At 63.6% G+C, this 57,671-nt stretch carries 41 protein-coding genes and 1 pseudogene (2 of these 42 cut by a window edge); 26 read left to right on the top strand and 16 right to left on the bottom strand.

The features are described from left to right. Together IAG25_RS15100 and IAG25_RS15095 are read right to left on the bottom strand one after the other, a co-directional pair. Positions 1 to 428: the 5' portion of a TOBE domain-containing protein gene (locus tag IAG25_RS15100; RefSeq protein ID WP_187605555.1), read on the bottom strand. 397 nt of this gene lie to the left of the window's left edge; only the first 428 of its 825 coding nucleotides appear in the window; it begins with the start codon at positions 426 to 428; the stop codon falls past the left edge of the window. A 45-nt stretch (positions 429 to 473) separates the two neighbouring features. Further along, positions 474 to 1,964, bottom strand: coding sequence for a CHAD domain-containing protein (locus IAG25_RS15095; protein ID WP_187605554.1), 1,491 nt, complete (start codon positions 1,962 to 1,964; stop codon positions 474 to 476). 177 nt (positions 1,965 to 2,141) lie between these two features. On the opposite strand from IAG25_RS15095, the gene IAG25_RS15090 reads away from it, so the two are divergent. Both IAG25_RS15090 and IAG25_RS15085 read left to right on the top strand, forming a co-directional pair. Further along, a complete protein-coding gene (locus IAG25_RS15090) occupies positions 2,142 to 3,728 on the top strand; it encodes an inorganic phosphate transporter (RefSeq protein WP_187605553.1) in 1,587 nt (528 codons plus the stop codon). Positions 3,729 to 4,040: 312 nt separating this feature from the next. Then, the gene (locus IAG25_RS15085; RefSeq protein ID WP_035502384.1) at positions 4,041 to 4,199 is read left to right on the top strand and encodes a DUF3309 family protein; all 159 of its coding nucleotides are present in this window, start codon (positions 4,041 to 4,043) and stop codon (positions 4,197 to 4,199) included. Between the two features lie 87 nt (positions 4,200 to 4,286). Here IAG25_RS15085 and IAG25_RS15080 read toward each other — a convergent pair whose 3' ends face one another. Both IAG25_RS15080 and IAG25_RS15075 read right to left on the bottom strand, forming a co-directional pair. Continuing rightward, on the bottom strand, positions 4,287 to 4,598 hold the full coding sequence (locus IAG25_RS15080) for a hypothetical protein (protein WP_187605552.1): 312 nt from the start codon (positions 4,596 to 4,598) through the stop codon (positions 4,287 to 4,289). A 17-nt stretch (positions 4,599 to 4,615) separates the two neighbouring features. Then, positions 4,616 to 4,840 (bottom strand): hypothetical protein, encoded by a 225-nt coding sequence (locus IAG25_RS15075; RefSeq protein WP_187605551.1) that lies wholly within the window; start codon positions 4,838 to 4,840, stop codon positions 4,616 to 4,618. Positions 4,841 to 5,107: 267 nt separating this feature from the next. Here IAG25_RS15075 and IAG25_RS15070 point away from each other — a divergent pair, with 267 nt between their 5' ends. The 3 genes from IAG25_RS15070 (at position 5,108) to IAG25_RS15060 (ending at position 6,642) form a co-directional block, all read left to right on the top strand. Next, the gene (locus IAG25_RS15070) at positions 5,108 to 5,380 is read left to right on the top strand and encodes a DUF2866 domain-containing protein (RefSeq protein WP_187605550.1); all 273 of its coding nucleotides are present in this window, start codon (positions 5,108 to 5,110) and stop codon (positions 5,378 to 5,380) included. Positions 5,381 to 5,473: 93 nt separating this feature from the next. Then, on the top strand, positions 5,474 to 5,911 hold the full coding sequence (locus tag IAG25_RS15065) for an MbcA/ParS/Xre antitoxin family protein (RefSeq protein ID WP_250484324.1): 438 nt from the start codon (positions 5,474 to 5,476) through the stop codon (positions 5,909 to 5,911). Next, a complete protein-coding gene (locus tag IAG25_RS15060) occupies positions 5,911 to 6,642 on the top strand; it encodes an RES family NAD+ phosphorylase (RefSeq protein ID WP_187605634.1) in 732 nt (243 codons plus the stop codon). Before IAG25_RS15065 ends, IAG25_RS15060 begins: the two co-directional genes overlap by 1 nt. A 22-nt stretch (positions 6,643 to 6,664) precedes the next feature. Here the strand turns inward: IAG25_RS15060 and IAG25_RS15055 are convergent, their stop codons facing one another. From IAG25_RS15055 to IAG25_RS15035, 5 genes are all read right to left on the bottom strand, one after another. Beyond that, a complete protein-coding gene (locus IAG25_RS15055; RefSeq protein WP_187605549.1) occupies positions 6,665 to 8,026 on the bottom strand; it encodes a DNA topoisomerase IB in 1,362 nt (453 codons plus the stop codon). Between the two features lie 29 nt (positions 8,027 to 8,055). Continuing rightward, complete coding sequence (locus IAG25_RS15050) at positions 8,056 to 8,793, bottom strand: metallophosphoesterase (RefSeq protein ID WP_187605548.1); 738 nt, start codon at positions 8,791 to 8,793, stop codon at positions 8,056 to 8,058. Between the two features lie 153 nt (positions 8,794 to 8,946). Continuing rightward, a complete protein-coding gene (locus IAG25_RS15045; RefSeq protein ID WP_187605547.1) occupies positions 8,947 to 10,176 on the bottom strand; it encodes a cytochrome c in 1,230 nt (409 codons plus the stop codon). Then, positions 10,173 to 11,768, bottom strand: a complete 1,596-nt coding sequence (locus IAG25_RS15040) for a GMC family oxidoreductase (protein ID WP_187605546.1) — start codon at positions 11,766 to 11,768, stop codon at positions 10,173 to 10,175. Before IAG25_RS15040 ends, IAG25_RS15045 begins: the two co-directional genes overlap by 4 nt. 42 nt (positions 11,769 to 11,810) lie before the next feature. Then, positions 11,811 to 12,302: a sorbitol dehydrogenase family protein gene (locus IAG25_RS15035; RefSeq protein WP_255503710.1), complete on the bottom strand. Its 492-nt coding sequence runs from the start codon at positions 12,300 to 12,302 to the stop codon at positions 11,811 to 11,813. Positions 12,303 to 12,386: 84 nt separating this feature from the next. Between IAG25_RS15035 and IAG25_RS15030 the strand changes: the two genes are divergently transcribed. Continuing rightward, positions 12,387 to 13,043, top strand: coding sequence for a DUF1345 domain-containing protein (locus IAG25_RS15030; RefSeq protein ID WP_187605544.1), 657 nt, complete (start codon positions 12,387 to 12,389; stop codon positions 13,041 to 13,043). A gap of 10 nt (positions 13,044 to 13,053) precedes the next feature. Here IAG25_RS15030 and IAG25_RS15025 read toward each other — a convergent pair whose 3' ends face one another. Continuing rightward, positions 13,054 to 13,272 carry a hypothetical protein gene (locus IAG25_RS15025; RefSeq protein WP_187605543.1) on the bottom strand — a complete coding sequence of 73 codons (219 nt, stop codon included), beginning with the start codon at positions 13,270 to 13,272 and terminating at the stop codon, positions 13,054 to 13,056. A 45-nt stretch (positions 13,273 to 13,317) separates the two neighbouring features. Here IAG25_RS15025 and glgA point away from each other — a divergent pair, with 45 nt between their 5' ends. The 9 genes from glgA to treY all read left to right on the top strand — a co-directional run bounded on the left by glgA (position 13,318) and on the right by treY (position 35,860). After that, positions 13,318 to 14,973, top strand: coding sequence for a glycogen synthase GlgA (gene glgA / locus IAG25_RS15020; RefSeq protein ID WP_187605542.1), 1,656 nt, complete (start codon positions 13,318 to 13,320; stop codon positions 14,971 to 14,973). A gap of 390 nt (positions 14,974 to 15,363) precedes the next feature. Beyond that, complete coding sequence (locus IAG25_RS15015) at positions 15,364 to 18,768, top strand: maltotransferase domain-containing protein (RefSeq protein WP_187605541.1); 3,405 nt, start codon at positions 15,364 to 15,366, stop codon at positions 18,766 to 18,768. Positions 18,769 to 18,862: 94 nt separating this feature from the next. Then, positions 18,863 to 22,249: a maltose alpha-D-glucosyltransferase gene (treS, locus tag IAG25_RS15010; RefSeq protein WP_187605633.1), complete on the top strand. Its 3,387-nt coding sequence runs from the start codon at positions 18,863 to 18,865 to the stop codon at positions 22,247 to 22,249. Next, positions 22,236 to 24,461 (top strand): 1,4-alpha-glucan branching protein GlgB, encoded by a 2,226-nt coding sequence (gene glgB, locus IAG25_RS15005; RefSeq protein ID WP_187605540.1) that lies wholly within the window; start codon positions 22,236 to 22,238, stop codon positions 24,459 to 24,461. Before treS ends, glgB begins: the two co-directional genes overlap by 14 nt. 676 nt (positions 24,462 to 25,137) lie before the next feature. Continuing rightward, a complete protein-coding gene (locus IAG25_RS15000) occupies positions 25,138 to 26,283 on the top strand; it encodes an IS481 family transposase (protein ID WP_187605539.1) in 1,146 nt (381 codons plus the stop codon). A gap of 272 nt (positions 26,284 to 26,555) precedes the next feature. Further along, the gene (gene glgX, locus IAG25_RS14995; RefSeq protein ID WP_187605538.1) at positions 26,556 to 28,781 is read left to right on the top strand and encodes a glycogen debranching protein GlgX; all 2,226 of its coding nucleotides are present in this window, start codon (positions 26,556 to 26,558) and stop codon (positions 28,779 to 28,781) included. Positions 28,782 to 28,818: 37 nt separating this feature from the next. Beyond that, a complete protein-coding gene (gene treZ, locus IAG25_RS14990) occupies positions 28,819 to 30,717 on the top strand; it encodes a malto-oligosyltrehalose trehalohydrolase (RefSeq protein WP_187605537.1) in 1,899 nt (632 codons plus the stop codon). After that, a complete protein-coding gene (gene malQ / locus IAG25_RS14985) occupies positions 30,714 to 32,930 on the top strand; it encodes a 4-alpha-glucanotransferase (RefSeq protein WP_187605536.1) in 2,217 nt (738 codons plus the stop codon). Before treZ ends, malQ begins: the two co-directional genes overlap by 4 nt. Continuing rightward, complete coding sequence (gene treY / locus IAG25_RS14980; RefSeq protein WP_187605535.1) at positions 32,927 to 35,860, top strand: malto-oligosyltrehalose synthase; 2,934 nt, start codon at positions 32,927 to 32,929, stop codon at positions 35,858 to 35,860. Before malQ ends, treY begins: the two co-directional genes overlap by 4 nt. A 683-nt stretch (positions 35,861 to 36,543) precedes the next feature. Here treY and IAG25_RS14975 read toward each other — a convergent pair. Both IAG25_RS14975 and IAG25_RS14970 read right to left on the bottom strand, forming a co-directional pair. Continuing rightward, positions 36,544 to 37,908: a hemolysin family protein gene (locus IAG25_RS14975; RefSeq protein ID WP_187605534.1), complete on the bottom strand. Its 1,365-nt coding sequence runs from the start codon at positions 37,906 to 37,908 to the stop codon at positions 36,544 to 36,546. Positions 37,909 to 37,969: 61 nt separating this feature from the next. After that, on the bottom strand, positions 37,970 to 39,094 hold the full coding sequence (locus IAG25_RS14970; protein WP_309243941.1) for a sensor histidine kinase: 1,125 nt from the start codon (positions 39,092 to 39,094) through the stop codon (positions 37,970 to 37,972). Positions 39,095 to 39,913: 819 nt separating this feature from the next. Between IAG25_RS14970 and IAG25_RS14965 the strand changes: the two genes are divergently transcribed. From IAG25_RS14965 to IAG25_RS14915, 11 genes and pseudogenes are all read left to right on the top strand, one after another. After that, positions 39,914 to 41,188 (top strand): flippase, encoded by a 1,275-nt coding sequence (locus IAG25_RS14965; RefSeq protein ID WP_187605533.1) that lies wholly within the window; start codon positions 39,914 to 39,916, stop codon positions 41,186 to 41,188. 296 nt (positions 41,189 to 41,484) lie between these two features. After that, positions 41,485 to 41,646 (top strand): hypothetical protein, encoded by a 162-nt coding sequence (locus IAG25_RS14960; protein WP_187605532.1) that lies wholly within the window; start codon positions 41,485 to 41,487, stop codon positions 41,644 to 41,646. Positions 41,647 to 42,213: 567 nt separating this feature from the next. Further along, positions 42,214 to 43,365, top strand: a complete 1,152-nt coding sequence (locus IAG25_RS14955; RefSeq protein WP_187605531.1) for a glycosyltransferase — start codon at positions 42,214 to 42,216, stop codon at positions 43,363 to 43,365. Between the two features lie 9 nt (positions 43,366 to 43,374). Further along, positions 43,375 to 44,454: a glycosyltransferase family 4 protein gene (locus IAG25_RS14950; RefSeq protein WP_187605530.1), complete on the top strand. Its 1,080-nt coding sequence runs from the start codon at positions 43,375 to 43,377 to the stop codon at positions 44,452 to 44,454. A 142-nt stretch (positions 44,455 to 44,596) separates the two neighbouring features. Next, on the top strand, positions 44,597 to 45,697 hold the full coding sequence (locus tag IAG25_RS14945) for a glycosyltransferase (RefSeq protein ID WP_309243940.1): 1,101 nt from the start codon (positions 44,597 to 44,599) through the stop codon (positions 45,695 to 45,697). Between the two features lie 43 nt (positions 45,698 to 45,740). Continuing rightward, positions 45,741 to 46,826, top strand: coding sequence for a glycosyl hydrolase (locus IAG25_RS14940; RefSeq protein WP_309243939.1), 1,086 nt, complete (start codon positions 45,741 to 45,743; stop codon positions 46,824 to 46,826). 495 nt (positions 46,827 to 47,321) lie between these two features. Then, positions 47,322 to 49,673: a polysaccharide biosynthesis tyrosine autokinase gene (locus tag IAG25_RS14935; RefSeq protein ID WP_187605527.1), complete on the top strand. Its 2,352-nt coding sequence runs from the start codon at positions 47,322 to 47,324 to the stop codon at positions 49,671 to 49,673. Between the two features lie 182 nt (positions 49,674 to 49,855). Further along, positions 49,856 to 50,122 (top strand): zinc ribbon domain-containing protein, encoded by a 267-nt coding sequence (locus tag IAG25_RS14930; RefSeq protein ID WP_222946501.1) that lies wholly within the window; start codon positions 49,856 to 49,858, stop codon positions 50,120 to 50,122. Positions 50,123 to 50,195: 73 nt separating this feature from the next. Further along, positions 50,196 to 51,611: a hypothetical protein gene (locus IAG25_RS14925; protein ID WP_187605525.1), complete on the top strand. Its 1,416-nt coding sequence runs from the start codon at positions 50,196 to 50,198 to the stop codon at positions 51,609 to 51,611. Positions 51,612 to 51,707: 96 nt separating this feature from the next. Further along, positions 51,708 to 52,049 carry an FKBP-type peptidyl-prolyl cis-trans isomerase gene (locus IAG25_RS14920; protein ID WP_035502329.1) on the top strand — a complete coding sequence of 114 codons (342 nt, stop codon included), beginning with the start codon at positions 51,708 to 51,710 and terminating at the stop codon, positions 52,047 to 52,049. Then, positions 52,043 to 52,834 (top strand): annotated as a pseudogene (locus tag IAG25_RS14915) (AraC family transcriptional regulator); the annotation flags it as partial. The gene IAG25_RS14920 and the pseudogene IAG25_RS14915, both read left to right, overlap by 7 nt. Positions 52,835 to 53,494: 660 nt before the next feature. Here IAG25_RS14915 and IAG25_RS14910 read toward each other — a convergent pair. The 4 genes from IAG25_RS14910 to IAG25_RS14895 all read right to left on the bottom strand — a co-directional run. After that, positions 53,495 to 54,685, bottom strand: coding sequence for an O-succinylhomoserine sulfhydrylase (locus IAG25_RS14910; protein WP_187605523.1), 1,191 nt, complete (start codon positions 54,683 to 54,685; stop codon positions 53,495 to 53,497). Positions 54,686 to 54,773: 88 nt separating this feature from the next. Further along, positions 54,774 to 56,321, bottom strand: coding sequence for an amidophosphoribosyltransferase (gene purF / locus IAG25_RS14905; RefSeq protein ID WP_187605522.1), 1,548 nt, complete (start codon positions 56,319 to 56,321; stop codon positions 54,774 to 54,776). Positions 56,322 to 56,463: 142 nt separating this feature from the next. Next, on the bottom strand, positions 56,464 to 56,997 hold the full coding sequence (locus IAG25_RS14900; protein WP_187605521.1) for a CvpA family protein: 534 nt from the start codon (positions 56,995 to 56,997) through the stop codon (positions 56,464 to 56,466). Positions 56,998 to 57,006: 9 nt separating this feature from the next. Next, positions 57,007 to 57,671: the 3' portion of an SPOR domain-containing protein gene (locus IAG25_RS14895; protein ID WP_187605520.1), read on the bottom strand. It continues 178 nt past the right edge of the window; 665 of the gene's 843 nt are visible here — the last part of the coding sequence; its start codon lies beyond the right edge, outside the window — the gene reads right to left on this strand; the stop codon is at positions 57,007 to 57,009.

Here is a 57,671-nt window from a genome sequence, read left to right as displayed (position 1 = left end):
GCCAGTTGGTTGCGTGCGCTTGTTTTCATGCCTAGTCTCCCGATCAGTTGCCAATCATGGGCGAAGCCGTCGATGGCCGCGCCCGCCCGTTCCAGAAATTTTCGATGTTCGCGTTCGATCGTGCGGAACGTGTCGATGAGACGAAGCGCGGCCGGCGTGAGCACCGTGCCGCCGCCGCCCTTGCCGCCGACCGCGCGTGTCACGAGCGGCTCGCCGGCGAGGTTATTCATCGTATCGACTGCATCCCACGCGGCCTTGTAACTCATGCCGACGGCCTTCGCCGCGCCGGTGATCGATCCCGCGTCGCGAATCGCCGCCAGAAGCGCGATGCGCGCCGCGCCGCCGAGCGTCTCGGTGCCGCTTCGCAGCCATACGGAGCCGCCGAGTTCCAGCGGATCGCGCACGTTCGACGGTGCTGTCTTACTCATCTGTCGCCTTTGCGGACCGTGCCGGATCAATGAACGCGTGACGCATTATATCGATGCCTTCAGACGCGGACGACGCATCGAGCGAAGCAGCCGCTCGCCCTCCTGCGCGTCCTTCCTCGCCGACGCCGCGCCCCACGCCCGCGCGAAACCGCGCTGGTAATCGCCGGCTTCCGGAATCGACGCGAGCCGATCGGCGGCGACGGCCGTATCGTTCGCCTCGCCGAGCGCCGTCTGCAACTCGCCGAGCAGCTTCGCGGTGTCCTTGCGCGTGCGCCGCGACGTGACCGAGCGGAAGAATTCGAGCGCATAGCGCAGCCGCTTTGCATGAATGCGCACGCGATGTCGCTCATGCGCTTCGAGCGATGCGAGATCGGGCACGCGCGCGATGCGCCGGTAGTCCTTGCGGATGCGCTTTTCGGCATAGCTGACGAAGCGCGTCGGCGACTCGTCCTCTTGCGAGGCGAAGCGGGCGAGCCATTCGACGAACGCGAGCGTGAGACGCGCGTAGCGCTTCGACGCGAGCGCATCGCGCACCTTGTCCCGCGCGACGCGGCGCTTCACGTCCGCGGCGGCGATGAGCGTCTGCCAGCGCTCGGCGCTGTCGTCCGATTCGGCGTACGCGGGGAGCGTCTTGTCGACGAAAACGTCCCAGTCGCGCGCATCGGCTAGCAGGTCGCCGAACCACGTCAGATCCGGCGCGATGCGGGTGCTCCAGACATCATCGACATAATCGCGAAAGAGTTTCAGCAAAGTCTTGAGCCGCCGCTGCGCGACGCGCAACTGGTGCACGTGCTCGTCGCCGAGACCCGAGCGCGACGCCGCCGCGTTGCCGAACCACTGCCCCGCCACCGACGACGCGATCGCGACGAACGCTTCGCGGCGCGTCGCGGTGCGCGGAAGATCGAGCGTCGCCGCATACACCGGTTCCGCTTCCGACGCGTGCTCATCGTCCGGCGCGATGTAAAACGGCGCGGCATCGATCACTTCGCCCGCGACGCTGAAGACCGCATCGAGCGCACCGTTCACCGCCGGCGCCGCGAGCCGCAACGTCGGCGGCGTTTGCGCGGACGTTTCGAGCGTCGCGAGGATGTCCGCGCCGTTCGCGTCGATGCGCCATTCGATGCGCTCGACTTCGAGCTCGGGCGCAATAGCATCAGGCGGCACGACGGTTTCGGGCTCCGCCTGCCGATACGCCTTCGCAAGCGGCCCGCGCAACGCTTCGTCGGCTTGCGCGAATTCGATCAGCGATGCCGCCAGATCCTCGCCCGCAGGCCGCGCGAACGTCCGGTAACGCATGAAGCCTGGCATCGGCGCGCCCTCCGTCTCCACGGCGCATAGCGTGCGCGCGCCCTCCGCCGTTTCGACCGACAGCCGCCAGCCCGGCGCTTTCAGCGGAATCTCGCGCGTCGCGAAGCGCGTCGACAAAGGTGTCGCGCCCGCGAACGCGGCGATGCGCTGCAACGTCTCCGCGAGCGCGCAAATCGATCCGTCGTCCGATCGGCTGGATTGCAGCGTCACCTCGACCCACATCGTCATGAAGTCTCCCGGAGCAGTCTCGCGCCGCCCGTCAATTCATACGAAAGGCTTGTATTTCCCGATTCATGAAATCGACACACGCACCGGGAAACATGGCCATTTGAGCTTCTGAAACGCTTCTCGTCTGCTTTTTCACCTTCCGATACGCCCTCGCGCAAGACCACCCAAGGACGCGACATGAACCAGATTGCCTTTCCCCAATCACGAGAAGGCCGCACGCTCGGCCAGCGGCTCGCGCTGCTGCTTTTTCTGCTCGCCATCGGCGTGGGCGCCGTGTATTGCGTCCTGCATCTGCTCGAAGATCTCGCCCCGGTGCGCGAATCGTCGGTGTTTCCGTATGTCCTGCTCGGCGTCGCGCTTCTGATCGCGCTCGGCTTCGAATTCGTCAACGGCTTTCACGACACCGCGAATGCTGTCGCAACCGTAATCTACACGCACTCTTTGACACCAAACTTAGCGGTTGTCTGGTCGGGCGCATGGAATTTCATCGGCGTGCTGATTTCGAGCGGCGCGGTCGCGTTCGGCATCCTGCAACTGCTGCCGGTCGAGCTGATTCTCGGCGTGGGCAGCTCGCAGGGCTTCGCGATGGTCTTCGCGCTCCTCATCGCTGCGATCATCTGGAATCTCGGCACCTGGGCGCTCGGTCTTCCTTCTTCGAGTTCGCATACGTTGATCGGCTCGGTGATCGGCGTCGGCCTCATGAACCAGATGCTGCATGGAACCAATGGCACATCGGGTGTCGACTGGAGCCAGGCGATGTCGGTCGGCAAGTCGCTGCTGTTTTCGCCGATCATCGGCTTCGTCCTCGCGGGCTTTCTGCTCTATGTGCTGAAGCTCGTCGTGCGCGTGCCGGCGCTCTACAAGGAGCCGGAAAAGAACACGCCGCCGCCGTTCTGGATTCGCTGCCTTCTGATCCTCACCTGCACGGGCGTGTCGTTCGCGCACGGCTCCAACGACGGCCAGAAAGGCATGGGCCTCATCATGCTGATCCTGATCGGCACCGTGCCGACCGCCTACGCCCTCAACAAGGCCGTGACGGCGAACGAGACGCAGACCTTCGTCGCCGTGAGCCACAGCGCGTCCGACGTGCTGCAGCGCTACAGCAACGGCGCGGCGCCGGCAGCCGACGCGCGCGGCCAGGTCGAAAAGTACGTGCAGACGAAGACGCTCGCGCCGGACACGATCGCGTCGCTGAAGAGCGTGGTCGATTCGATCGAATCGCAGATCCGCCCGAGCCAGACGATCGCCGACGTACCGCAAGGCAACGTCCGCAACGTGCGCAACGAGATGTACATCGCGTCCGAAGCGCTGCGCATCATGGAGAAGCAGAAAGCGCCGGCCTTCTCCAGCGACGATGACGCCGTGCTCAACAACTACAAGAAGCAACTCGACCACGCGACCAAGTTCATTCCGACCTGGGTGAAGGTCGCCGTCGCGGTCGCGCTCGGTCTGGGCACGATGGTCGGCTGGAAGCGCATCGTCGTGACGGTCGGCGAGCGCATCGGCAAGACGCATCTGACGTACGGGCAAGGCGCGTCGGCGGAACTCGTGGCGATGCTGACCATCGGCGCCGCCGATGTCTACGGCCTGCCGGTCAGCACGACGCACGTGCTGTCATCGGGCGTCGCGGGCACGATGGCCGCGAACGGCTCCGGCCTGCAATGGCGCACGGTGCGCAGCCTCGCCCTCGCGTGGATCCTGACGCTGCCGGTGTCGATCGCACTCTCGGGCCTGCTGTTCTGGGCGTTCCGCGGCATTTTCTGACCGGTTCTTTGCGACGAACTGCACGGCGGCTTTCAGGCGCCGTGCAACTTTTGCCCGCCCTGCCTCGTTTCGCCTCTCCTTTTCGACAATCGTATGCTCACGCGGACGTTCCTTCGATCCGCGGAACGCCTTGTGCCACGGTCTTTCAGGCTTACTGGCACGACCGTTGCTCTTCTCCTCTCGTCGATCGCACATCTGATCGTGCCGGCGGCCACGAGCCGCCGTTCCCCTGGCGCATGACTGTCGATGACAGTTGGGAGGCTGCGCCGGACGCCGGTCCGTCCCGCGGTCATTTGAACAAGGAGAAGTCGAATGACGATCGGAACCATACTGCTGATCATCCTGATCCTGCTTTTGATCGGCGCCATACCTTCCTGGCCGCACAGCCGCAGTTGGGGCTACGGGCCGAGCGGGATTCTCGGCGTCGTGCTGGTCGTGGTGATCGTTCTGTTGTTGATGGGTCGGTTGTGACATAGCGCGGCCAGTCTGGCCGCAAAAGCAAAAAGGGGCGCTCCGTTCGGGCGCCCCTTTTTGTTGTTCGTGCCTCGCGCACGCGTTCTAGACGCGCATCACCTGCCCGTTCGGCTCGATCTTGCGCGGAATGACCGGCACGGCCGGCTTCGGCGACGCGGACTTCGGACGCGGCGTGGCGGACGGCTGCTCGATGGCGGCCCTGTCGGCGACCTGCTTCACCGACGTGGCGCTCTTGTGCTTTTTCCTGGCTGCGGCGGTCTGCGCGGCCGCGTGCGTCTTGCTCTTGCCCTTGACGGACTGTGCTTCGGGAGGATTCCAGACTTCCGTGTAGCGCTCGGCCGCAAAAAGCGACGACGAGCCGATCAGAAGGACGAGGATCAGGAATACGCGCTTCAAGTGATTCGCTCCAACGGTTAGTGGCCCGCTCTGCGCGAGAGGATGGCGTCTAGCGACTGCTCGGAGGTTTCCAGTTCGCGCAACGCGGCGTCGAGACGCTCGAGCGAGCGCGCGACGGAATGCCCGTCCTGCATGAAATCGGACTCGCCTCGCGTGGCGTCGAACGCAACGTTGACCGCGCGCGTCGCGCGCATGAAACGTTCGAGCGCAGCCGCTTCGAGCGGATCGTTGCGTGGAATCATCGGCAGGCTCCCTGTTGCAGACAAGCTGTACGAATATACAGTAAGCCGCCGCCACGGCAAACAGGCGGCACGCGGCGTGGTGAAAATGCCGAAGCACCTCTTGACCTGCGTTCGCGGCGTCTTTCGGCGGCATTTCGTCGCGGCTCGATGCGGCGTCGCTCGCGATTAAGTCGCCCTTAATTCTCACCCGACACACTCGTCTCGCGATCCGGCTCAATTGCCGCCGTCCGCATCGGACGGCCGGGTCATCACCGTGAGGAATGTGCCATGTCAGCCAACACTGCCGCGCGCCGAAGCTTTGCCAATCTCGCTCCGACGATGCGCAAACAATACGCGCTCACGCTGCGCGAATGCCGTCTGTCCCTGCCGGTCGAACCGTTGTGGGGACCGGCGTATCGCATGGTCGAATGGGTGCTGAAGAACGATCAGCGCGTGCAACGGCGCGTGCTTCCCGCCGATTGCACGCCCTCGCAGATCGCGGATGCGCTCAAGTCCCATGTGCCGGGCCGACGCTACGGTCCCACTGACGACGACGGCTGATCCGTCGCTGCGAGTCGAAACATTCATGGCATGCTTGTATTAATCCAAATGTGGACTAATATGTGAAACAAGTTCCTTTGGAGACTTAACGACATGTCCAACGCCGCTCGCGCCGAACTTGCGCCGGCCAGCCGCCATGTGCCGCGCCCGGCACTGGATTCGGGCGATCTCTCTGCCGCCGGCCTGCGCGCGTTCTTCAATATCGCGCGCGACTGGGAGCTTTCGGCCGAAGAGCAGATCACGCTGCTCGGTTCGCCCGGCCGCTCGACCTATTTCAAGTGGAAGCAGGACCCCGGATCCGCACGGCTTGCGCGCGACACGCTGGAGCGCCTGTCGCTGATTCTCGGCATCTACAAGGCGCTGCAGATCCTCTTGCCCGATCCCAAAGCCGCCGATACCTGGATCCGCCGCCCCAACGCCGCGCCGCCCTTCGGCGGCCATCCGGCGCTCGATCGCCTGCTGGCGGGCAATATCAGCGACCTCGTCGCCGTGCGCCAGTATCTCGACGCGATGCGAGGCGGCTGGGCGTGATGGGGATTGCATTCAGCAAGGACGAATCGAACTGGCGCGAACGGTGGCCCCACAGCTTTGTCGACTGGTCGCCTGCGTATCGCGTGATTCCAACGCGTTTTCCCGCCGTCAATCTGTTCGACCGTGTGGCGTCGCCGCAGGACTTCGAAGCGCTCTATGCGCTCGAAGCGATGACCAACGACCGCCTGCGCACCGAAGTCGGCGAACTCGACCTCGTGCCGGCCGACGAACGCTGTTTCGGGCCGGGTTGCGGGCCGATCATGGCCGCGTTCACGCATCTGAATCCGAACGGCAGCCGCTTTTCCGATGGCAGCTACGGCGTGTTCTATTGCGGCCGGGAACGGCAGACCGCGATCGCGGAGACGCGCTATCACGCCGGTCTCTTTCTCGCGGCGACGAACGAAGCGCCGCTGCGCCAGCAGATGCGCCTCTACACGGTGATGGCGCGCGGCGAAGTCGTCGATCTGCGCGGCGACGCGATCGTGCAGGCGGGCCTCGATCCGCGCATTCTCGCGCCGGACGACTACGGCCCGGGCACGGCGCTCGGGCGCGCGGTGCGTGCGGCGAGCGCGCCGGGCATTGCGTATCCGTCGGTGCGCGATCCGGAGGGCGAATGCCTCGCCGCGCTGCGCACGACGATGCTGCGCGACTGTCGGCACGCCGCGTATCTCGAATACAACTGGAACGGCGAGACGATCGACTATGTCTTCGAACTGAATCAGGTCGGCTGAGCGGGCAAACGTTTCACTCGTCTCAGCGGATCGCTATCGCCGTTTCGGTGCGCGTGCGCGCGAGCTTCTTCGAAGCCGGACGCGCCGCTTTCCTCGCCGGCTTCTTCGCGACATGTTCCAGCGCCTGCGCTGCCACGTTCTTGCCGCTCGCCTTCAGCCCGCCGGCGCGCGCCTTGCGGCTCGATTCCGATAGCAGCCTGGTCAGGCGCGCGTCGGCTGGCGCCTCGCCCTTGCGGTTCTTGCGCGCCGCCTCGCGCGTGCGGCGCTTCGCTTCCTTTTCGAGGAAAATCGCGAGCGCGGCCTCGTCGGTCTTGAGTCCGTGGCGGCGCGACGCGGACATCGTCTCGGCAAGCTCGCCAGCCTCGAACGCGTCGATCACCGCCGGATGCACATAGCACTTGCGGCACACGGCGGGCGTGTTGCGCAGCAGTTGCGCGACTTCCTTGATCGTGCCGACGATATGCCTGCGCGCCTCCGTCACAGTCTCCCATTTCAGCCGTCTGAGCGCCGCGAGCGCGAACACGCTGCCCGCCCACGTCCGATAGTCCTTCGCGGTGAAATCCGCACCCGTGATCTCGTGCAGATAGTCGTTGATATCGGATGAAGAGACGGTATGGCGCGTGCCGTCCGCATCGAGATACTGGAAGAGATCCTGGCCCGGCAAGTCCATGCAGCGTTTGACGATGCGCGCGACCCGCGTGTCGCTGACCGCGACATCGTGCTCGATGCCGCTCTTGCCGCGGAACCTGAACCTCAACGTTCCCGCCGATACTTTCAGATGGCGCTTCCTGAGCGTCGTCAATCCGTACGAGCGATTCTCGCGCGCGTATTCCTCGCTGCCGACGCGGATGAGGGTCGTGTCGAGCAGGCGCACGACGGTCGCGAGCACCTTGTTGCGCGGCATGCCGTCGAGTTTGAGATCGCGTGCGACGCGCGATCGCAGCTTCGGCAGCACGACGGAAAACGCGAGCATGCGCTCGTACTTGTTGGCGTCGCGGGTTTCGCGCCATTGCGCGTGATAGCGATACTGCTTGCGCCCGCGCGCATCGCGTCCGGTTGCCTGGAGATGGCCGCGCGAGTCGGGGCAGATCCAGACATCGGTATAAGCGGGCGGAACGGCGAGCGCATTGATACGGCGAATCTCGGCTTCGTCGTCGATACGCTTGCCTTGCGTGTTGAAGTACGCGAATGCGCCGTCGATCCAGTCGCGCGTATATCCGCGCCGCGAATCGTCCATGTAGCGCAGGCCCGGCGGCAAATCTTCCGGGCAGCCCTGCACGCCGCCCGTCAGAACGTCGCTGGCCCCGCCGCCTGTCTCGTTGTTCGTTCCGATTCTCGCCACCGCGCGCCTCGCCTGATTGTCGTTCGAGTCATGGCGATGCATCGAGCAACGTGCGTGCCGGCAGGAGAGAATCAGGGCAGCGCGAGTTCGCGCGCGCCTTCGGAGGCGGCCCAGCGCTCCTTCACGGACCAGCGCTCCTCGGTGCCGGCCTGAACAATCGTGAGCCGGCCTTCAGGCGCGAAAGCGCACGTATCGATGTAAATCTGCGAGCCGATCTGTTTTACCGCGCGCGTCGGCGTATGGCCGCAATAGGTCGGCGACAGGCCGAGCTGCTGCTGCGGGTCCGCGTGACCGAGCGCGAGTCCGCGGCCCCACAGAATCTGGCTGCGCACGTCTTCGTGGAACTCGCCGGCGTCGAGTTCGGCGTCGTTGCCGAAAAACTCCGCGTGCAGCACGTTGAAGCGCCGCTCACCCTCACCGACGATGCGCACGAGCGGCAGCTTCGCGAGCCGCGCGGCGAGCGCGGCGAGCTGATCGTCGGGGACCGTTTCGGCCCACGCGCCGCCGATCGCATACCACGACTGACGGCGCATCGTGCCTGCCGCCACGGAGATCAGCGAATCCTCGTGATTGCCGAGCACCGGATAGAACCACGGCTTGTCGATGAGATCGACGGCCGCGAGCGAGTCCGTGCCGCGATCGACCAGATCGCCGACGGAAAATAGCCGGTCCCGCGCACCATCGAAGCCGATTTCGCGCAACAGATAGCGCAGCGCATCCACGCAGCCATGCAGATCGCCGACCACGAAATCGCGGCCGATATCATTGGCAGGATGCCTGCAGACGATAGGATAGGTAGGACCATTCATGCGCCCATGATAGCGCTGCTCAATGACGGAATGTGAGTGCTGCCTCGCTTTTGCAAGCAGTCTGCAAGCCGCATCCACACTCGTTACAACGGCGTTACCGGCGCGCTCGAAGCACGCGTAAAAGCTGCCGCACGTGCTTGTCGGGAACCGTATTTATTGCGTCATCGAGCGAAGCTGAGCGACCGCTTTCGCATCGGTCGTCGCGCGTGGATCGCCGAACTGGCGCGTGAGGAAATTGCTCAATGCGGCGATCTGTTCGTCGGTCAGTTGCGCGGCGAACGCGGGCATCTGCGCGTAGGCATCGCGCGTCTGTCGATTCACGCCCCGCAGGATCACGAGGACGAGATTGCTCGTCGTCGCTGTGCCGAGTGCGCCGGTCACGCCGTCGTGGACGAGCGGGGGAAACGGCTTGCTGCCCTCGCCCGTCATGCCGTGGCAACTGGCGCACGCGGCGGCGTAGAGCCGTGCGCCGTCGGTGTCGAGCGCAGTGATGTCCGTGCGGGCTGGCCGGCCGAAGCTCGTGCGCGAGCGCGCGTCCTTCACCGCGACGGGCGGCAGCGCGCGCATATACGCGATCATCGCGCGCAGATCGGCGGTCGTCAGGAATTGCGTGCTCGTGGAGACGACTTCCGCCATCGGTCCGATGGCATAGGCGCGGCCGGGCGCGGCGCCGGTCGACAGAAAGCGCAGCAGTTCATCGTCGCGCCACGCGCCGATGCCCGCGACGCGCTCGGACGTGAGATTGCCGGCCCGCCAGCCCGCGACGGTCGCGCCGCCGAGTCGCTCGCTTCGATTCAATCCGCCGAGCCAGTTGCGCGGCGTGTGACATTCGCCGCAGTGCCCGAGCCCTTCGACGAGATACGCGCCGCGATTCCACTCCGCGCTCTTCGACGGATCGGGCACGAAGCGCCCCGGCGAAAAGTTGAACAGATTCCACAGCGTCATCAGCCAGCGCTGGTCGAAGGGAAACGCGAGCGTGTTGCGCGGCGTCGCGGCGCGCACGGGCGGCACGGTCGCAAGCCACGCGCGCATCGCGAGGAGATCGGCGTCGGAGAGCAGCGTGTACGCGGTGTACGGAAACGCCGGATAAAGCCGCTCGCCGTTGCGGCCGATGCCCTCGCGCATCGCGCGGACGAATTGCGCGTCGGTCCATGCGCCGATGCCCGTTTCGCGGTCGCTCGTGATGTTCGGCGCGAACACGTTGCCGAACGGCGTCGCGATCGGCCGGCCGCCCGCGAAAGGCCGCGCGGGATCGGCGGTATGGCAGCTCATGCAGCCGCCCGCGCGCACGAGATATTCGCCCTGAGCGGCTTTCGTTTGCGTTTTCGCGAGGCCAGGCAGACTCGCCAGCACGACGATCAGACACGCGAGCCGCGCGTTCATCGGAGCGAGGTTTCGATCGTGCCGGCGAGTCGCAGCGACAGCGCCGCGATCGTCAGCGTGCAGTTGACCGACCCGCCCGCCGGCATCACCGCGCTGCCGGCGATGAAAAGATTCGGATGATCGTGCGCGCGGCAGTCGGCATCGACTACGGAATCGTTCGGATCGCGGCCCATGATCGCCGTGCCCATGATGTGGCTGCTCGCGCCGAGCGAATCGTCGTATTCGATTTCGGTGCCCTCGAACATGCCGGCGATGCGCTCGAACTGCGCGTGCGTATCGGCGGCGCTCCTGCGCACGTAATCATCGATGGAATAGGCGATCTCCGGGCGCGGCAAGCCGAGCGCATCCTTTTGCGCCGACAGCGTCACGCGATTCGCGCCCGATGGCAATTGCTCGTGAAAGCTGCCGAACGTGAGCCTGCGCGCGCATTGCTCGCGGATCTGCCGGTCGAGTTCGCCGCCCGTCAGACCCCGGCCGACGAGATTCCAGGTGACGGCGAGCGTCGGCGCGGCGTTCGACAGATGTAGCTTCTTCGCCGCCTGCTGCGCGCGAAACGGGCCGTCGCGAAAATCGACGATCGAGCTCATTTCCACCGGCCCGCGCCCCGGCCACAGCGCCTCGTTCGCGAGAAAGCTCACGCTCGCGCCGGGATGATCCATCAGATTGCGCCCGACCTGATCCGAGCCGTTGGCGATGCCCTTCGGATAGCGCGCCGACGCCGACATCAAAAGCAGCTTGGGCGTTTCGATGCCGTTCGCCGCGATCACGAAGCGCCTGCCGGTGACGCGCGTGCTCTGGCCGTTCGGGTCCTTGCAGTGAATCGCGACGATGTCTCCGCGATCGTTCGCCTCGACGCGATACGCGACCGCCTGCGCGATCAGCGTCGCGCCCGCGCGCTCGGCCTTGTCGGCGTGCGTGGCGGCATGGTACAGCGCGCCGATCGGGCAAATGGGCATGCAATTGTTGTTGCCGCAGCACGCGGGGCGCGCATCGTACGGACGGCTGTTGCGCGCCATCGGCTCGGGCACGACGCGCAACGACTGCGCGCCGAGCACCTCGGCCACGCGCCGGTCCATCCATGAAAGCGGCAGCGCGCTCATCGGATACGGCGTGGAGCGCGGCGAGCCGAGATCGACGTCCGGGCCCGCGACGCCCAGCTCGACTTCCGCCTGCCCGTACCAAGGCTCCAGCGTCTCGTAGGGAAACGGCCAGTCGCGCCCGACGCCGTATAGCGACTTCACGCGAAAATCGGCGGGCAAGAGTCGCCACGCGGCGCCGCCCCAATGCCACGTCGTGCCGCCGACGAGCCGAAGATATTGCGGCTGATATGGCATCTCGCCGCGATCGATGAGATACGCGCCCGGATTCATCGGCTCGGGGCGCGGCGCGTGACGCAGAAGCGGATACGGCGCGCACAGGTCGCGCTTGTCGGCCACGCGGCGAAAGCTGTCGACGATCTGCCAGCGCGCGAGACGCGGCCCGGCTTCGAGCAGGATCACCGACGCGCCCGCCCTCGCCAGCCGATACGCGACGAGACTGCCCGCCACGCCCGACCCGACGACGACCACATCCGCCGAAGTGGAACCCGCCATGCGCGCGCCTTTGTCCTTGGTCGTGATACGGCGGTCCGGTTGTTAGGGCTTGCTCGCCCAGTCGGCCGGCTCGCCGCGGCAGTATGAGGGAATCGTGAGCATGTCGCCGACCGGATCGAACATCAGTGCGCGTTCGTACGCAACGACTTCGACATGCGGCGGCTCGCCGACGACGCCGAGATACCACGCACGCATCACCGCGCTCACTGTCTTCGCCAGTTCGGGATGCGTGGGTTCGAGCGCGGCGGTGATGATGTCGGTCGGCGTGCCGCCGTGCGTCGCGATCCATTGATTCAGCGCGGCGATCTTCGCGGCGAATCCGGGAATGTTGCGGGCGAGCGCGGCGTGCACGCGGTCGGCCAGAAGCGGATCGAAGCTCGCACGGCCGGTGAGTCGCGCCGATACCGCGAGAAACGTATCGAATCCGGGTGCGCGCGCCTGTTGAGCGCGCAGCGGCGGCAACGCCCACGCGGCGCACACGCCCGCCACGACGCCCCGCCGCATCACGAAAGACACGCGCTCAGACGCTTTCATGCTTTTCCTCAGGCTGCCGAAAGGTGGCCGGGCAATAATCGCAGGCATCGAGCGAAGCCTGGCTCTCATGCGGATAAAAACGAAATGAAGCAGATTCTCCCGCCCGTACTGCGCTACCGGCCGCGCGCCCTGATCGGCCTTCTGGTTGGTTGCGTCGTCGCCGCTTTGGTTCCGGCGCACGTGCGGCCGACCGCGCGGGCGCTGATCGGCTGGGACTCGGCGGTGTGGCTCTATCTCGTACTGATCTGGCTGAAGATGGCGACCGCGCGCCAGAGCGACGTGCAGGCGCTCGCCGAACGCGAGGACGAGAACGCCGCGACCGTCCTGATGGTCGTGAGCGTCGCGGCGATCGCGAGCATCGTGGCGATCGTCATGGAGTTATCGACCGCGAAGAACATGGGCTCCGGAGCGGTGGTGCATTACGTGCTGACCGGCGCGACGATGCTCGGCGCCTGGTTCCTGATCCCGACGATGTTCACCCTGCACTACGCGCGCCATTACTATCAGTCGCCGGACAACGATCCCGCGCTCAGGTTTCCCGACCGGCATCTGAAGCCCGATTACTGGGACTTCCTCTACTTCTCCTTCACGATCGCGGTCGCGTCCCAGACCGCCGACGTCGCCCTCGCATCGACAGCGGCGCGTCGCACGGCGCTCGCGCAGTCGGTGCTGTCGTTCTTCTTCAACCTCGCGGTGCTCGGGCTCTCGATCAACATCGCCGCGAGCATGGTCGGCGGCTGAAACGACGCTGTCACGCGCGCTCCATAAGCTCGTCGGATACGCCGTGTAAAAACGCGGCGCGCGCCGCTGTCAGTTTTACACGCGGCACGTTCGTGCCGTTTCGCCGGCGGTCTTTTAGTGCCATCGGCGCACATGGACGGGCTGCACCGTTCACGCGATCGGTCTCGTGGCACACCGATTGCTGCACTGCGCCAGTCAGTTCCGACGAAACCCCGATCAGCGCTCGCATGCGCGGCTTTTCGCCCGCACGTTCCTCTTGCTCAGGAGCCCCATTTTGCCTTTGAACGTTCTGCTGGTCGCCTCCGAAGCCGTACCGCTCGCCAAGACCGGCGGACTCGGCGACATGGTCAGCGCCTACGCCGCCGCGCTGCGCGAAGCCGGCGTCGATGCCACCATCCTGCTCCCCGCCTACCCGAACGCGATCGCTCAGGCGGAAGGTCTGAGCAAGGTCGGCACGCTCACAGGCCTGCCCGGCGGCGATGCGGCGCTGTTGCGCGGCCGTATGCCCGACACCGGCGTGCCCGTGTTGCTGCTGCGCTGTGACGCGCTCTATGCGCGCACCGGTCTCTATCAGGACGCGCAGGGCCGCGACTATCCGGACAACGCGATCCGCTTCGCGACGCTCTCGGCCGCCGCCGTCAGGATCGCCGAAGGCGTGCGCGGCGTGAAGAAGCCGGACATCGTTCATGCGCACGACTGGCATACGGGCCTCACGCCGCTCCTGATGAAGCACGCGGGCGTGCACGCGAAGAGCGTATTCACGATCCACAATCTCGCATTCCAGGGCAACTACGCGCTCTCGCTTGGTGCGTCGCTCGGCGTGCCGGAAAAATGGCTGGTGCATGCGCTCAGCGATCCGCAGAGCATCGAGTTCTATGGCGCGCTGAGTCTGATGAAAGCGGGCATCGTGCACGCCGATCGCGTGACGACCGTCTCCGAAACCTACGCGCGCGAGATTCTCACGCCGCGCTTCGGGCATCTGATGGAAGGCGTGCTGCAAAGCTGCGCGGACAAATTGCTGGGCGTCGTGAACGGCATCGACGAAGCAACGTGGGATCCCGCGGCCGATCCGCTCATCGAACGCAATTATTCATTCGACGACATGCGCGGCAAGCACGCGTGCAAGCGCGCGCTGCAACGCAAGTTCGGCCTGCCTGTCGATCCGTTCGCGCCGCTCATGGCGATCGGCAGCCGCATGACCGGTCAAAAGCTCGCCGATGTCGTGGTCGAGGCGCTGCCCCGGCTGCTCGAAAAACATCCGCGACTGCAACTCGCGGTGATCGGCAAGGGCGAAGCGTATATCGAGGCGGGCTTCAGGAAGCTCGCGCAGGAATGGCCGGATCGCGTGGGCGTGTATATCGGATATGACGAACGGCGCGCGCATGCACTGCACGCGGGCGCGGATCTTCTGCTGCACGGCAGCCGCTTCGAGCCGTGCGGACTGACGCAGATGTATGCGATGCGCTACGGCACGTTGCCGATCGCGTCGCGCGTGGGCGGCCTCGCGGACACGATCGTCGATGCGGCGCAAAACGCGGCGCATGGCGTGCGCGACGTGCTGCGTCCATCGGCGTATCTGCGCGACGGCACGCACGACATGCCGATCGCGTCGATCCCCGCGCCGCGCGCCTCGCACGCGCCCACGGGCTTTCTCTTCGATGGCGAACGCGCCGCCGATGTCATCGACGCCGCGAGCCGCGCCCTCGATGCCTACATGCGTCCGCAAGTGTGGCGCGCGCTGCAGCGCAACGCGATGTCCTGCGATTTCGGATGGAACGAAGCCGTGACGACGATGGTCGCACTGTACGTCGGGCTGAGCGACGCGCGTCCGAGCCGCTCGACATTGCGTGCGCGCCGTGTTCCGGACGTCATGCAGGCACCCGCGCAGACCCACGCGCAGGACGCGCGTTCGCTTGCGCGCACCGCATGAGCATGGGCGGCGCAGTTGCTCCATAGTAGTGCCTTGATGCAAAGCCGAACCGGGCATTCGCAAGGGGCGCGGCACGCAACGTGCTGCCTCGCCCCGTGCGACGACCGAAGGAAGTCCCTTCAAGAACGATCGAAGGGAATGCTCCGAAGGAAATCACTTGGGATCGTGGCGCCCACCGTGAGCGCGGCCAGCGCTCGATGCACGGTGCATCGCGATACGCGGCCAGGCAGGCGTCGATTCACGCGGCGCCAGGGTGTAATCTGAGTTCCGCCTGAGCGCCGCGCGATTCCGTATGTGCGGACCGGCTCTTCAGCAGTTTGGCCCGTGAGCGTGATCGCGATTGATGCCCGCATCCCCGCCACCGCAGGACGACTCTGGAAAAGACGAACGATGGAAAACCATCAAGCTCATCATGCGTACGCGCCGCGTATTTACTTCATCGATCCCCTGCTCGTCGGCCCGCTCGCGAACTGGCCCGACCAGTTCAGACATGCGGCCGCGCTCGGCTTCGATCACGTCCTGATCGGCTCGCCGTTCGTGCCCGGCAGCAACGGGCACCGCGAAGCCGTCGCGGATCATCATCGGCTGCATCCTGTTTTCGAATCCGATGCGAGCGCATCCGATGGCCTGCGCCAGCTCGCCGACGCCGCGAAGAAACACAAGCTCACGCTGCTCGTCGATATCGTGATCGATCGCGTGAGTGCGGAAGGCGGGCTCTATCAGGAGAACAAACACTGGTTCCAGCCCTTCGAGAGCGCCGATGCGCGGCTCGATCCGCGCAAGCCGCCGCGTCAGCGCGATGTCGCCTGGGCGAACTTCGCCGATGGCGAGTCCGCGCATCATCTGACCGAATGGTGGGCGCGCGAGCTGAACCTGCTCGCCGATGCGGGCGTCGGCGGCTTTCGCTTCGATTCGCCCCATGCGGTGCCCGCGCACGTGTGGCGCAGACTCGGCGCGGCGGTGCGCGAGAAGCATCCCGAGACGCGCTGGCTCGCATGGACCGTCGGCGTCACGCGCCATGATCTGCATGGTCTCGCCGACGCCGCGTTCGACGCCGTGTTCGCATCGACGCGCTGGTGGGACTTCAAGAGTGCGTGGCTCTTCGACGAGCACGCGGCGCTGTCGCGCATCGCATCGCCCATCACGTTTCCCGAAGATCCGTTCGGCGCGCGGCTCATCAGCGATCTCTCCGACACGAGCGACACCGCGCTCGTCGAACGCGCCTACACGCGCGTGCTCGACACCGCCGCCGCGCTCGGCACCGGCATCATGGTGCCGATGGGATTCGAGTATGGCGTCGGCCTGCCGATGTCGCCGCAATACGGCGTCGCCGCCGAATACGAACGTGCGAAGAACGAGAAGCGCATCGACCTCACGGCACGCGTCAAACGTGCGAACGACTTGCAACGCAATGTCGCCACGCTGTCGAGCGTCGGCGAACTGCGGGCGCTGACGGGCGCGGGCACGCCGTACGCGGCGCTGATCCGCGCGGACGGCGGCGATCTGCGCCACAGCAACGACGCCGTGCTCGCCGTGATCAATCCCGATCTCGTCGCGCCCGTGCATGTCGATACGCTGCATCTGCTTGAGTCGGTGCCGGGCAATTACACGCGCTTCGCGCTCATCGACGATTCCATGGGGAAGGCCGAACGTCTCGCGCCGTTCACGCTGAAGGCGGGCGAAGTGCGGCTCTTCCGCGCCGAGGCCGAGCCCTTCATCCTGCTCGCGCAGCCGCAGGTGAAACGCGGCGCGAAGACCGCCGACAAGAAGGCGGTGACCGAGGCGATCGCCGCGCCGCGCGTGTCGATCGAAAGCGTGACGCCTTCGGTCGATCATGGGCGCTTTCCGGCGAAACGCATCGTCGGCGAAGCGGTGGAGATCCAGGCTGCGATCTTCGCGGAAGGCCACGACAAGATCGCCGCTGCCGTGCAATGGCGCGCCGCCGACGAAACCGACTGGCACGAAGCGCCGATGCGCGCCGTGCAGCCCGCCGGCCTCGATTTGTGGAGCACGCGCATTCCGCTCGAACGCGTGGGCCGTCACGAGTTCGTCGTGATGGCGTGGCGCGACGATTTCGCGTCGCTCGTCGATCACATGCAGAAGAAGCTGAAGGCCGGGCAGACCGTCGAACTCGAAGTCGAGGAAGCGAAACATCTGTTCGCGCTGATCCTCGCCGAAGTCAAGACCGCCGACGATCCCGACAGCGACAGCGCGCCGCTTGACGCAATCGTGAAGGAATTCACCAAGGCCGACGACGCGCGCAAGCTCGAACTCACGCTTGCGCCCGCCACCGCGAAGGCCATTGCAGCGGCGCGGCATCGTCCGTTCCTGTCGCGCGATCCGGTCGTGTATCGCGTCGATGCGGAACGCGCCGCCGCGCGCTTCGCGAGCTGGTACGAGATCTTCCCGCGTTCTATGAGCGACGACGTAAACCGTCATGGCACGTTCATCGACGTGATCGGCAAGCTGCCGCGCATCCGCGAGATGGGTTTCGACGTGCTCTATTTCCCGCCGATCCATCCGATCGGCGTCGCGAATCGCAAGGGCAAGAACAACACGCTGACGGCAGGTCCGGGCGATGTCGGCAGCCCGTATGCGATCGGCGGCAAGGAAGGCGGACATACCGCCGTGCATCCGGAGCTCGGCAATCTCGACGACTTCAAGCGCATGCTCGAAGCCGCGCATGAGCACGGTCTGGAGATCGCGCTCGACTTCGCGGTGCAATGCTCGCCCGATCATCCGTGGCTCAAGGAACATCCGACGTGGTTCGCATGGCGTCCCGACGGCACTTTGCGTTATGCCGAGAATCCGCCGAAGAAGTATCAGGACATCGTGAATCCGGACTTCTATGCGCAGGACGCGAAGCCCGATCTATGGATCGGCTTGCGCGATGTCTTCCTGCACTGGATCGCGGCGGGCGTGCGCATCTTCCGCGTCGACAATCCGCATACGAAGCCGTTCCCGTTCTGGGAATGGGTAATCGGCGACGTGCGCGCGCGCCATCCCGACGTCATCTTCCTCTCCGAAGCGTTCACGCGGCCGCGCGTGATGAATCGTCTCGCCAAGCTCGGCTTCTCGCAGTCGTACACGTACTTCACGTGGCGCGAGAGCAAGCGCGATTTCATCGACTACATGCACGATCTCACGCAGACCGACGCGAAGGAATTCTTCCGCCCGAACTTCTTCGTGAATACGCCGGACATCAATCCGCGCTTTCTGCAAAGCTCCGGGCGTCCGGGCTTCGTGATTCGCGCGGCGCTGGCGGCGACCTTGTCGGGCTTGTGGGGCGTGTACAGCGGCTTCGAACTGTGCGAGTCCGCCGCGCTGCCGAACAGCGAGGAGTATCTCGACTCCGAGAAGTATGAAATCAGGGCGTGGGACTGGAATCGTCCCGGCAATATCGTGACCGAGATCACCGCGCTCAATCGCATCCGCCGCGCGAATCCCGCGTTGCAGACGCATCTCGGCGTGAACTTCCTGCCCGCGCATAACGATCACATTCTGTTCTTCGAGAAGGCGAACGCGTCGCGGGACAACGTCGTGCTCGTCGCGATCAATCTCGATCCGTTCAACGAGCAAGGCGCGGATATCGAGTTGCCGTGGCAGACGCTCGAACGCTGGGGCGTGCACGAAGGCGATGCGCTCGCGGTCGAGGATCAGGTGACGGGCGAGCGATTCGAATGGCGCGGACGGCGTCAGCACGTGCGGCTCGATCCGCATTCGCTGCCGTTCGCGATCTGGCGCATTTCACCGACATGGGGCTTGCCGAAGCCGCAGCCGGACAACGAAGGATGAATCCTCAGCAGCGAACGAGAGCACACGAATAACAAGGGCGAATAGCGATGCATTCAGCCCATAAGGACATTGGAGCGAAACCGTGGATACAAGGGTGAAGCGCAACAAGAAGGCCTCGATTCTCAGCGACGATCCGCTCTGGTACAAGGACGCGATCATCTATCAGGTTCACATCAAGTCTTTCTTCGATGCGAACAACGACGGCATCGGCGATTTCCCCGGCCTGCTCGCGAAGCTCGACTACATCGCGGAACTGGGCGTCGATACGATCTGGCTGCTGCCGTTCTATCCGTCGCCACGGCGCGACGACGGCTACGACATCGCGGACTACCGCAACGTGCATCCGGACTACGGCACGATCGCGGACGTCAAGCGCTTCATCCAGGAAGCGCACGCGCGCGGCATCCGCGTGATCACCGAGCTCGTCATCAATCACACGTCGGACCAGCATCCGTGGTTTCAGCGCGCGCGGCATGCGAAGCCGGGCTCGAATCATCGCAACTACTACGTGTGGTCCGATACGGACAAGAAGTATGAAGAGACGCGCATCATCTTCATCGACTCGGAGCCGTCGAACTGGACGCACGATCCGGTCGCGGGCCAGTACTACTGGCATCGCTTCTATGCGCACCAGCCCGACCTGAACTTCGACAATCCCGCGGTCCTGAAGGAAGTGCTCTCCGTGATGCGCTTCTGGCTCGACATGGGCATCGACGGGCTGCGGCTGGATGCGGTGCCCTATCTCGTCGAGCGCGAAGGCACGAACAACGAGAACCTGCCCGAAACGCACGACATCCTGAAGAAGATTCGCGCGACCATCGATGCGGAGTATCCGAACCGCATGCTGCTCGCGGAAGCGAACCAGTGGCCGGAAGACGTGAAGGAATATTTCGGCGACGAGGACGAATGCCACATGGCGTTCCACTTCCCGCTGATGCCGCGCATCTACATGTCGATCGCGAGCGAGGACCGCTTTCCGATCACCGACATCATGCGTCAGACGCCCGATCTCGGCACGACGAATCAATGGGCGATTTTCCTGCGCAACCACGACGAGCTCACGCTCGAAATGGTCACGGACTCCGAGCGCGACTATCTGTGGAACACGTATGCGAGCGATCGCCGCGCCCGCCTTAACCTCGGCATTCGAAGGCGTCTCGCGCCGCTCATGGAACGCGATCGCCGCCGCATCGAACTGATCAATTCGCTGCTGCTGTCGATGCCCGGCACGCCCGTCATCTATTACGGCGACGAGCTCGGCATGGGCGACAACATTCACCTGGGCGACCGCGACGGCGTGCGCACGCCGATGCAATGGTCGTCCGATCGCAATGGCGGTTTTTCGCGCGCCGATCCCGAACAGCTCGTGTTGCCGCCGGTGATGGGCTCGCTCTACGGCTACGACGCGGTGAATGTCGAATCGCAGAGCCGCGATCCGCATTCGCTGCTGAACTGGACGCGCAAGATGCTCGCGGTGCGCCGCTCGAAGCACGCGTTCGGACGCGGCACGATCCGCTTCCTGCGGCCCGCGAATCGCAAGATCCTCGCGTATCTGCGCGAGCTCGAAGGCGAGCCGCCGATTCTGTGCGTCGCGAATCTTTCGCGCGCGCCGCAGGCGGTGGAGCTCGACCTGTCGGAGTTCGATGGCTCGGTGCCGCTCGAAATGACCGCCGATTCGCCGTTCCCGGCCATCGGCAAGCTCACGTATCTGCTGACGTTCCCGCCCTACGGCTTCCTGTGGTTCCAGCTTTGCCCGGGCAACCTGCGTCCGGCGTGGGCGCAGGCGCCGTCAGAGCAGTTGCCCGAATTCGTGACGATGGTGATCCGCGCGGGACAGACCGGTCCGACGCCCGAAAACGTGCGCCTGCTCGAATCCGAAGTGCTGCCGAACTACCTGAGCAAGCGCCGCTGGTTCGCGTCGAAGGATCAGAAGCTGCATGGCGTGCGCCTCGCCGCGCTGACGACGATCGAAGGCGCGGGCTTCGCGTTCACCGAGATCGAAGCCGATGTCGGCGATCATTGCGAGCGCTACGTGCTGCCGCTTTCCATCGCGTGGGGCACGGAGACGACATCGCCGCTCTATATGCAGCTCGCGCTGGCGCGGGTGCGCCGCAACCGCAACATCGGGCATCTGACCGATGCGTTCTCGGTGCCGCAATTCACCTATGGCGTGATGCGCAAGCTGAAGGAACGCGCGGTCGTGCCGACGGTGCAAAAGAGCGAGATCCGTTTCATTCCGACCGAGCGCCTCAACGAGCTCAACTACTATCCCACCGATCTGCCCGAGATCCGCTGGCTCGCGGCCGAGCAGAGCAACAGCTCGCTCGTAATCGGCGACAAGGTCGTGCTGAAGCTCGTGCGGCGAGTTGTCGGCGGCATTCATCCCGAAGCGGAGATGAGCCGCTATCTGACGAAGCTCGGCTATGCGAACACCGGTCCGCTCTATGGCGAAGTGGTGCGTGTCGATCCGCAGGGCGTGCCGCATACGCTCGTCATCCTGCAGGGCTTCATCGACAATCAGGGCGATGCGTGGAACTACGCGCTCGACTATCTGCGCCGCACCGTCGATGAACTCGCGGTCGTGGTGGAATCGGAAGAACACACGGCGGAGCGCGATGCGCAAACCGAAGGCTTCTCGGGCTACGGCAACATCGCGGGCGTGATCGGCAAGCGGCTGGGCGAGCTGCATGTCGCGCTCGCATCGCCGACCGAAGACGAAGCCTTCGCGCCGCAACGCGCGACGCCCGAGGACGTGAAGGGCTGGATCGACGGCACGCTGAAGCTGCTCGAATCGGCGCTCGATATCCTCGCGCAGAAGTTCGGCGAGTTCAACGAGCACGACCGTTTCCTCGCGCAGAGCCTGCTCGATCGCCGCGCGCTGCTCGTCGATGCCGTGAAGAAACTCGTCGCGGCCGGCGCCGATGCGCTGTGCATCCGCATTCACGGCGACTTCCATCTGGGCCAGGTGCTGATGGCGCAGGGCGATGCGTATCTGATCGACTTCGAAGGCGAACCTGCGCGCGCGCTCGAGGAGCGCCGCAGGAAGACGAGCCCGCTGCGCGACGTCGCGGGACTGCTGCGTTCGCTGTCGTATGCGAGCGCGGCCGCGCAATCGACGACTGAGAACGCGCCCGCTCAGACCGCGGATCGCAAGCGCGCGCTGTTCGAACGGTTGCGCGCCTTCGCCGAGGAGAGCTTCTTGCGAGAGTACATGGCGGCGATCGCATCGTCGCCTGAAACGATCGCGGCCGAAGACGTTTTCGAACCGTTGCTCGATCTCTTCCTGATCGAAAAGGCCGCCTACGAAATCCGCTACGAAGCAGCGAACCGGCCGACCTGGATCGGCCTTCCGTTGCGGGGTCTCGCGTCGCTCGCGAGCCGCTTGCTGGGAGACACGGGCGAGCCGCCCGCTCCGGGCACGCGACCCGTATTCGGAGCAACCAAGGACAATCCGGATGGAACCCACCATGAACAATCGTAGCGATCCGGCGGATTCCAGAAATCCCGCGCACGGACTCAATCCGCTCGACATCGACGCGCTCGTCGAGGCAAGGCATCCCGACCCGTTCTCGATGCTCGGCCTGCATGAAACCGATCGGGGACATGTCGTGCGCGTGTTCCTGCCGGGAGCGTCGTCGGTGAGCGTGACGGATTCGGGCAACGGCGAGCACATCGGCTCGCTCGCGCGCATCCACGATGCGGGTCTCTACGCGGGCTTCGTCGAACGGCCGACGGCGTATCGCCTGCAGGTCGACTGGCACGGCACGCCGCAGGAAACGCACGACACGTATTCGTTCGGCCCCGTGTTGTCCGATGAATGGCTCGATCGCCTCTCGCAGGCGGACCCGTATGCGGTGCTCGAATGCCTCGGCTCGCGGCCGGTCACGCACGGCAATGTGGCGGGCGCGCGCTTCGCGGTATGGGCGCCGAATGCGCGGCGCGTGTCCGTGGTCGGCGACTTCAACACATGGGATGGCAGGCGTCATCCGATGCGCCTGCGTCACGGCGCGGGCGTGTGGGAGCTCTTCATTCCGGGCATCGGCGCGGGCACGCGCTACAAGTACGAGATCGTCACGCGCGACGGCCACACGCTGCCGCTGAAGGCCGATCCCTGCGCGATGCAGAGCGAGAAGCCGCCGTCGACGGCATCGGTGGTCGCGGATGCGGATGCGATCGATCACTACGCATGGACCGATGCCGACTGGATGAGTACGCGCGGCGGCAAGCAGACGCCGCAATCGCCGATCACCATTTACGAGGCGCATGCCGAATCGTGGCTGCGCGTGCCGGAGGAAGCCAATCGCGGCATGAACTGGCACGAGCTTGCCGAGCGCCTGATTCCGTATGCGAAGGGCATGGGCTTCACGCACCTCGAATTCATGCCGATCGCGGAACATCCGTTCGGCGGCTCGTGGGGATATCAGCCGCTCGGGCAGTTCGCGCCGTCCGCGCGCTTCGGCACGCCGGAGCAGTTCGCGGAGTTCGTGAACCGCGCGCACGAGGCGGGGCTCGGCGTGATCATCGACTGGGTGCCGGCGCATTTTCCGAACGACGCGCACGGTCTCGTGCAGTTCGACGGCACGCCGCTCTACGAACATGCGGACCCGCGCGAGGGGTATCACCAGGACTGGAACACGATGATCTACAACCTCGGCCGCAACGAGGTGAGCGCGTTCCTGATTGCGTCGGGGCTCGCGTGGCTGAAGCGTTATCACATCGATGGATTGCGCGTCGATGCGGTCGCGTCGATGCTGTATCGCGACTATTCGCGCAAGGCGGGCGAGTGGGTGCCGAATATTTACGGCGGGCGCGAGAATCTCGAATCGATCGCGTTTTTGAAGCGGCTGAATCATGAAGTGCGGCAGATTCCGGGCGCGATTACCGTGGCCGAGGAATCGACGGCATGGCCGGGCGTGACGGCGAATGTCGAGAGCGGTGGCCTCGGCTTCGACTTCAAGTGGAACATGGGCTGGATGCACGACACGCTGCATTACATGCAGGAGGATCCGGTTTATCGGCAGTATCACCATCATCTCTATACGTTCGGGATGGTGTATGCGTATTCCGAGCGCTTCGTGCTGCCCTTGTCGCATGATGAAGTGGTGCACGGCAAGGGGTCGCTCATCAACAAGATGCCGGGCGACCGGTGGCAGAAGTTCGCCAATCTGCGCGCGTATTACGGCTTCATGTGGACGCATCCGGGCAAGAAGCTTTTGTTCATGGGCGGCGAATTCGGGCAGTTCGCGGAGTTCAATCACGATGAATCGCCGCATTGGCATCTGCTCGACGATTCGCTGCATGGCGGTTTGCAGAAGCTCGTGCGCGATCTGAATCATCTCTATACGAGCGAGCCTGCGTTGCACAAGCTGGACAGCGATGCGCGCGGGTTCGAGTGGATCGTCGGCGATGACAATGCGAACAGCGTGTATGCGTATCGGCGCACGGATGCCGAAGGGCGTGATCTTGTCGTCGTGTGCAATATGACGCCGGTGCCTCGGCTGGCTTATCGGATAGGGTTGCCGCGGCGCGGGCGTTGGAGTGAGGTGTTCAATTCGGATGCTGCCATTTATGGCGGATCGAATACCGGGAACGGCGGGGTCATTCATTCGGATGACTATCCGAGTCATGGGAAGGAACAGTCGGCGGCGTTGACCTTGCCGCCGTTGGCGACGATTGTTTTGCGAGCGGATTGAGGGTTTTTTGCGCGGGGCTTTCGTGGAATCCTGATTTCATGTCGGTCTATTAGCACTGCCCCTCCCCGGGGCGGGGGTTACTTTCTTTGCTGCTGCAAAGAAAGTAACCAAAGAAAGCAGCTTCTCACCGCCCGCGGTCACACGCAGTTTGGTCACGCTTGCCAGCCGCCCGTGGCACTCGCCTAAGTGTGGCTCTCATAGGCCCCACCGGGCTTGGATCGCGCACGGTCTGACGCGCTATAAGTTATAGCGCGCTGGTTCAGCACAAAAGAGCTTCGGCACTGCGCTACGCGCTGCCGTTGGGTCCGCAAGGGAAACCAACGGAGAACATGTGCAGTGCATTGAGATGGCGGTGTTTGCAAAGAAGCACGCGCCGACCCAATTGACCGGTCGGCCGCGTAGCGGGCCGGAGCCATTTGGTGCTGAACCAATTTGTTCTGTGGTGCGATGTGTCAGACCGTGCGCGAGCCAAGCCCGGTCAGTCCTTCGAGGGCGACACTTAGGCGAGTGTCACCGTGGGCTGGCAAGCATGACCAAACTGCGTGTGACCGCGGGCGGTGAGAAGCTGCTTTCTTTGGTTACTTTCTTTGCAGCAGTGTATGGACCGGAGACATGGGTAACACCTGTTCCAGGACATGGGTAACACTTCGGACGAATGGTTCGTCCGGAGTAGATCATGACCTGGGATAGCAAAGACATCATGGAACTGCGACTTGAATTCGTGGAATTCGCCATCCGAGAAGGGGCCAATCGGCGCGCCTTGTGTCGCCAGTACGGCATCAGCGCGAAGACGGGGTACAAGTGGATCAGGCGCTTCGAGCAAGGCGACACCGCTTTGGCCGATCAGGGCCGACGGCCCGTGCATAGCCCCTCGCGTACCGCTGCCGAAGTAGAGGCACGCGTGGTCGAACTGCGTCAAGCGCATCCCGCCTGGGGGGCGGCCAAGCTTGCCAGGCGCCTGAGCGATCTGGGTTGCGCTCAGACGCCTTCGCCGAGCACCGTGACGCGCATCCTGCATCGGCAAGGCTTGATCACCGCTGAGAGCAGCACCGAGGCCTTGCGATGGCAGCGCTTTGAACACGAGCATCCCAACGATCTGTGGCAGATGGATTTCAAGGGCTATATCGAACTCGACAGTGGACGACGTTGCTTGCCGTTCACGGTGCTTGACGATCATTCGCGCTTCGATCTGGCGCTCGATGCGTGTGGCAGCACGCCCACGCGGGTTGTGCGTGAGCACTTGCGCGCGGTGTTTCGCCGTTACGGGTTGCCGCTGCGCATCAATGCGGACAACGGTCCGCCATGGGGCAGCCCTGCGCGACCCGGACAACTGACTGCGCTGGCGATCTGGCTGATCCGCCTGGGCATCCGACCTTCGTACAGCCGGCCCGGGCATCCGCAGACCAACGGTAAAGACGAACGGTTTCATCGGACGCTGAAGGCGGAACTGCTCGCGGGTCGGCACTTCAAGAGCCTGAAGAGTATCCAGCAAGCCTTCGATACGTGGCGCCAGATGTACAACCACGAGCGCCCGCATCAGGCGCTGGGCATGGCCACGCCGATCTCGCGCTATCAACCCAGCCCGCGAGCGTATCCGGAGCGTCTGCCGCCGATCGAGTACGGCGACGCAGACGTGGTGCTTCGCGTGGGCATCAACGGCGAGGTGCGCTTCAAATCGCAATGCTTCAAGGTTTCAAGTGCGCTGGCTGAGCTGCCCATCGCGTTGCGCGCATGTAGCGAAACCGACGGCTGCTACGACGTGTACTTCGCTCATCATCGAATCGATACCATCAACTTGAAGGAGCGCGGCAAAAGGAGCTAAATGTGTTACCCATGTCCTGACACACCTGTTACCTATGTCTCCGGTCCATACACAGCAGCAAAGAAAGTAACCCCCGCCCCGGGGAGGGGCAGTGCTAATAAACCGACGCGAAATCAGGATTCCACGACAACAAGCCAGAACCCAAAAGCGCGCTACCGCACAGACAAACAACCGCAGCAAATAACCCCACAACAACCCAAAACCGCACCCGAAACAAAGGCATAAACTTACCGAACCGCCAAAAAAAGGCAAAAAACCAAAGGACCGCCCACATGGCAAATGCACTCCCCGACAAGTTGCTCCCGGGCGCACCCTACCCGCTCGGAGCCAACTGGGACGGTCTGGGCGTCAACTTCGCGGTATTTTCATCGAACGCGCACCGCATCGAGGTCTGTCTCTTCGACAGCACCGGCCGCAAGGAACTGATGCGTTTCGATCTGCCCGAGTGCACCGATGAAATCTGGCATGGCTATCTCCCCGGCGCGCATCCCGGCACCGTCTACGGTTTCCGCGCGCACGGCCCGTATCAGCCGCAGCAGGGCCATCGCTTCAATCCGCACAAGCTGCTGCTCGACCCCTACGCCAAAAAGCTCGTCGGTCCGTGGCGCTGGTCGGACGCGCTCTTCGGCTATCGCGTGCATTCGAACCGGCTCGACATGTCGATGGATCGCCGCGACTCCGCACCCGCGATGCCCAAGTGCATCGTCACCGACGACGCCTTCGACTGGTCGCGCGACGTGCGCCCCGACACCCCGTGGGGCGAAACCATCGTCTACGAAACGCACGTGCGCGGCACATCGATGATGCGCAACGACATCCGCCAGCACGAACGCGGCACGTTCGCGGCGCTCTCGTCGCCGTGGTTCATCGAGCACCTGCAGAAGCTCGGCATCACCGCCGTCGAGTTCCTGCCGGTGCACGCGTTTCTGAACGATCGCTTTCTCGTCGAGCGCAGTCTCAAGAACTACTGGGGCTACAACACCGCCGCGTTCTTCGCGCCCGAGCCTTCTTATCTCTCGACGCATCGCCTGAACGAAATGCGCATCGCCGTGCGCCAGTTGCACGCGGCGGGCATCGAAGTGTTTCTCGATGTCGTCTACAACCACACGTGCGAAGGCAACGAACTCGGGCCCACCGTCTCGTGGCGCGGCCTCGACAACGCAAGCTATTACCGCCTCATTCCAGGCGACGAACGCCATTACATCAACGAGACCGGCTGCGGCAATACGCTGAACCTGTCGCATCCGCGCGTGCTGCAAATGGTGATGGATTCGCTGCGCTACTGGAGCACCGCGTTCAACATCGACGGCTTCCGTTTCGATCTCGGCGTGACGCTCGGCCGCGAAGGACACGGCTTCGATCCGGGCTCGGGCTTCTTCGACGCAGTCCGCCAGGACCCGGTGCTCTCCACGCGCAAGCTCATCTCCGAGCCGTGGGACATCGGGCCGGACGGCTATCAGGTCGGCAATCATCCGCCGGGATTCGCCGAATGGAACGACAAGTATCGCGATGGCGTGCGACGTTTCTGGCGCGGCGATTCCGGCATGCGCCCCGATCTCGCCGCGCGCCTCACCGGCTCCGCGGAACTCTTCAATCGCCGCTTCAGGAAACCGTGGGCGTCGGTGAACTTCGTCGCGTCGCATGACGGTTTCACGCTCGCCGATGTCACCGCCTATTCGCACAAGCACAACGAAGCGAATCAGGAAGGCAACAACGACGGCCACAACGAAAACTGCAGCGCGAACTGGGGCATCGAAGGCCCCACCGACGACCCCGCGATCCTCGAAGTGCGCGCACGTCTCGCCCGCTCGATGGCCGCGACGACATTGCTCTCGCTCGGCACGCCGATGCTGCTCGCCGGCGACGAATTCGGCCGCACCCAGCAGGGCAACAACAACGCCTATTGCCAGGACAACGAGATTTCCTGGCTCGACTGGGACGCGGCGCAGAGCCCGCAAGGCGTCGAGATGACGGCGTTCGTCGCAAGAGTTATTGCACTGCGCAAAAACTACCCGGTGCTGCGCGAAACGCGCTTCCTTTACGGCGACCGCGAAGTGCTGCCGGGACTCTACGATGTGAGCTGGTTCGATGAACGCGGCAACGCGCTCGCGATCGAAGCATGGCAGGACCCCGAAGGCCGCGCGCTCACGCTGCGGCGCGCCGGCCCGGGCATCGACGGCGAAATCGATGTGCTGCTCATCATGTTCAATGCATCGTCGCAGGCGCTCGTATTCACGCCGCCCGCGCCGCACTTGGAATGGAACGTGCTCCTTGATAGCGCGGAGCCCGACTCCGTGACGCGGCCGCTCGTCGGCAGCGAAGTGGAACTGGCGCCGCACAGCATCGTGGTGATGCTGGCCGAGCCGACCGGCGAGGCGGACTGGCAGGCGGTCTGGATGGCGGGCGCGCATCAGGGTCCGCGCCTTCTGACGGCGCTGCCGCCCGATCCCGGCACGATTGCGTCGCATCGTGAGCCTGAAACCGATTCGCCCCACTGACACTCGCAGTCCATCGCAGCAATACAGGCAGGAAATCATGTCCGAACGTCCGATCGATCCGCACAAGCATCATCATGCGTATTGCCTTCCTTTCGGCGCTCATCTGACGGGCGCAGTGCGCGAGAATCCGCGTACGCGCTTTCGTTTCTGGGCGCCATCGCGCGATGCCGTGCAAGTGGAAATCCAGCGCGCGGGCGGCGCGCCCGAACTCGTCGACATGCAGTCGACCGGCGACGGCTGGTTCGAAGCAGAAGCCGACGGCGGCGCGGGCACGCTGTATCGCTATCGGCTGGACAAGGATCTCGCCGTGCCCGACCCCGCTTCGCGCTTTCAGCCGCAGGACGTGCACGGCCCGAGCGAAGTCGTCGATCCGCGCGCATATCGCTGGACGCACACGAACTGGCACGGCAGGCCGTGGGAAGAAACCGTGCTGTACGAACTGCATGTCGGCGCGATGGGCGGTTTCGCGGGCGTCACCGCGCGTCTGCCAGAGCTCGCGCAACTGGGCGTGACGGCCATCGAACTGATGCCGCTCAACGATTTCTCCGGCACGCGCAACTGGGGCTACGACGGCGTGCTGCCCTACGCGCCCGACTCGGCGTACGGCCGTCCCGAAGATTTGAAGAAGCTCGTCGATACGGCGCATGGTCTCGGCCTGATGGTCTTTCTCGATGTGGTCTACAACCACTTCGGCCCGGACGGCAACTATCTGAACGCGTATGCGAAAACCTTCTTCCGTGAAGGCGTGCACACGCCGTGGGGCCCGGCGATCGATTTCGAGCGCCCGCAAGTGCGCGATCTTTTCTTCGACAATGCCCTGTATTGGCTCAACGAATACCGTTTCGATGGCCTGCGCCTCGATGCGGTGCACGCGATCAACGACGACGAATGGCTGCGCGAGCTCGCGCAACGCGTGCGCAGTTCTGTCGAGGCGAGCCGTCATGTGCATCTCGTGCTCGAGAACGAGCACAACACCGCGAATCTGCTCGAAACGCATTTCGACGCGCAATGGAACGACGACGCGCACAACACGCTGCACGTGCTGCTGACCGGCGAAGACGAGAGCTACTACGGCGCGTATTGCGACAAGCCGATCGAAAAGCTCGCGCGCGTGCTGACGGAAGGTTTCGCGTATCAGGGCGATCCGTCGCCGATACACGACGGCAAGCCACGCGGCGAAAAGAGCGCGCATCTGCCGCCGACACGCTTCGTGATGTTTCTGCAAAACCACGATCAGATCGGCAACCGCGCGATGGGCGATCGCCTGCGCTCGCTGACCGACGACGAATCGCTCTTTGCCGCAACGGGCCTTTTGTTGCTGTCGCCGCAGATTCCGCTGCTCTTCATGGAAGAGCAATACGGATCGAAGCAGCCGTTCCTGTTCTTCACCGACTATCACGATCAGCTCGCCGACGCGGTGCGCGAAGGCCGCCGCAAGGAGTTCGCGAAGTTCTCCGCATTCACCGATGAAAAGCGCCGCGCGCTGATTCCCGATCCGAACGACGCGAAGACCTTCGAGATGTCGTCGCCGAAGCTGTCCGATAAACAGGACGAAGCGGACCGGCTCGAATGGCTGCACTTCTATCGCTCGGCGCTTACGGTGCGCGCGAAGCTCGTCACGCCGCGTCTGAAGGGCGCGAAATCGCTCGGAGCGGATGTGCTCGGCGACAAGGCGCTCGTCGCGCGCTGGAAGCTCGGCGACGGCGAGACGCTGAGCGTCGCGCTGAATCTCGGCGAGAGCGCCATCGCGTTGAAGGAGCAGCCGCCGGGCAAGCTCGTCTTCGAGACGCCGGCGCGCGCACAGGATCGCGCGCGTGACGGCGAACTCGGCGGCCGCACGTTCCTCGCATGGCTCACCGGCGAGGTGAACGAATACGCGATCGCGCACGACGCGCGCCGCTTCGAACCGGCATCGGCCGAAGGGAAGGTCTCGTGAGCGCCGCCGCCAGCAACCCGAACGACACGAAGGCCGCGCGCCCCGTGAGCAGCATCGAGGCGCTCGCGGAACGCGCGGGCTTCGAGATCGAATGGAAGGACGCGCACAAGATCATGCAGCGCGTGCCGGAGACGACGCTACGCAGCCTGCTCGAAAAGCTCGGCCTGCCGTGCGGCAACGCCACGCAGATCAGACAGAGCATGGCCGCCGTCGATGCCGAGATGAGCGGGCGCAAGCTGCCGCCGCTCATCACCGCCGAAGTGGATCGCGGCATCGCGCTGCCGGTGTCGGCGGCGAAATCGGGGGCGCGCTATCGCATCGAACTGGAAAGCGGCGCGGTCATCGACGGGCGTTTCACGTCGCCCAAGGGCGAGATCGCGCTGCTCTCGCCGATCGCGGAGCCGGGTTATCACACGCTCGTCATCAACGACCATCACACGACGCTCGCGGTCGCGCCCGCACGCTGCTACACGATCGACGATGCGTGGCGCACGCTCGACGAAGACGCGGCGAACTCGACTCACGCGCCGCCGCTGTGGGGCGTCGCGGCGCAGGTGTACGGCTTGCGGCGCAACGGCGATGGCGGCATCGGCGATTTCACGGCGCTGGCGTCGCTCGCGACGCAGACCGCGAAGCGCGGCGGACATGCGGTCGCGATCAGCCCGATGCACGCGATGTTCAGCGCCGAGCCGGACAAGTTCAGCCCTTATTCGCCGTCGTCGCGGCTCTTTCTCAACATCGCTCATGTCGATCCCGCCGCCGTACTCGGCGCGCCCGCCGCGCGTGCGGCAATCGAGAAAGCGGGCGTGGCGCAACAGCTCGCCGAACTCGAAGGACTTGCGCTGATCGACTGGCCGCGCGCATCGAAGGCGCGGCTCGCGATCCTGCGCGCGCTCTTCGATACGTTCTCCGAAGACCGCGATTCGCCCTTCGCGAAGGACTTCGCCGATTTCGTCGATAAAGGCGGCCGCCCGCTCGAAGATCATGCGCGCTTCGAAGCGCTGCAGGCCGCGCAGATCGCTGCGAACGGCGAAGGTCACTGGCGCAACTGGCCCGACGCCTTGCGCGATCCGCGCAGCGCCGAAGTGACGGAATTCGCGAACGCCAACCGGCGCGAAGTCGATTTCTATCTCTTCACGCAATGGCTCGCCGCGAAGGGACTCATGCACGCGCAGCACGCCGCACGCGATGCGGGCATGGCCGTGGGCCTCGTCGCGGACCTCGCGGTCGGTTGCGACAGCGCGGGCAGTCACGCGTGGTCGTATCGCGAGGAGATGCTCACGGGCGTGTCCGTCGGCGCGCCGCCCGATCTCTTCAATCAGGCAGGGCAGTCGTGGGGACTCACGACCTTCTCGCCGCGCGCGATGCGCACGCAGGGCTTCGCGGCGTTCATCGACATGCTGCGCTGTGCGTTCGCGCGCGCGGGCGGCATCCGCATCGATCATATTCTCGGCTTGCGCAGGCTCTGGCTCGTGCCCGAGGGCGAAAGCGCGAAGGACGGCGCGTATCTGCGCTATCCGCTGGAGGACATGCTGCGGCTCATCGCGCTGGAATCGTGGCGGCATCGCGCGATCGTGGTCGGCGAGGATCTCGGCACCGTGCCGCCCGGCTTTACGGAGCGCTTGCAGGAGCACGGCTTGCTTGGCATTCGCGTGCTGTGGTTCGAACGCGAAGTGGACGGCCCGGGCTTCAAGCCGCCGCGCGAATGGGACAGCGGCGCCACCGCGACGACGACGACACACGACCTGCCGACCGTCACCGGATGGTGGCGCGGCGAGGACATCGTGTGGCGCTCGAAGATCGGCCAGACGATGGCGCGCGCGGATGGCCGCGACGCCGTCGAAGTGGCGCTCGAGGAGCGCGGCGGCGATCGCGAGAATTTGTGGCGCGCGTTTCAGGACGCGGGCATCGCACCGGACGACGTGGCTGCGCCCGACATCGGCAATGCGCCCGTCGATGAAGCGCTCGCCTTCGTCGCCGCGACGCCCGCGCCGCTCGTCACGTATCCGCTCGAAGACCTGCTCGCGCTGGCGGAGCAGCCGAACCTGCCGGGCTCGATCGACGAGCATCCGAACTGGCGCAGGCGGCTCGCCCTGCCCGTCGACGAGCTGTTTCTCGACGATGCATTTTCGGACCGCCTGCTCGCCGTCGACACTGCGCGCAAGCGCTCCGTGCAACCGAACGAACACACATCGAAACCCGAATCACCATGACCGTACCGCGTTCCACGCTCAGGCTTCAGCTTCACAAGGGCTTCACTTTCGACGATGCCGCCGCGCAAGTGGACTACTTCGCGCGGCTCGGCGTGAGTCACGCCTACGTGTCGCCGATCACGACCGCGACCGCCGGCTCCACGCACGGCTACGACGTCGTGGACTACACGTCGGTCAATCCCGAACTGGGCGGCGAAGACGGTTTGCGGCGCTTCGTCGAGAAGCTGCGCGCGCACGAGATGGGCCTCATCGTCGATATCGTGCCGAATCATATGGGCGTGGGCGGATCGGAAAACGCGTGGTGGCAGGACATTCTCGAATGGGGCCGGCACGCCGCGCACGCGCGATTCTTCGACGTCGACTGGCATTCGCCCGATCCCGCGTTGCGCGGCAAGGTGCTCGCGCCGTTTCTCGGCGGCGCCTATGGCGACGAGTTGCAGAACGGCAAGATCCGGCTCGCGTATCGCGCGGACGAAGGGCGTTTCGTCATCGAGTACTACTCGAACGTGTTTCCGGTTTGCCCGGTCGATTACCCCGCCGTGTTTCAGGAAGCGCCGGAGCTTGCGCAACGCTTCGTCGGCCTGACGACGCAGCCGACCGATCAACCGCGCGCCGCCGATGCGCGCACCGCGCTCGTCACCATCGCGCAGACCGAAGGCGGCCGTGCCGCGATCGAAGCAATCCTCGCCGCGCACGCGCCCGACACGCCCGCGGGCCGCGACCGGCTGCATCGGCTGCTGGAGCGCCAGCATTACCGGCTCGCATGGTGGCGCACCGCCGCCGACGAAGTGAACTGGCGGCGCTTCTTCGACGTGAGCACGCTGGGCGGCGTGCGCGTCGAGCGGCCCGAGGTGTTCGAGGCATCGCATGCGCTCGTCTTCAGGCTCTTCACCGAAGGTCTGATCGATGGCGTGCGAGTCGATCACGTCGATGGGCTCGCCGAGCCGCGCGAGTATTGCCAGCGCCTGCGAACGCGGCTGGAAGAGCTGTCGCAAGAGCGTCCCGAGGCGTTGCGGCACGGCAATGGGCACACGTATTTCGTCGTCGAGAAGATACTCGCGCGCGGCGAACCGTTGCGCCGCGAGTGGCAGGTCGATGGAACGACCGGCTACGACTTCATGAATGATGTCGGCGCGCTGCTGCACGATCCGGCGGGCGCGCAGCCGCTCGCCGCACTGTGGGCCGAGATCACGGGCAAAAGCGCGTCTTTCGCCGACGAAGCGCTCGCCGCGCGCCGCAAGATACTCGCGGAGAATCTGTCGGCCGAACTGGACCGCGTGACGCGCGCTTTGCATCGAATCGCGCGGGATGCGCATACCACGCGGGATTTCACGTTCACGTCGATCAGGCGCGCGGTCGCGGAACTCGTCGTGCAGTTTCCGGTGTATCGCATCTATCCCGTGAGCGGCGTGCGCAGCCCCGAGGACGAACACTTCTTCTCGAAGGCGCTCGAAGCCGCGCGCGCCGTGCTTGCGCGTGCGGATCATGTCGTGCTCGATCAGGTCGCGCAATGGCTCGGCGGCAAGCTGCCCGATGAATTGCCGCCGCAACCGGAGCGCAACGAACGTCCCGAGCGTGGACGGGATCGCGCCGCGGAGCGCAATCGCGAGCGCGATCGCAATCAGGCGCCGGCGACTCAGACGCCGCCGTCATCGAGCGGCTCGCAGCGGCGCGCCGCGCAGACGCTGTTCTCGCAACTCACATCGCCGGTGGCGGCGAAGGCCGTCGAGGATACGGCGTGTTATCGCTACGGACGCCTTATTTCGCGCAATGAAGTCGGCGCGGATCCGGGCGAGTTCGCGCTGTCCGTCGATGCGTTTCACGCGGGCAATCGCGAACGCTTCGATGCGTTTCCGCACGCGATGCTCTGCACGGCGACGCACGATCACAAGCGCGGCGAGGATGTGCGCGCACGCATCGCGGCATTGAGCGAGATTCCCGATGAATGGGCCGCGACGCTCCGGCAATGGTCCACTTTGAACACGCCGCTGCGACGCGGCCCGAGCGGCGGACACGGCGAGACGAGCGATGTCAATGACTGGGCGCCGGGACCGGCTGCGGAGGCGATGCTGTATCAGACGCTCGTCGGCTGCTGGCCGATGACGCTCGAACCCGACGACGAGGCAGGCGTTCACGCGCTCGCGGAGCGTGTCGCGGGATGGCAACTGAAGTCGCTGCGCGAGGCGAAGTTGCGTACGAGCTGGTTTGCGCCCGACGAAGCTTATGAGAATGCGTGCAAGGATTTTCTGTTCGATATCGTCGCGCCGCAGCGGCGCAATGGCTTCCTGCAGGAGTTGCCGGCGTTCGTCGCGCGCATCGGACCGCTTGGTGCGATCAACAGTTTCCAGCAGACGCTTTTGCGACTGACATCGCCTGGTGTGCCGGATCTTTATCAAGGCACGGAGTTGTGGGACTTTAGTCTCGTGGACCCGGATAATCGCAGGCCTGTCGATTATGAATTGCGTCGGCAGTGGCTCGCTGAAGTCGAAGAGAAAGGACCGCCTTCGGAGCAGTTGGCGAACTGGCGCGACGGGCGTGTGAAGCTGTCGCTCGTGAGGCGGGCTTTGGCCTTGCGCAAGCATTGCGAGTCGTTGTTCGCTCAGGGCGAGTATGTGGCGCTCGACGTGCAGGGCGAGCATGCGGGGCGGGTGATTGCGTATGCGCGGCATGCGGGGAGCGCGTATGCAATCGTGATTGCTACGCGGCTCGCGGCGCCGTTGTTAGGCGCGGGATGTGACGTGCCGATCGTTGAGGCGGAGCGTTGGGGCGATACTTCGGTCGTGCTGCCCGAAGCGCTGCATTCGCGTGCGTTGTTCGACTGGTTGAGTCCGAATGCGCCCAAGGCTGAGGGTGAGAGGTTGTTTTTGCGCGATGCTTTGGGGGTGATGCCGGTGGCTTTGCTCGTTGAGGAAGGTGTGCCGAAGGTTTGAGGGGTTGGGTTGGGTCGTGCGTTCGCGCGTTCTTCTCGCGTGGAATCCTGTGTTCGTGTCGGTCTATTAGCACTGCCCCTCCCCGGGGCGGGGGTCACTTTCTTTGCTGCTGCAAAGAAAGTAACCAAAGAAAGCAGCTTCTCATCGCCCGCGGTCACACGCACGTTGGCCATGCTTGCCAGCCGCCGGCGGCACTCGCCTAAGTGTCGCCCTCGAATGACTTACCGGGCTTGGATCGCGCACGGTCTGACGCTCCAAATGTTTTAGCGAACTGGTTCAGCACAAAAGAGCTTCGGCACAGCGCTACGCGCTGCCGTCGGGTATGCGAGGGAAACCATCGAAGAAGAAGCACGCGCACACCCGATTGACCCATCGGCCGCGAAGCGGGCCGGAGCTATTTGATGCTGAACCAGTGAGGCAAAACATTTGGTGCGGCAGACCGTGCGCGAGCCAAGCCCTTGTCTGCTTGTGAGGGCACTCTCTACTGCCGGGCCATTCAGCCAATCGCCTGTGCCGCGGCCGGTGTGAAGTGCTTAGGCTGGGGAGAGCTGTTTCTTTGGTTACTTTCTTTGCAGCAGCAAAGAAAGTGACTGCCGCCCCGCACAGGGGCAGTGCTAATAAACCAACACGAATACGGGATCCGGCAAAAGCACAAAAACCCCAGCGCAAGCGAACAACCCCAGTCAATCGGCTTCCTCAAGCGCCTCCTCCCGCGGATAAACCCGCACCAAAACAATCCTCGGCCCCTTCATCTTCTTGACCACGATATCGAACCGATCGAACTCGACCCGTTGCCCTTCGGAGGGCAAATCCCCCAGCGCATTGATGACGAGCCCGCCAACCGACTCCGCGCGCCCTTCATCGATATCGATGCCGAGCGCCCGCTCAAGAGAAACCACCGGCAAGCTCCCCTTGCCCATCAACGTGCCGTCGTCCATACGCGACCAGTCGGCATCGCCCTGACGAAACTCGTCGTGAATCTGTCCGACAAGCGCGCCAAGCAGGTTATCGAGCGTGATGAAGCCGATGGGCTTCGCCCCCTTGCGCCCGACGATCGCCAGATGCGGCGCGCCCTTGCGAAAGCGTCGAAACAGTTCGAGCGCCGACAGGTTCGGCGCGACATATTGCACCGGCCGCACATGCCGCGACAGCTTGTCGATCTTCTCGGCGGCATCCTTCGAAAAGGTGAAGTGGAAGCCGCGCGGAGCGCCATCGCCCGCAAGCAACAAGTCCTTCAGATGGATCATGCCGATCACGCGCTCGCCCGATGCATCGGCGAAAAGCGGATAGCGCGAAAAGCGATGCCGCGAGATCACGGCGAGGTTGTCGCGCATCGGCAAATCATTGCGCAGTCCGACGAGTTCGTGCGCCGGACGCATCAGGTCAGACACCGTCATGCGGCTGAAGTCGAGCGAATGCGCGATCGTGTTCCACTCGTCCTCGTTATACGAAGACGCGCCGCCATGACGCCGTCCGCGCAGGATCAGCTTGAGCTCGTCGGTGGAGTAATGCGCATCGTGTCCGTGTTCCGCCGATATGCCGAAGAGCCGCAGCACGAAGTTCGCACTCGTGTTCAGCACCCAGATGAACGGGTACATCAGCCAGTAAAAGCCGTAAAGCGGCGTGGCGAGCCACAGGCCCACCTGCTCCGCGCGACGAATGGCCCAGGACTTGGGCGCCAGTTCGCCAACGACGATATGCAAAAACGAAATGACCGTGAACGCGAAGAAGAGCGACACCGTCTCGATGAGCTTCTCCGATTCGACGCCGAGCAGCGAGAAGAGCGGATGGAGCAACGTCGCGAATGCGGGTTCGCCGATCCAGCCGAGCCCGAGCGATGCCAGCGTAATGCCGAGCTGACATGCGGACAGATAGGCATCGAGCTGCCCGTGCACCTTCGCGAGCAGTCGGCCAGGAAGGCCGTTGGTGCGCGCGAGCGCCTTGACGCGCGTGGGCCGCAGCTTGACGAGCCCGAACTCCGCCGCGACGAAGAAACCATTCAGCGCGACGAGCAACAATGCGCCGATCAGCGCGACAACCTGAGCCAAAGCAACTCTCTTCGAAAGTGGAAAGCGTCAGTATATGGGCGACAGCTGATCGAAAGTCAATTTACATCCCCGCGACCGGCACGCGCACCGACAGCGTGACCTCCGCGTTATCCGCGATGTCGCTGTGCTCGAACGCGCCGCCATGCGCCTCGGCCACGCGCTTGCACAGCGCGAGGCCCCACGCAATGCGACCGCCTTCGCGCGGCTCCAATGCCTGCCGGCGCGCGAAGGCTTCGAGCACATGAGGCGATGCCGGATCGCCAAGCGCCCGCGCCGACGCGCTGAAGCGCACGTCCGTGCGCCACATGCTACCCTCGATATTGCTCGCCGCACGCACAGCCGCGCCCGACGGGCTCGCCTCGGCGGCGAATGCAAGCATGAGCCAGAGCGTCTGCAACAGACGCTCTGCATCGCCTTCGAGTTGTTCTTCCGCAAGCGGCGAGTCGATCTCGATCGTCACGCCACGCGCACGCGCCACGCTGGCACGCGCGAGCGCTGCGCTCTTTTCGAGCAGCGGACGTAACGCGACGGGCGCGAGCGCGACTTGCAACGCCTTGGTTTCGGCGCGCGTCGTATCGACCGACTGCTCGATCAGCTTCACCTGCTGCTCGACGCCCGATCGAATACCCGCGAGCGCGCGCTGCGCGGCGGGATCGTTGGCGTCGACCTTTCGTTCGAGCACGTAACCCCAGCTATGGATCGCGTTGAGCGGTCCGCGCAGATCATGCGACACGACCGACAGCACATGATCGCGCATGAAGAGCGCGGCCTCGGCACGCAAATGCGCGACGCGATCGGCGCCGCCATGTTCGTCATCCGATGTGCACGCCGCCGCCGACACGATCAGCGTCACGCAATCCGGACCCGGCAGCGCGATGATCGAGAAGGCGCGCATCGCGTCGCCCTCGCCGAACGTCACATGCGCGCGGCGCGTGCCGTTGCCCGCGAGCGCGGCATCCGCAGCCGCGGCGAGCGCGGCGGTGAGCGGACGGGGCAACGGGGTATCGGCAAGCAGGCGGCCGCTCAGCGCAGCGGGATCGAGATCGAAGAGATGGGTGAAGACGGCGTCGGCGGAGAGGCATCGCTGGGCGGCGTCGAGCACCAGCACGCCGTCGTTTCCTGCGACGGCCGCATCGAAAGCCTTGTCGCCTTCGGGCTCGACCGTACTGGAAAAAGACGTTGTCACGGTTATGGTTCCTTGCGTGTTTCGGTGTTGCGGTTGATGTCGCGAGATGCGCCGCCGCACTGCTCGTCTGGCCTGAAGAATGGGCCGGCGGATGAAGCCCCTGCAGGTCATTATATGTGAGCGCCTACGACGCACGCGGCGGGCGCGCCGCGCGCCCCGCCGCCAGACGGTAGCAATTCTTGTGCACGGCCGGCGTGGCCGGACCGAGAATTGCGTGCCGTTTCAGGGCGCGCGCACGCAATGGGCTATGGAAAATATCGGATTGCTATTAATTCGATTTTTGAAGCTTTGATATATGAGTTTCGCGTGGGCGATTTATTTTTTTCCCGACTAGCACGCTTGCAAGAATATAGTCGTGATATCCCGATCATTGAGAACGGTCGAGATTTGCAATGCGACGGATCCCGCTTTGAAGACGATCCATCGCCGCGCATCCATGTTTTCCTACCAGCACTTGGCGCAAATTTCAACCGAACGATCGCACGCTGGAACCGGTCTTGCGTGCGCAACCCCACTGATAGATACATTTTTCTCTTGTTTAATAGCTTCTTTCATACGCTTGCGTCCTCTCCGGAAGTTATCGACCATCCGGAACCGGCGCATTTCCTTCGATACGAAGTGCCCCGAAGCCAGGCCAAGGCGTGGGCGCACAGACCTCTTTGGCCCCGCGTCGCATTGACGACACGTCGCTCGGGCGAAACTATTCGCTGCAGGCGCTGTCACGCAAAGGCTGCCAAACACAGGCGAGCCTGCAGGGTTCATGACCCTGCGTCATAGTCATAAAACATGCTGCGCTCCAGCCGGGGAAAAAACCGTTCAATGGCTTCATTCCGAAAGAACTTCACGATCCTGATGACGTTGCAGGTGTCCACCTACCTTGCACCGCTGCTGACGCTGCCGTGGCTTGCACGCGTCCTCGGTCCGGACGGATATGGACGCCTTTCATTTTGCCTGGCCTTTGTCGCCTACTTCATCTCGCTCGCGAATTTCAGCTTCTCCCTGACCGCGACGCCGAAAGTGTCCATCAATCGCGCGAGCCGCGAACAGCGCTCGAAGATCTTCTGGGAAACCATCATCACGCAGGCCGCGCTCGCGGGTGCCGGCTTCTTCGTCCTGCTCGCGCTGACGTCGTTCATACCTTCTCTGAGAGAGTATCGCGAGTTGCTGATCATCGGCTATGGCATGCCGATCGGTGCGATGCTGATTCCTACGTGGTATTTTCAAGGCATCGAAGATCTCGGCATGCTGAGCGGATTCGTATTCATCGGACGTGCGCTCAGCATTCCTGCTATGTATATCTTCGTGCGCGAGCACGACGATGTCGATATCGCGATGGCCGTCAACGCGCTGGTTCCGCTGCTATCGGGCATTGCGATCTGCACGTATCTGTATTTCCGTCGCGAACTCGACTTCGTACCCGTGTCGTTCAAGACCATCTTCGGTCGTCTGAAGGACGGCTGGAGCGTGTACATGGCGACGTCCATCGTCGATATTTATGCATCGAGTAACATCGTGCTGCTCACGTTCATTTCGGGCAACGTCGCGGCCGGCTACTTCGCCGCGGGCGACAAGCTGATCCGCGCGGCATTGAACATGCTCTCGCCGCTCAAGACCGCGGCGTACCCGCGCGTGAGCTTTCTCATGCATCATGCAAAGGACGATGCCTTCGCTTTCCTGCGCAAGATGTTCGTCGTGCAGGGCTTGATCGTGTCGCTGATCTCGGTCTGCATCTTCTTCGGCGCGCCGCTTGCGGTAAAACTCTTGTATGGACCGAAGTTCTTGCCTACCGTAGAAGTGTTGCGTTGGATGGCGTTCGTACCGTTGATGGTCGGCCTCACGGATCTCTTCGGTGTTCAGACCATGCTTCCGCTTGGCATGAAGGCGCAGTTCAGCCGCGTGCTGATGGCGTCCGCCGTGCTGAATTTCGGCTTGCTCGCCGTGCTGGCGAAGCTCTTCGGCGAACAGGGTGCGGCAGCTACGGTGCTGATTGTCGAGACGCTGGCGGCGGCGGCGATGGCCTTCACGCTTCATCTGCAAGGCGTGTCGTTGCTCAAGCGTCCGATTACCGAAAGAGCGGGTTCGGGTACCACGTGAACCGTATGTAGAAATGCGATGTGGATATCAGGATCGGCGTAATGTTTATTTGCGCTTTCGGCAATGAACAAATTGACGTGTTATAAACGGTAACAAGTGATTCTATTTGTTAACGCGTTTTTCAAATGATTGGCTTTCACAAAGCATTGTATTGCACGCCAAGCGCGCATTAGACGCATTTGATTGCGCTCTACTCCAAAAGTTGCATTTAAGTATGTGAGTCAACGAACCGACCTATGCAGTTCGAGCCGATATCTTAATGGTCCAAACAGTGTTTAATTAAGCGAGCCTGCCGAATGGAAACGGATGAAACGTCAGTCGAGCATGTGCAAAAGTTAGCCGATCAAGCCGAGAGCCTGCGCATGCAATCAGTCGCGGTGCCACTCAAGGATCTGCAAATCCTTCTACAGATATGCGAAACGGCGATTGCTCAGCAGAATGCGGCCGCCACGAAATAAGCTTCAGGAATTCGTATACGTCAGCACAGGAATGCTGGCGTCGATAACGTCCCGGGCACGGACCGAGGAATGTGCTCAAGCCGGCGAACGACGGCTCCGGCTCTGAAGAACTCAGATCTTTTACTGACCTATCGGCTTTACGTCCCGCTGCAGAAAGGCTGCTTCAATGGCTGAACTGTGCTTTCGGCGCGACGCAGAACAATCTTCGCAAAGACCGACATCGGGGCGCCCATCCGGCCAAATTGACTGGTCCGGGATTCTGCGGCAGGTAAATCCAGGCCTGTTATCAGGCTTGATGGAGTTCCTCGCATCCCGTGCGCAAGGAACGCGTAATGCTATGCCGGATCTCGTGTGTATTTATCGCGCGCGTATTACATCTTCGCGCGATTAGTACTCCGACACGCACATCCCGGCCTTTCATGTTCCTCGAGGTGGTCATGAACGACCACCCGGGATGCGTTCGCCCCAAGCGAGTGTGTCGCGTCATCTTTCCATAACGATTAGGCCATTCCTTCACATTGCGTATTGCCGCGGGTGCTCGGCGAGACGCCAATCGAAGAGTTGAATATGAAAGAGATCGTCCATATCACCGAGGCCTTCGGCGGCGGTGTGCTGTCCATGCTGACCCAGCTATCGAACCGCGCGGCGGCGGCCGGTGTCGGCGTAACGATCCTTCATTCGATCCGGCAGGAAACACCGAATAACTTCGCGAAGCTCTTTCATCCTGCGGTAAAGCTAACCTACGTCAGCATGTTCCGCGAAGTGAGCATGAAGAACGATCTGAGCAGCCTGTGGAACCTGGCCCGCAAGCTGAAGGAGTGCGATCCGTCCGTGATTCATCTGCATTCGTCGAAGGCGGGCGTTCTGGGACGTGCCGCCGCGCGCATCGCAGCGCCGCGCGCACGCGTGTTCTATTCGCCGCATGGCCTCGCGTTTCTGCGGCGTGACGTGTCGCCCGCGAAGCAGTTCGCTTATCTGAGCTTCGAGCGCATCGCCGCGCGACTGGGCGGGACCATCGTCGCATGTTCGAAGAGTGAGCTTGCGGAGATCGAAACGAAGATGCGCGCGCGTCGCGCACGCATGATCGAGAACGGCGTGAACGTGCCGGAGATTCCGCCGCGCATCGACAAGAGCGCCGGCGGGATTCTCATCGGCATGAGCGGCCGCGCCATGTTTCAAAAGAATCATGAGGCCTTCGTGAAGCTCGCGACCGAACTGCGCGACGCGTCCGTCCGCTTCCTGTGGATCGGCGGCAATGAAGACGAGTTGCCCGCGGGAACGCCTAAAGACGCCGTAGCGTGCAGCGGCTGGGTCACGCGCGATCGTGCGCTCGAACTCACGTCAGGGCTCGATATCTATGTGCAGACATCGCGATGGGAAGGCATGCCTATCGCACTCATCGAGGCGCAGGTCGCGGGCATTCCCGCCGTCGTGACCGATGTCGTGGGCAATCGCGATGTCGTTCAGCATGGCGTGACGGGCTTCGTCGCATCGAACGTGGAAGATATGGCGAAGTACATCGCGTTGTTGCGCGACGACTCGTCGCTGCGCGCACGCATGGGCGCCGAGGCCAGAGCATCTGCGAGCAAGCGCTTTTCGATGGACGCGATCTTCCGTCAATGGCTTTCGATGTACGAGTTCGACTCCGTCAAGCACGCGCGCGCGCCGCTCGATGCCGATGAGATCGCCTATGAAACCAGCTCCGATTCACAGTTCTGACGCCCTGATATGGACACATCCATCGCCAGCAACAAGCTCGTCTATAACGGACGCTTCACGAGCCAGAAGACCACGGGCGTGCAACGCGTCGCGCGCGAACTCGTCGCCGCGCTCGTGCAATTGCCGCAAGGCTCCCACGTGACGCTCGCGGTGCCGCCGCAAAGCGGACTCGATCCCGTGCAAGGTGTCGAGACCGTGAAGCTCGGCTTCGGCAAGGGCGTCTTCTGGGAGCAGATCGTGCTGCCGCTCTTCGCCGGGCGCTCGCGTATCGTGAATCTCTCGAACTCGGGCTCGATCTTTCGCGCGAACCAGATCATCTATATGCACGATGCCGCGGTGTTCGATACACCCGCGCACTTCTCGTGGAAGTTTCGCACGTGGTATCACGTGATGTTCTGGATCCTCGCGCGCACGTCGAGTTGCGTGCTGACGAATTCGAAGTTCTCGCGCGACCGGCTCGCGCATCATGTCGGCGTGCCTGCGGAGCGCATCGGCGTGGTGCCACTCGCAGCCGATCATCTCGATCACATCATGCCCGATGCATCCGTGATCGAAGAACTGAATCTCACGAACCGCCGTTACGTGCTTGCCGTGAGCAGCATGAATCCGACGAAGAACTTCAAGCGCCTCGTCGAAGCATTCATGCGTCTGAACGATCCTTCGATCGATCTCGTGATCGTGGGTATGAAGAATGCCGCGATCTTCGGCAAGGCACATGATCTGTCGAGTGCGCCGAACATCAAGCAGGCGGGCTATGTCAGCGATGAAAAGCTGAGAGCGCTCTACCAGCGCGCCGCATGCTTCCTCTACCCTTCAATTTACGAAGGCTTCGGCATTCCACCGCTGGAAGCGATGCGCAACGGCTGCCCGACGCTCGTCGGGCGTGCGGCCGCATTGCCGGAGACATGCGGCGACGCATCGATCTATTGCGATCCCTATTCTGTCGAAGATATTTCAAGCAAGTTGCGCGAGCTGCTGGCTTCGCCTGAATTGAGCGAAGACCTCAAACGTCGCGGCCTCGCGCACGCCGAGCGCTTCCGCTGGACGGAAAGCGCCCGCCTGCTGATGCAGTTCATCGACAAGCCGTGAGAGCAAGCGGCGCTACAAATACAGACGCATTTCGAGGGGGAAAGAGCTGGTGAAGTTGGGAATTTATTGTGACTCGGGTATCAACGGCGGCCACGAAAAGATGCTTAAACGGTTCATGCTTGCGCTCATCGCGAGCACTCATGTGAAGACTTTGCATATCCTCGTGCCGACCGCGAACGAGCCGCTGTATCGCTACGTCAGCGACCTGGCGAACGCGCATCCGAAAGTGAAGACGATCGGGCTTCCGCATACGGCGGAATCGATACGCGGCGATGTCTTCGCGCTGTGGCGCACGGTCCGCGCGACCGCGGCGAAATTGCGCACGCTGCGGCTGAACAAGCTGCTCATCGCGCAAGGCACCATCGCTTCCGGTCTCGCGGGACTCTTCGCCGCGCGTCAGGCGCGCACCACGGCGGTAAGCTATCTGCCGCTCGTCGACGATGCTCCCGCGAACGCGGGCGGTCCCGGCAAGATCAAATGGCTCGTCAAGCGCGCGCTGTATCGCGCGCCGCACGAGTACGTCACGCTGAACGATCATTTGCGCGGCAAGCTGAAGGCGCTCGCGCCCAATGCGCGCGCGATGGTCCTCGAGAACTACGTCGACGACCGCTTCAGTCGCACGACACTCACGAAAGAAGCCGCGCGCGCCTCGCTCGGCTTGCCCGACGACGGCACGACGATCATCGCGCATATCGGACGGATCAACTTCAAACAGAAGCGTCAGGACTTTCTGATGCAGGCCATCGAGCGTCACGCCGATGCATTCGCACGCACGCTCGTGCTGATCGTCGGCGAAGGTCCGGATGGGGCGCGCCTGCAAGCCATGATCGACGCGAGCCCGGCGCTGTCCGCGTGCGTGCGCATGGTCGGGCCGCAGAAGGACGTGCTGCCCTGGATCGTCGCGAGCGATGCGCTCGTGCTGCCTTCCGCATATGAAGGCGTGCCGCTCGTGATGATCGAAGCGGTGCTCGCGCAACGGCCGATCGTCGTATCGCGTGTGTCGGGCCTCGATTCATATCTGCCCGATGCGCTGCTTTTTCCCGCGCATGATCACGATGCATTCGTCGAACGCATCTTCGCGGCGCGTGATCTTCCGCTCGCCGCGCTCGCACGCGCATTCAGGCATCGCTTCTCGCGCGAAGCATTCGACGAGCAGGCGCAAAACGTCTTGCTGCACGAGAGCGCCCTGCGCGACATGGGCGCTCAGTCCACGCCGCGACGTTCCAACGTGCTGATCGAGTGACAGCGCGCACTTTTTCGAGGGCCGAACATCGATGCGAACTTTGGTGGCTGCCATATCCCTGTTCGGTGCGCTTTGCTGCGCATCGGTGCTGATCTACGCGCGCGGCGGCACATCCGACGCGTATCACAGCAGTCATTCGGCGAACTCCGCGGAGCACGCTGCGAACGTCGCGTCGCCGAAAATCGCTTGCGGCAATGGATCGAAAGGTGTGTTCTACGGTATCGCAGGGCATCTGGAACATCACGGCGCGTACGGCATGAGCGACTACGCCTTGCAGATTTCACAGCTTCGCGATCTCGGCGTCACGATGTACGCGCAAGATGTATCGAGCGAGCAAAGCGCTCACATGGTCGCGGATTTCGCGCGCGCGGCGGCGAAACAGTGCGTCGGCGTGCTCGCGCTCGTTACGCCCTTCGAGCCGGAAAAACGCGCGAACGAGCAGGAAACCTTCGAGCGCGGCTATGCTTTAGGGAAGACGGCGGGGCGTTTACTGAAGGGCCTCGTTACGTACTATCAGGTCGGCAACGAGTACGACAACTGGACGATACTCGGCTCGGACCGTAGCGGCGAGCATCCGCAGGACTACGACAACGCGAAGTTCATGAAAGCGCGCGGCTCGATCCTCGGTCTGATCAAAGGCATACGCGAAACGAATCCGGACGCGAAGATCCTGCTGACATCGTTCAGCTGGCTGCATTACGGCTTCACCGACATGCTTTATGCGGGCACGCAGCCCGACGGCACGCGCGGTCATCCCATTCCCCACTGGGACATCACCGCGTGGCACTGGTATTCGAACATGGGATCGATCACTGCGGCCGGCGACAAGAAGGTCAACGTGCTCGAGCGCCTGCGCGACAGCTACGGCAAGCCCATCTGGATCACCGAGTACGGCGTGCGGCCGACCCACGCGGACCCGGCCGGCTATCTCGTCGGCAAGGATGCATTGAAGGGATTCGTGTCGCTCGCGAAGACCTACAACATACAGAACGTGACCTTGTACGAGCTATATGACGACCAGCGCTACGGCGGCGATGGCAACTACGGTGTGATCCAGGACGACGGTAAAACGCGCAAATCGCGCTTCGATACCGTGCGGGATTTCATCAAGGCCAACCCGATGCCGTAAGAGATCGACACTTTGGTACGACAAATAAAGCATGGGCGAAACCGCAAATTATCGCGCGAAAGAGCGGGGGCGCAAGTGGCGTACCCGCCCTTACCATGCCCGTTATGTTCGCTACTCAACAGACGCGTGCAGTTTGGACCCGGAAGATAGCCTTGACGCTTTATTTTCCAGACTTACCGTATCGTTTGACAGCAAGCGATTCGTAACGGGATTCGCGAGTTTCATCCGCCGAATCTTGAGGCGCGATGCCGAGGCACGGAGTGTGCTCCTGGCAGATATCGCACTCCGACGAGCCGACGTGCTTCGTCATGCGACCTCGAAGCAACATGTGCTTCGCCCGCTTTTCAGAGCCTCTCGCGTCTTTAGTCTGGAAGTTCCGACGGCCATAGGCCGGATCAACAACACGCAAGACGTACCGCGGACATGCCGCGCGGGCTCTCTGTTTTTCTCGGCCCGGGAAACAACGGTCAACTTATCGAACTGAGGACGGCGCCTTTGAACACCCTCTATGTGAACTCCGGATCTTCGCGCCCCGGCAAGGACGACGGTGAATTCACCGCGAGCGACATGCTCAGGCTCCTGCGCGATCACCTTGGCATCCTGTTCCTGTTCATCGGGATCACGGCCGCGCTCGCGACCGCGTATGCATTTCTTGCCACGCCCATCTATTCTTCGGACGTCGTCGTGCGCGTGGATCCACCCGATCCGAACGCGCTCGGCATCGCGCCGCAAAACCAGATGCAGATGCAGCAGTCTCAGCCGACGGTCAACCAGCTCGCGCCCGCGGAAATCTCCGTGATGCAAAGCCGCTCGGTGCTCGAACCCGTCGTGAAGCAGTTCCACTTCGACATCAAGGTTAAGCCGACCACCTTCCCCGTGCTCGGCCAGATCGCGGATATCTTCGCGAAGAAGGGACATCTGTCTCCGGCATGGTTCGGTCTCGATTCGTATGGCTGGGGCGGCGAATCGCTGCAGATCGGCCGCCTCGACGTGCCGCCCTCGCTCGAAGACCAGAAGCTCGATCTCGTTCTGCTCGACAACAACCAGTACGAGTTGCGCGATCCCGATGGCGCGATGCTTCTGCGCGGCACGATCGGCCGTCCGGCATCGGCGAACGGCGTGTCGATTCTCGTCAACAGCGCGCTCGGCCATCCGGGCGTGCACTTCGACGTGACGCGCCTCAATACGCTCGATGCAATCGCGCTCATGAAGAAGTCGATGAAGGTGGCCGAGTCCGCGAAAGACACGGGCGTCGTGCAGATCACCTTCAACGCCGACGATCCCGCGCTGACCGCCGATGTCGCGAACGCGCTCGGCCAGGCGTATCTGACCGCGGCCGTTCAGGCGCGCCAGGCGAACGACACGAAGACGCTCGAATTCATCCGCGGAGAACTGCCGCGACTCGAAAGCGATCTGCGGCGCGCGGAGGGCAACCTGAGCTCGTTCCGTTCCAAATCGCAGTCGGTGCAACCGCTCAACGAAGCGCAGGCGTATCTGCAAGGCAGCATCGTATCGATGCAGCAACTGGCGACGCTCAAGCTGCAGCGCACGCAGGCCTTGCAGCGCTTCCAGCCGAGCAGCCCGCAAGTGGTCAATCTGAATCAGCAGATCTCGGAGCTGGAGGCGTCGAACAAGCAGATTCAGCAGCGCTTCGACAGCATGCCCGCTTCGGAACGCCAGAACGCGACCCTCACGCGTGACGCGCGCGTGGCCGAAACCATTTACATGGGCATGGTGAACAAGGCGCAGGAGCTTTCCGTGCGGCGCGCGAGCACGAGCGGCGGCGCGCATATCGTCGATAACGCGCTGCGCCCGTATCGTCCGGTTAAACCGCACAAGTCGCTGGTGATCGCCGCGGGCACGGGCCTCGGCTTCTTCATCGGCACGTTCTTCATCTTCCTGCGCCGCCACGCGATGATCGGCGTCACCGATCCGATGTTCGTCGAGCGCCGTCTGTCGGTGCCCGTGCTGGGCGAAGTGCTGTACAGCCGGCAGCAGGCCATGCTCGATCACGAGATCGCCGTATCGCCGGTCGAACATGCGCCGCTCACTTACTCCGGGGCGCAGAACAGTGGTCCACCGAAGGCGCTGCCCTATGTTCATCTGCCGGAGCACGACGCGTTCGCCATGCCGCACGTCGCCGACACGGATCGCGATGCCCGCGTGCTCGCCACGCGCTTCCCGCACGATCCGGCGATCGAGGCGCTGCGCGCCGTGCGCACCGAGTTGTATCGCGATCTCGCCAATGCGCCGAACAACATCGTGATGCTGACGGGCCCGATTCCGTCGGCGGGCAAGAGCTTCGTCGCGGCGAATCTGTCGGTGCTGCTCGCGGAGATCGGCCTGCGCGTGCTGCTGATCGACGGCGACATGCGGCGCGGCCATATCGCTTCGTTCTTCAAGCAGTCGAATCCGGGCGGTCTCTCGGAAGTGCTCAAGGGCGAACTGGCGCTCGGCGACGCGATCCGCTATGTCGGCGTGCCGGGGCTGTCGTTCATGTCGTGCGGCGGCTATCCGGAGAATCCTTCCGAGCTGCTGATGATGCCGGGCTTTCGCAACATGCTTGCGCGCATGAGCGATCAGTTCGACCTCGTGATCCTCGATACACCGCCGTTCCTCGTCGTGACCGATGCGGCGATCGTCGCGAGCGACGCGGGTTCGACCGTGCTCGTGCTGCGTTCGGGCATCCAGAGCGAGGAGGAGATCGAGGAGACCGTGAAGAAGGTGCAGCGTTCGGGCGGCAGGCTCGTCGGCTCGGTGTTCAATGCGATTCCGCGACGCCCGAGCAATCGTCGCAGTTATGGTTATGCCGCGGCATATACGAGTTCGTTCAAGTCGGCGCATTAACGGCGCGCGCATAATGAAGCGTAGCGGTTGAAGGCATCGCGCCGCGTGCCCGTCACGCGGCGCATTGCGTTGTAACGCTGGCCGTGGGACGTGTTCGATTGTTCATACGTCTTGTCCGCGAGGGTGGATTCGAAGGCTTCGACGCGCTCGCGCCGTCAACCGGGTCGATGAGAGACACGCATATGAGCGGACCTTTTTCCTTCAGGAATCGGCTCGTGCAATGCCCGCGCTGCCGCAGGCAGGTGGCCGTGGGCATGAACGTGTGTCCGCATTGCGATTTTCATCGCGTGCGCAAGGCTGAGCCCTTGCCGGCGCCGGAGCCCGTGCCCGTTCAGACGCCCATCCCGGTTGTCGAAGAGGTTCGGCTCGCAGAAACGACAGACCTGCCCTCGCGTTCGATGCTCGTGATTCTGCTGGCCATGCTGGCGACATTCCGGCGCCGTGCATGACCCATGAAGCATGGTTCGCACCGACATTCATAACGATCGACAGCCCGTTTGAAACGGGCCCATCCAATCTTCGATGATGAAAGAAAAAGCGGCGCTGACCGACCTGTACTACCGAATCTGGGCCTTCGCGATGCCGGTGACGTCGTTCCTCGTCATGCCGTCGATTCAAGGCACGACGATCGGCTATCTGATGTGCTTCCTCTCCGTGCCGCTCGTGCTGCTGTTCGGCGGACGCGCGCGCAAGAGCTGGATGCACTTCGTGGGCGCGGCGATCCTCGTGTGGCTGCTGATGGTCTGCACGTCGCAACTCGCCGACATGATGGCGCCCTTCGATCCCGACTTCAGCAAGATCGTGCTCGTCGACGACAAGGATCCCTTCACCTTCATCATGCGCAAGAGCATGTTCACGCAGTCCATCTACGTGTCGGCTGTCGTGCTCTATGCGGCTTATGTGTACCACTACTACAAGCCGACGTGGGACCAGTGGATTCTCGCCGCCGTCACGCTGTTCGCGCTGTACGGCATGTTCGAGGTGGCCTATTACATCGTCACGGGCCAGCCGGGCGACTTCGTCTCTAACCGCGCGTTCGGCGATCAGTTCGGCAAGGGGATCGTGCGCTCGGACGGCACGGTGAACGGCAGTTCGTTCCAGCAGATCGACATCAAGGGCATTCCGATCCAGCGCCTGAAGGCGCTCACCGGCGAGCCGTCGATGTACGCGATGTCCATCTTTCCGTTCTGGGTCTACTTCAACGCGACGTCGCGCGTGCGCTGGCCGGTATGGGTGATCGGCCTGTCGCTGCTCATGACCACGTCGTCGACGGTGCTGATCGGTTATGCGGTGTATTCGCTCATCCGCGTGCGCAAGCTCGGCATCAATCCGGTCAAGGCGCTGATCGGCCTCTTCGTGCTGTGCGTGATCGCGTATCTCCTGCAGGATTACATCGCCGATCTCTTCAAGCAGATGGTGGTGGACAAGCTCGAACAGAAAACCGAGTCGGGCTCGGACCGCTCGCTGCTGTTCCTCGAATCGATGCGCCTGTGGTTCAATGCGTCGCCGCTCAATCAGATCTTCGGCATCGGCTTCGGTTATATCCGCTCGACCGATCTGTTCTCGACGCTGCTCGTCAATACGGGCATAGTCGGCACGGTATTCATCAGCTCGCTGATGCTTTACCCGGCGTTCAAGCTCGACTGGGACCCGCGCGGCATGGCGCTGCGCCAGTGCTGCGCCGCGACCTGGACGATGATGATGGTGTCCGTGCCCGAGTTTGCCTATCTTGCGCCCTGGACGCTGGTCGCGATGGCGTACGTGCGCGTGCGCGCGCTCAAGATCGCGAGGCAGCAGGTCGGGGACAAGGCCGCTGCCGCCGCGATGCACGATGCGCAGGACGGCGCGTCGATCGGCACCGCCATCGGCAGGCACGTGAGGCCCGAGATCGGGCCGCGCATCGGCTCGCGCTTCGGCCCGCGCGGCCGGCATCTCTGATCGCCTAAGCCCGGCTCCGCTTCCTGCGACGTTCTACAATGTTGGTTTCGACCACCGGCCATCCATCGGCGATGGCCGGGCAACCAGGGAGCAACCATGTCGATTGTCACGACCGATTCCGGTCTCAAATACGAAGACGTCACCGTTGGCGAGGGCGCTGAAGCCGTCGCGGGCAAGACGGTCAGCGTGCACTACACGGGCTGGCTCACGGACGGCCAGAAATTCGATTCGAGCAAGGACCGCAATGACCCGTTCGCCTTCGTGCTGGGCGGCGGCATGGTCATCAAGGGCTGGGACGAAGGCGTGCAGGGCATGAAGGTGGGCGGCGTGCGCCGTCTCACGATTCCGCCGCAACTCGGCTACGGCGCACGTGGCGCGGGCGGCGTGATTCCGCCGAACGCGACGCTCGTGTTCGAAGTGGAACTGCTGGACGTCTGAGCGATCTCGGCATGAGCGCGCCGCTTCATCGTCCCGCCGTGTCGCTGCGCCGCTATGAGGCGGCGCAAGCGTCGGACGTGCACGACTTTCATCAGATCGTGCTCGGCCTCGAAGGGTCGATGGAGATGGCCGTCGATGGCAACGGCGCGCGCATCGATTGCAGCGGCGCGTGGATCATCCCGGCGGGCGCGCGCCACGATTACTGGGCCGACGGCGATAATCGCCAGCTCGTGCTCGATCTGCCCGCCACGTCTGTCGCTGTGCCCGAGCGCTATTTCGAGCGGGCGCGCGCAGTCGCGATCGATCCGCGCGTCACGCAGGCAGTCGCCGAGGTTGCTCATCGCGCGAACGGCGCTGCGCACTTCTCCGAGCGATTCTCATGGCAGGTTGCCGCGCATCTGTGCGGCGCGCTGATGCACGATACCGACGATTCCATCGACATGATGCGTGGGCTCGACTTCGCGCGCATCGATCGATGGTTGCGTCTGCATTTGTCGGAGCCGCTGCGTATCGCCGATCTCGCCGCGCATTGTGGCTTCGGCATGCGGCGCTTTCATCAGCTCTTCAATGAGGCGTTTGGCGAGACGCCGCATCGGTACTTGCATCGTCTGCGGCTCGATACCGCGTTGACCTTGCTCGCCGATCCTCGTGCGACGCTTATCGATGTCGCGCTCGATGTTGGCTTCGCCGATCAAAGTGCGTTCACGCACGCGTTTTCTAAACGCTTCGGCATTTCGCCAGGGCAATGGCGGAATGGTGGGTTCAGGTCGTTGCGCGGCGGTTAGGTTGGTTTTTCGGCAGATGTTTTGGGCTTCGGTGGATCCCGTTTTCGTGTCGGTCTATTTGTGTTGCCCCTGTGCGGGGCGGCAGTCACTTTCTTTGCTGCTGCAAAGAAAGTAACCAAAGAAACAGCTATCCCCAGCCTAAGCACTTCATGCCGGCCGCGGCACAGGCGATTGGCCTAATGGCCCGCCAGTAGCGAGTGCCCTCGTAGGTCTCGCGGGGCTTGGATCGCGCACGGTCTGACACATCGCACCACAGAACAAACTGGTTCAGCACCAAATAGCTCCGGCCCGCTTCGCGGCCGATGGGTCAATCGGGTTTGCGCGGGCTTCTTCGACGGCTTCCCTCGCATACCCGACGGCAGCGCGTAGCGCTGTGCCGAAGCTATTTGGTGCTGAACCAGCGCGCTCAAGGTTATGGTTTGTCAGACCGTGCGCGAGCCAAGCCCGGTAAGTCCTTCGAGGGCGACACTTAGGCGAGTGCCATTGGCGGCTGGCAAGCATGGCCAACGTGCGTGTGACCGCGGGCTTAAGCGAGCTGCTTTCTTTGGTTACTTTCTTTGCAGCAGCAAAGAAAGTGACTGCCGCCCCGCACAGGGGCAGTGCTAATAGACCAATAAGAAATCGGGATCCGGCGACACAAAAAACCCCCATCGATCGACTCTACAAACCCAACCCCCGCGCCAAATCGGCGAGCACATCCCGAGGATCCTCAAGCCCGACAGCAAGCCGAATCAGCCCTTCAAAAATGCCCGCGCCTTCCCGCACCTCCACTGCAAGACGCCCGTGCGTCGTCGTAGAAGGATGCGTGATCGTCGTGCGCGTATCGCCGAGATTCCCGGTGATCGAGCACAGCTTCGTGCCGTCAATCACGCGCCATGCGTTCGCGCGCTGCTGCTCCTGCGTGTCGCCCTTCAATTCGAACGATACGATCGCACCACCCGCCTTCTGCTGCCTCTTCGCGATCGCATGTTGCGGATGCGATTCGAGCCCCGGATAGAACACGCGATTCACCGCCGGATGCGCTTCGAGCCAACGCGCGATCTCCAGCGCATTCGCCGACTGTTTCTCGACGCGAAGCGCGAGCGTCTCCATCCCCTTCAACAGCACCCATGCGTTGAACGCCGACATCGTCGGACCGGCGCTGCGCACGAACGGAAACACCGTCTCCATGATGAAGCGCTTCGAGCCGACGAGCGCGCCGCCGAGCACGCGACCCTGACCGTCGAGAAACTTCGTGGCCGAATGCATCACGACGTCCGCGCCGAGTTTCAACGGCTGTTGCAATGCCGGACTGCAAAAGCAGTTATCAACGACGAAGATCGCGCCGTTATGCTTCGCGATCTTCGCGATCGCCTCGATGTCCGCGATCTCCGTCAGCGGATTCGACGGCGTCTCCAGAAAGAACATCTTCGTCTCGGGCCTCACGGCCGCCTGCCATTCGTCGGGCTTCGTCGGATCGACGAACGTCGTCGTGATGCCGAACCTCGGGAAGATCTGCGTGAACATGCCGATCGTCGATCCGAACAGGCTCTTCGAACTGACGATGTGATCGCCCTGCTGCATCGATGCCATCACGACCGACAATATCGCCGACATGCCCGATGCCGTCGCCATGCAGGCTTCGCCGCCTTCGAGCGCGGCGAGGCGGTTCTGGAACATCGTGACGGTCGGATTGGTGAAGCGTGAATACGTGTACGCTTCCTCGGAATTCCTGAAGCGCTCGGCCGCTTCCGCCGCGCTCGAAAAGCAGAAGCTCGACGTGAGAAAGAGCGCCTCGGCATGCTCGTTGAATTCGCTGCGCAAGGTACCGGCGCGCACGGCGAGCGTATCGAAGTTCAGGTTGTCGTCCATGTTTTTCTCCCTTGTTTCAAGGCCCGCGACGCAAAAAAGCCCGCTTGGTCCTTGCAGACGAAGCGGGCTCTTGTGAAGCGCTGAAGACTTACTCGACCGATAGCTGCAGATGCAACTGCGAGCGCGTCATGCCGCCTTCCTGCGCTTCGCTCGCGGCGTCACGGTCCGACTGCGATTGCGGCGCAAGACGCGCCGTCTCGATGCGATCGAGATAATCGGTCGTCACGTCGCCGGTGATGTAGTTGCCGTCGAAGCACGAAGCCTCGAATTCCTTCAGCGCCGGGTTGATGTCGCGGATCGCGTTCTTCAGATCTTCCACGTCCTGATAGACGAGATAATCCGCGCCGATCATGCGCGCGACTTCCTCGTCGCTGCGGCCGTGCGCGACGAGTTCGCCGCGCGTCGGCATGTCGATGCCGTACACGTTCGGGAACTTCACCGGCGGCGCGGCGGACGCGAAGATCACCTTGTTCGCGCCGGCATCGCGGGCCATCTGCACGATTTCATGCGAGGTCGTGCCGCGCACGATGGAATCGTCGACGATCAGCACGTTCTTGCCCTTGAACTCGATGCCCATCGCGTTCAGCTTCTGACGCACCGACTTCTTGCGCACCGCCTGGCCCGGCATGATGAAGGTGCGGCCCACGTAGCGGTTCTTGAAGAAGCCCTCGCGATACTCGACGCCGAGCTTCGCGGCCACCTGCATCGCGGCGGGGCGCGAGGAATCGGGAATCGGCATCACGACGTCGATCGGCACATCGGGCAGCACGCGCTTGATCTTCTCGGCGAGGTAATCGCCCATGCGCAGACGCGCGTTGTAGACCGGCACGCCATCGAGGCACGAATCCGGACGCGCGAGATACACGAGCTCGAAGATGCAGGGGTTGAGCGCGGGCTTCTCGGCGCATTGATGGCTGTGCAGATTGCCCTCGGCGTCGATGAAAATCGCTTCGCCCGGCTCGACATCGCGCACGAACTCGAAGCCGATGCCTTCGATCGCCACCGACTCCGATGCGACCATCCATTCAACGCCCGTCGCCGTTTCCTGCTTGCCGAGCACGAGCGGGCGAATGCCGAACGGATCGCGGAACGCCACGAGCCCGTAGCCCGCGATCAGCGAGACGATCGCATACGAACCCTTCACGCGCCGATGCACGCCCGCGACGGCCCTGAACAGCGCGGTGGCGTCGAGCTGAAGGCCCGAGCTCGCGAGCTGCAGTTCGTGCGCGAACACGTTGAGGAGCACTTCGGTGTCGGATGCGGTGTTGATGTGCCGACGGTCGATGCGGAACATCTCGTCCTTAAGCTGCATCCAGTTCGTGAGGTTGCCGTTATGCGCGAGGATGATGCCGAACGGCGCGTTCACGTAGAACGGCTGTGCTTCTTCCTCGCTCGACGCGGAACCGGCGGTCGGATAACGCACCTGGCCGATGCCCACGTTGCCCGGCAGGCTGCGCATGTTGCGCGTGCGGAACACGTCGCGCACCATGCCGTTGGCCTTATGCATGTGGAAGTTGTTGCCGTTCGCCGTGGCGATGCCCGCCGCGTCCTGTCCGCGATGCTGGAGCAGGAGCAGGCTGTCATAGATCAGCTGATTGACGGGAGTCTGGGAAACTACACCTACGATGCCGCACATGGCATGGTCCTTCAAAGAGTCGAAACGGGTAGAGAAGGCGTGGCCCGGATCTCATCGACGCTTCTCTCGAAATTCGGCCGTAACGAGGCCGGCCGAAGCGTCATCCAGCCGTCGCGTGTCCCTCGTGTAGCTGGCCGTTCGTCTATTGTGCGGCGTTTGGCGCCAGGCCGCTCGGTTCGGGAGCGACGTGCACATACGCGGCGAGCGTATCGGGGAGCAGCGGTTTCAATTCGCGCACGCCTTGCTCGGCCATCGGCCGCAGCAGCGCATTGCGCCAAAAATCCTTTTCCGGCAGTTCGGTCAAGCCAGCCAGGGCGACCAGAACCACTACCAATATAGCCCCTCTCACGAGGCCGAACAGCAAGCCCAACGAGCGATCGACGCCGCGCAGGCCGGTCACTTCGGTGATGCGCGTCAGAAGCGCCGACAGCACGCTCGATATCAGCAGCACCGCCGCGACCACCAGTACGAACGCCACGAGCCATTGCGTGAGCGCGCCGCCGGGCCATGTCGACGGAATATAGGGCACGACGAGTCCGACGAAGCGCCCGGCGATCAGAATGGCGGCCACCCAGCCGACCAGACCGAACGCCTCGGCCAGCAGGCCGCGCCACATGCCGCGCAGCGCCGACAAGCCAATCACAGCCATCACGCCGTAGTCGAAAGCGGTGAACATCGAATCTGCTTAGTTCGATGCCCGGGTGCCGCCGCCCAGGCCGGCCTGACGCACCTTCACGAGCGCAGCCTGCGCCGACGCGCGATCCGGGAACGGACCTGCGCGCAACAGCGATTTGGTCGCGCCATCCGACTGCTTGCGATGTTCGAGATATGCGGGCACACCCGCCGACTTCAACTTGTTGACCCAGTTCTGCGCGGCGGTTTCGTCGTCGAACTGGCCGATTTGCAGCACGAACCGGCTGCCCGCCGGCGACGACGGCGTGTTCGCCGCGCCCGCCGCCGCGTTGGCGGCGGTGTTCGCGTTGGCTTCTTCGGAAGCCTCCGCGGCCTGCTTTGCGTTCTGGCTCGCGACAGCGGCAGGCTTCGACGGCTTCGCTTCGGGCTTCGGCTGTTCCGCCGGTTCGGGCTTCGCTTGTGCCGTGGCGGCGGGTGCGGCGGGCTGCGGTTGCGTCACGCCAGCGGCCACACTGCCCGATGCGCCCGCAGGCGCGTCATGCGCGACGCCGGCTTGCGTATCCGCGTCGTTCGCGTCGCGCGACTGCTTCGCGGCAGGCGCGGGGCGGTTGGGAATATCGATGGAAATGTCGTTGGTGACGGGCTTCGGGCGCGAATCGAGCACCATCGGCAGGACGATGACGGCAGCCAGCACCAGCGCGATCGCGCCGACGAGTC

Origin of the sequence: Caballeronia sp. EK (genome assembly GCF_014384845.1) — a bacterium.
Taxonomy (GTDB): Bacteria; Pseudomonadota; Gammaproteobacteria; order Burkholderiales; family Burkholderiaceae; genus Caballeronia; species Caballeronia jiangsuensis.
The sequence above is the reverse complement of the archived record's forward strand: the minus strand, read 5'-3'. Positions and strand labels throughout refer to the sequence as shown.

Coding starts and splice junctions, on each gene's coding strand:
- IAG25_RS15095 (WP_187605554.1), bottom strand. CDS start 1,964: ATGACGATGTGGGTCGAGGTGACGCTGCAATCCAGCCGATCGGACGAC.
- IAG25_RS15090 (WP_187605553.1), top strand. CDS start 2,142: ATGAACCAGATTGCCTTTCCCCAATCACGAGAAGGCCGCACGCTCGGC.
- IAG25_RS15085 (WP_035502384.1), top strand. CDS start 4,041: ATGACGATCGGAACCATACTGCTGATCATCCTGATCCTGCTTTTGATC.
- IAG25_RS15075 (WP_187605551.1), bottom strand. CDS start 4,840: ATGATTCCACGCAACGATCCGCTCGAAGCGGCTGCGCTCGAACGTTTC.
- IAG25_RS15070 (WP_187605550.1), top strand. CDS start 5,108: ATGTCAGCCAACACTGCCGCGCGCCGAAGCTTTGCCAATCTCGCTCCG.
- IAG25_RS15065 (WP_250484324.1), top strand. CDS start 5,474: ATGTCCAACGCCGCTCGCGCCGAACTTGCGCCGGCCAGCCGCCATGTG.
- IAG25_RS15060 (WP_187605634.1), top strand. CDS start 5,911: ATGGGGATTGCATTCAGCAAGGACGAATCGAACTGGCGCGAACGGTGG.
- IAG25_RS15055 (WP_187605549.1), bottom strand. CDS start 8,026: ATGCATCGCCATGACTCGAACGACAATCAGGCGAGGCGCGCGGTGGCG.
- IAG25_RS15050 (WP_187605548.1), bottom strand. CDS start 8,793: ATGAATGGTCCTACCTATCCTATCGTCTGCAGGCATCCTGCCAATGAT.
- IAG25_RS15045 (WP_187605547.1), bottom strand. CDS start 10,176: ATGAACGCGCGGCTCGCGTGTCTGATCGTCGTGCTGGCGAGTCTGCCT.
- IAG25_RS15040 (WP_187605546.1), bottom strand. CDS start 11,768: ATGGCGGGTTCCACTTCGGCGGATGTGGTCGTCGTCGGGTCGGGCGTG.
- IAG25_RS15035 (WP_255503710.1), bottom strand. CDS start 12,302: ATGAAAGCGTCTGAGCGCGTGTCTTTCGTGATGCGGCGGGGCGTCGTG.
- IAG25_RS15030 (WP_187605544.1), top strand. CDS start 12,387: ATGAAGCAGATTCTCCCGCCCGTACTGCGCTACCGGCCGCGCGCCCTG.
- IAG25_RS15025 (WP_187605543.1), bottom strand. CDS start 13,272: ATGCGAGCGCTGATCGGGGTTTCGTCGGAACTGACTGGCGCAGTGCAG.
- IAG25_RS15015 (WP_187605541.1), top strand. CDS start 15,364: ATGGAAAACCATCAAGCTCATCATGCGTACGCGCCGCGTATTTACTTC.
- glgB (WP_187605540.1), top strand. CDS start 22,236: ATGAACAATCGTAGCGATCCGGCGGATTCCAGAAATCCCGCGCACGGA.
- IAG25_RS15000 (WP_187605539.1), top strand. CDS start 25,138: ATGACCTGGGATAGCAAAGACATCATGGAACTGCGACTTGAATTCGTG.
- glgX (WP_187605538.1), top strand. CDS start 26,556: ATGGCAAATGCACTCCCCGACAAGTTGCTCCCGGGCGCACCCTACCCG.
- treZ (WP_187605537.1), top strand. CDS start 28,819: ATGTCCGAACGTCCGATCGATCCGCACAAGCATCATCATGCGTATTGC.
- treY (WP_187605535.1), top strand. CDS start 32,927: ATGACCGTACCGCGTTCCACGCTCAGGCTTCAGCTTCACAAGGGCTTC.
- IAG25_RS14965 (WP_187605533.1), top strand. CDS start 39,914: ATGGCTTCATTCCGAAAGAACTTCACGATCCTGATGACGTTGCAGGTG.
- IAG25_RS14960 (WP_187605532.1), top strand. CDS start 41,485: ATGGAAACGGATGAAACGTCAGTCGAGCATGTGCAAAAGTTAGCCGAT.
- IAG25_RS14955 (WP_187605531.1), top strand. CDS start 42,214: ATGAAAGAGATCGTCCATATCACCGAGGCCTTCGGCGGCGGTGTGCTG.
- IAG25_RS14950 (WP_187605530.1), top strand. CDS start 43,375: ATGGACACATCCATCGCCAGCAACAAGCTCGTCTATAACGGACGCTTC.
- IAG25_RS14930 (WP_222946501.1), top strand. CDS start 49,856: ATGAGCGGACCTTTTTCCTTCAGGAATCGGCTCGTGCAATGCCCGCGC.
- IAG25_RS14925 (WP_187605525.1), top strand. CDS start 50,196: ATGATGAAAGAAAAAGCGGCGCTGACCGACCTGTACTACCGAATCTGG.
- IAG25_RS14920 (WP_035502329.1), top strand. CDS start 51,708: ATGTCGATTGTCACGACCGATTCCGGTCTCAAATACGAAGACGTCACC.
- IAG25_RS14910 (WP_187605523.1), bottom strand. CDS start 54,685: ATGGACGACAACCTGAACTTCGATACGCTCGCCGTGCGCGCCGGTACC.
- purF (WP_187605522.1), bottom strand. CDS start 56,321: ATGTGCGGCATCGTAGGTGTAGTTTCCCAGACTCCCGTCAATCAGCTG.
- IAG25_RS14900 (WP_187605521.1), bottom strand. CDS start 56,997: ATGTTCACCGCTTTCGACTACGGCGTGATGGCTGTGATTGGCTTGTCG.